Source organism: Mycobacterium sp., from assembly GCF_032159565.1.
Taxonomy (GTDB): Bacteria; Actinomycetota; Actinomycetes; order Mycobacteriales; family Mycobacteriaceae; genus Mycobacterium.
Genome location: NZ_JAVHWR010000079.1, coordinates 1 through 41224, shown reverse-complemented (window position 1 = coordinate 41224; position 41224 = coordinate 1). Strand labels below are relative to the sequence as shown.

Annotated in this window: 38 protein-coding genes and 1 pseudogene; 29 read left to right on the top strand and 10 right to left on the bottom strand. The window is 67.2% G+C overall.

Annotated elements, in window-relative coordinates:
- Positions 1-638: phosphopantothenoylcysteine decarboxylase domain-containing protein (locus QOC76_RS09830; RefSeq protein WP_526356635.1), on the top strand; the 638-nt coding region annotated here is incomplete at its 5' end.
- 97 nt (positions 639-735) lie between these two features.
- Complete coding sequence (metK, locus tag QOC76_RS09825; protein WP_526356641.1) at positions 736-1959, top strand: methionine adenosyltransferase; 1224 nt, start codon at positions 736-738, stop codon at positions 1957-1959.
- Positions 1960-2024: 65 nt separating this feature from the next.
- Here metK and QOC76_RS09820 read toward each other — a convergent pair.
- Both QOC76_RS09820 and QOC76_RS09815 read right to left on the bottom strand, forming a co-directional pair.
- Positions 2025-3509: pseudogene (locus tag QOC76_RS09820) on the bottom strand (flavin-containing monooxygenase).
- A 35-nt stretch (positions 3510-3544) separates the two neighbouring features.
- Positions 3545-3967 (bottom strand): ester cyclase, encoded by a 423-nt coding sequence (locus QOC76_RS09815; RefSeq protein WP_526356634.1) that lies wholly within the window; start codon positions 3965-3967, stop codon positions 3545-3547.
- A 58-nt stretch (positions 3968-4025) separates the two neighbouring features.
- Between QOC76_RS09815 and QOC76_RS09810 the strand changes: the two genes are divergently transcribed.
- From QOC76_RS09810 to ribD, 8 genes are read left to right on the top strand one after another with little or no spacing between them, the layout of a single operon-like run.
- Positions 4026-4772 carry a lysoplasmalogenase family protein gene (locus QOC76_RS09810; RefSeq protein ID WP_526356633.1) on the top strand — a complete coding sequence of 249 codons (747 nt, stop codon included), beginning with the start codon at positions 4026-4028 and terminating at the stop codon, positions 4770-4772.
- A 50-nt stretch (positions 4773-4822) separates the two neighbouring features.
- The gene (locus tag QOC76_RS09805; protein WP_526356640.1) at positions 4823-6769 is read left to right on the top strand and encodes a primosomal protein N'; all 1947 of its coding nucleotides are present in this window, start codon (positions 4823-4825) and stop codon (positions 6767-6769) included.
- Between the two features lie 37 nt (positions 6770-6806).
- On the top strand, positions 6807-8657 hold the full coding sequence (locus tag QOC76_RS09800; RefSeq protein WP_526356632.1) for a DUF2207 family protein: 1851 nt from the start codon (positions 6807-6809) through the stop codon (positions 8655-8657).
- Positions 8651-9187, top strand: coding sequence for a LemA family protein (locus tag QOC76_RS09795; RefSeq protein ID WP_526356631.1), 537 nt, complete (start codon positions 8651-8653; stop codon positions 9185-9187). The genes QOC76_RS09800 and QOC76_RS09795 overlap by 7 nt, the downstream gene beginning before the upstream one ends.
- Positions 9188-9189: 2 nt before the next feature.
- A complete protein-coding gene (gene fmt, locus QOC76_RS09790) occupies positions 9190-10116 on the top strand; it encodes a methionyl-tRNA formyltransferase (protein ID WP_526356630.1) in 927 nt (308 codons plus the stop codon).
- Positions 10113-11507, top strand: coding sequence for a transcription antitermination factor NusB (locus tag QOC76_RS09785; protein ID WP_526356629.1), 1395 nt, complete (start codon positions 10113-10115; stop codon positions 11505-11507). Before fmt ends, QOC76_RS09785 begins: the two co-directional genes overlap by 4 nt.
- A 9-nt stretch (positions 11508-11516) precedes the next feature.
- On the top strand, positions 11517-12221 hold the full coding sequence (gene rpe / locus QOC76_RS09780; RefSeq protein WP_526356628.1) for a ribulose-phosphate 3-epimerase: 705 nt from the start codon (positions 11517-11519) through the stop codon (positions 12219-12221).
- On the top strand, positions 12218-13219 hold the full coding sequence (gene ribD, locus QOC76_RS09775) for a bifunctional diaminohydroxyphosphoribosylaminopyrimidine deaminase/5-amino-6-(5-phosphoribosylamino)uracil reductase RibD (RefSeq protein WP_526356627.1): 1002 nt from the start codon (positions 12218-12220) through the stop codon (positions 13217-13219). Before rpe ends, ribD begins: the two co-directional genes overlap by 4 nt.
- On the opposite strand, the gene QOC76_RS09770 is transcribed toward ribD, so the two are convergent.
- Together QOC76_RS09770 and QOC76_RS09765 are read right to left on the bottom strand one after the other, a co-directional pair.
- Complete coding sequence (locus QOC76_RS09770) at positions 13200-14216, bottom strand: ABC transporter ATP-binding protein (protein ID WP_526356626.1); 1017 nt, start codon at positions 14214-14216, stop codon at positions 13200-13202. The two genes, ribD and QOC76_RS09770, sit on opposite strands and share 20 nt — an antisense overlap.
- A gap of 3 nt (positions 14217-14219) precedes the next feature.
- Entirely contained in the window at positions 14220-15269 is a 1050-nt protein-coding gene (locus QOC76_RS09765) for an ABC transporter permease (RefSeq protein WP_526356639.1), read from the bottom strand.
- Positions 15270-15576: 307 nt separating this feature from the next.
- On the opposite strand from QOC76_RS09765, the gene QOC76_RS09760 reads away from it, so the two are divergent.
- Positions 15577-15732: a hypothetical protein gene (locus tag QOC76_RS09760; protein WP_526356625.1), complete on the top strand. Its 156-nt coding sequence runs from the start codon at positions 15577-15579 to the stop codon at positions 15730-15732.
- Positions 15733-15736: 4 nt separating this feature from the next.
- On the opposite strand, the gene QOC76_RS09755 is transcribed toward QOC76_RS09760, so the two are convergent.
- Positions 15737-17464, bottom strand: coding sequence for an MFS transporter (locus QOC76_RS09755; RefSeq protein ID WP_526356624.1), 1728 nt, complete (start codon positions 17462-17464; stop codon positions 15737-15739).
- Complete coding sequence (locus tag QOC76_RS09750; protein WP_526356638.1) at positions 17464-18180, bottom strand: LppX_LprAFG lipoprotein; 717 nt, start codon at positions 18178-18180, stop codon at positions 17464-17466. The genes QOC76_RS09755 and QOC76_RS09750 overlap by 1 nt, the downstream gene beginning before the upstream one ends.
- 40 nt (positions 18181-18220) lie before the next feature.
- Here QOC76_RS09750 and QOC76_RS09745 point away from each other — a divergent pair, with 40 nt between their 5' ends.
- The 5 genes from QOC76_RS09745 to QOC76_RS09725 all read left to right on the top strand — a co-directional run bounded on the left by QOC76_RS09745 (position 18221) and on the right by QOC76_RS09725 (position 21568).
- Entirely contained in the window at positions 18221-18817 is a 597-nt protein-coding gene (locus QOC76_RS09745) for a riboflavin synthase (protein WP_526356623.1), read from the top strand.
- 80 nt (positions 18818-18897) lie between these two features.
- The gene (locus QOC76_RS09740) at positions 18898-19158 is read left to right on the top strand and encodes a hypothetical protein (protein WP_526356622.1); all 261 of its coding nucleotides are present in this window, start codon (positions 18898-18900) and stop codon (positions 19156-19158) included.
- A gap of 101 nt (positions 19159-19259) precedes the next feature.
- Positions 19260-20531 carry a bifunctional 3,4-dihydroxy-2-butanone-4-phosphate synthase/GTP cyclohydrolase II gene (locus QOC76_RS09735; protein ID WP_526356621.1) on the top strand — a complete coding sequence of 424 codons (1272 nt, stop codon included), beginning with the start codon at positions 19260-19262 and terminating at the stop codon, positions 20529-20531.
- Between the two features lie 75 nt (positions 20532-20606).
- The gene (gene ribH, locus QOC76_RS09730; RefSeq protein ID WP_526356620.1) at positions 20607-21116 is read left to right on the top strand and encodes a 6,7-dimethyl-8-ribityllumazine synthase; all 510 of its coding nucleotides are present in this window, start codon (positions 20607-20609) and stop codon (positions 21114-21116) included.
- Complete coding sequence (locus tag QOC76_RS09725; RefSeq protein WP_526356619.1) at positions 21113-21568, top strand: PH domain-containing protein; 456 nt, start codon at positions 21113-21115, stop codon at positions 21566-21568. Before ribH ends, QOC76_RS09725 begins: the two co-directional genes overlap by 4 nt.
- Here the strand turns inward: QOC76_RS09725 and QOC76_RS09720 are convergent.
- A complete protein-coding gene (locus tag QOC76_RS09720; protein ID WP_526356637.1) occupies positions 21555-21980 on the bottom strand; it encodes a GNAT family N-acetyltransferase in 426 nt (141 codons plus the stop codon). The two genes, QOC76_RS09725 and QOC76_RS09720, sit on opposite strands and share 14 nt — an antisense overlap.
- Before the next feature lie 38 nt (positions 21981-22018).
- Positions 22019-23956, bottom strand: coding sequence for a gamma-glutamyltransferase family protein (locus QOC76_RS09715; RefSeq protein ID WP_526356618.1), 1938 nt, complete (start codon positions 23954-23956; stop codon positions 22019-22021).
- Between the two features lie 35 nt (positions 23957-23991).
- On the opposite strand from QOC76_RS09715, the gene uvrC reads away from it, so the two are divergent.
- The 13 genes from uvrC to ppc all read left to right on the top strand — a co-directional run bounded on the left by uvrC (position 23992) and on the right by ppc (position 39296).
- Positions 23992-25974, top strand: coding sequence for an excinuclease ABC subunit UvrC (gene uvrC, locus QOC76_RS09710; RefSeq protein ID WP_526356617.1), 1983 nt, complete (start codon positions 23992-23994; stop codon positions 25972-25974).
- Complete coding sequence (gene rapZ, locus QOC76_RS09705; RefSeq protein ID WP_526356616.1) at positions 25971-26903, top strand: RNase adapter RapZ; 933 nt, start codon at positions 25971-25973, stop codon at positions 26901-26903. Before uvrC ends, rapZ begins: the two co-directional genes overlap by 4 nt.
- Positions 26900-27931: a gluconeogenesis factor YvcK family protein gene (locus QOC76_RS09700; RefSeq protein ID WP_526356615.1), complete on the top strand. Its 1032-nt coding sequence runs from the start codon at positions 26900-26902 to the stop codon at positions 27929-27931. The genes rapZ and QOC76_RS09700 overlap by 4 nt, the downstream gene beginning before the upstream one ends.
- Entirely contained in the window at positions 27922-28905 is a 984-nt protein-coding gene (whiA, locus tag QOC76_RS09695; protein WP_526356614.1) for a DNA-binding protein WhiA, read from the top strand. The genes QOC76_RS09700 and whiA overlap by 10 nt, the downstream gene beginning before the upstream one ends.
- A gap of 82 nt (positions 28906-28987) precedes the next feature.
- Positions 28988-30805, top strand: coding sequence for an ATP-binding protein (locus QOC76_RS09690; RefSeq protein WP_526356613.1), 1818 nt, complete (start codon positions 28988-28990; stop codon positions 30803-30805).
- Complete coding sequence (locus QOC76_RS09685) at positions 30806-31627, top strand: hypothetical protein (RefSeq protein WP_526356612.1); 822 nt, start codon at positions 30806-30808, stop codon at positions 31625-31627.
- 4 nt (positions 31628-31631) lie between these two features.
- The gene (locus QOC76_RS09680) at positions 31632-32345 is read left to right on the top strand and encodes an ABC transporter substrate-binding protein (RefSeq protein WP_526356611.1); all 714 of its coding nucleotides are present in this window, start codon (positions 31632-31634) and stop codon (positions 32343-32345) included.
- Positions 32346-32417: 72 nt separating this feature from the next.
- On the top strand, positions 32418-33440 hold the full coding sequence (gene gap / locus QOC76_RS09675; RefSeq protein WP_526356610.1) for a type I glyceraldehyde-3-phosphate dehydrogenase: 1023 nt from the start codon (positions 32418-32420) through the stop codon (positions 33438-33440).
- A gap of 4 nt (positions 33441-33444) precedes the next feature.
- Complete coding sequence (locus tag QOC76_RS09670) at positions 33445-34671, top strand: phosphoglycerate kinase (RefSeq protein ID WP_526356609.1); 1227 nt, start codon at positions 33445-33447, stop codon at positions 34669-34671.
- Positions 34672-34690: 19 nt separating this feature from the next.
- Positions 34691-35476: a triose-phosphate isomerase gene (gene tpiA, locus QOC76_RS09665; protein WP_526356608.1), complete on the top strand. Its 786-nt coding sequence runs from the start codon at positions 34691-34693 to the stop codon at positions 35474-35476.
- 30 nt (positions 35477-35506) lie between these two features.
- Positions 35507-35740 carry a preprotein translocase subunit SecG gene (secG, locus tag QOC76_RS09660; RefSeq protein WP_526356607.1) on the top strand — a complete coding sequence of 78 codons (234 nt, stop codon included), beginning with the start codon at positions 35507-35509 and terminating at the stop codon, positions 35738-35740.
- An 89-nt stretch (positions 35741-35829) separates the two neighbouring features.
- A complete protein-coding gene (locus QOC76_RS09655; RefSeq protein WP_526356606.1) occupies positions 35830-36450 on the top strand; it encodes a hypothetical protein in 621 nt (206 codons plus the stop codon).
- A gap of 50 nt (positions 36451-36500) precedes the next feature.
- Entirely contained in the window at positions 36501-39296 is a 2796-nt protein-coding gene (gene ppc / locus QOC76_RS09650; RefSeq protein WP_526356605.1) for a phosphoenolpyruvate carboxylase, read from the top strand.
- 3 nt (positions 39297-39299) lie between these two features.
- On the opposite strand, the gene QOC76_RS09645 is transcribed toward ppc, so the two are convergent.
- The gene (locus tag QOC76_RS09645) at positions 39300-40595 is read right to left on the bottom strand and encodes a cytochrome P450 (RefSeq protein ID WP_526356604.1); all 1296 of its coding nucleotides are present in this window, start codon (positions 40593-40595) and stop codon (positions 39300-39302) included.
- Positions 40595-40969 (bottom strand): ATPase, encoded by a 375-nt coding sequence (locus tag QOC76_RS09640; RefSeq protein ID WP_526356636.1) that lies wholly within the window; start codon positions 40967-40969, stop codon positions 40595-40597. The genes QOC76_RS09645 and QOC76_RS09640 overlap by 1 nt, the downstream gene beginning before the upstream one ends.
- Between the last annotated feature and the right edge of the window lie 255 nt (positions 40970-41224).

Sequence of the window (41224 nt, the reverse complement as noted above, 5' to 3'; positions counted from 1 at the left end):
GGTTCCTGGGCAACCGCTCATCCGGCAAGCAGGGCGTCGCCCTGGCCGTTGCCGCCCGCAACGCGGGAGCCACCGTCCGGCTCCTGGCCGCGCACATGGAAGTGCCCCCGCCGGCCGGTGTCGAGGTCGTGGCGGTGGAGACTGCCCTGCAGTTGCGGGAAGCCGCGCTGGCGGCGGCCGCCGATTCCGACGTCGTCATTATGGCCGCGGCCGTGGCCGACTTCCGTCCCGCTGAGATTTCCGGCACAAAAATCAAGAAGCGCGACGACGCCGCCGACCCCGTCATCTCCCTGGTCCGGAATCCGGACATCCTGCATGAACTGGTGGAACTGCGGGATGCCGCCGAAAACCAGCTCCGCCGCAGCCAGCTCATTGTCGGTTTTGCCGCGGAGACCGGTGACGGCGAAGGCGACGTGCTGGCCTACGCCGAAGCCAAGCTCAGGCGCAAGGGCTGCGACCTGCTGGTGGTCAACCATGTGGGCACGGACAAGGTCTTCGGCCAGGACACCAACGCCGTCGTCATCCTGTCGCGCTCCGGCTCCGAACCCCAAGAGGCATCCGGAACCAAGACCGAAGTCTCGGCCGCCGTCATTAACCGGATCGGCTATGAGCTGAACCACGTTTCGCCCCGCGCCTGACGGCAGGCCACGCGAGGGTTTCCTTAGCACGGGGACACACGCTGCCGGACGTCCGATTCCCAACCAGTAAGGTAGTTGAGTGACTTTACCGCTGCACATTCCCCACACCCACGGGGCCACGCCCTCCGCCCTCCGGCTCTTCACCTCGGAGTCCGTGACTGAAGGCCACCCGGACAAGATCTGCGACCAGATCAGCGACGCCATCCTCGATGCCCTGCTGGCCGCGGACCCCGAGTCCCGCGTCGCCGTCGAGACCATGGCCACCACAGGCCTGGTCCACGTGGCCGGCGAGGTCACCACGGACGCTTACGTTGAGATCCCGCAGATCGTCCGCGAGACCATCCTGGGAATCGGCTACGACTCGTCCGCCAACGGATTCGACGGCGCCCGCTGCGGCGTATCCGTCTCCATCGGGCAGCAGTCCAACGACATCGCCGGCGGCGTGTTCAACTCGCTGGAAGCCCGCGAAGGCCGCCAGGAAGACGACTACGATCTCCAGGGCGCCGGCGACCAGGGCCTGATGTTCGGCTACGCAATCAAGGACACCCCCGAGTACATGCCGCTGCCGATCGCGCTGGCGCACCGGCTCGCGCGCAGGCTCACCGAGGTACGCAAGAGCGGTGTGCTGGATTACCTGCGTCCCGACGGCAAGACCCAGGTCACCGTTGCCTACGACGGACACACCCCGGTCCGGCTGGACACCGTCGTGCTGTCCACCCAGCACGCCGACGGCATCGACCTCGAAGCGACGCTCACCCCGGATATCCGCGAGAAGGTCGTCAACACCGTCCTCAACGACCTCGCACACGACACGCTGGACACCTCGGACTATCGCCTGCTGGTCAACCCGACCGGCAAATTCGTGCTCGGCGGCCCGATGGGCGACGCGGGGCTGACCGGCCGCAAGATCATCGTGGACACCTACGGCGGGTGGGCCCGCCATGGCGGCGGCGCGTTCTCCGGCAAGGATCCGTCCAAGGTGGACCGGTCCGCGGCGTACGCGATGCGCTGGGTGGCAAAGAACGTGGTCGCAGCAGGCCTGGCGGAGCGAATCGAGGTCCAGGTGGCCTATGCCATCGGCAAAGCGGCCCCGGTCGGGCTGTTCGTCGAGACGTTCGGCACCGAGACCGTCGACCCGGCCCGGATCGAGAAGGCCATCACGTCGGTGTTCGATCTGCGGCCCGGCGCGATCGTTCGCGATCTGGACCTGCTGCGGCCGATCTACGCGCAGACCGCCGCCTACGGGCACTTCGGCCGCACCGACGTAGAGCTGCCGTGGGAGCAGCTGAACAAGGTCGATGAGCTGAAGGCTTCCGTCTGACGACGATCAAGCGGGGAGGGACGAGCCGCGTTGAGGAGTCGGACGCGACAAGCTCCGTCTGCCAGCTAAGCGCTGAACCGGTAGTCGTCGAGCGGGTAGCGGCGGCTGCGCCAGTACGCCTGCATGGTTGTCGCAGGCCGTAGCGGCACATCGCCGTTCTTGTCGAAGTAATAGCTGTGGCCAGCGAGCAGCTGTCCTGCCAGAAGATCTGCCGGTGGCGTTTGCGCATCATCTCGTCGAAGTAGCGGTCGTTGGCCTCCTGCTTCACCTCGACGCGGGTGGCGCCGCCGCGCTGCGCGTGCTGGAGGCACCGCACGATGTGATGGCTCTGCGACTCGATGAGCGCGAAGTTACGACGAGCCGACGTAGCCGTAGGGGCCGAACACGGTAAAGAAATTCGGGAAGCCGGGGACGCTGACCCCCTCGTACGCCTGCAATCGGTGGTCCTCCCAGAACCGACTCAGCGTCCGCCCGTCCGGCCCGGTCACCGGATAGGTGAGGATGTCGTCGGGATCCATCATCCTGAAGCCCGTTGCCAGGATCAGCACGTCGACGTCGTGCGATTTGCCGTCGGCGGTGGCGACACCGGAGCCGGTGATCTTGTCGATCGGTTCGGTGACGAGGCTGACGTTGTCGCGGTTGAACGTCGACAGGTAGGTGTTGTGGAAGCCGGGCCGCTTGCAGCCCACCGCGTAGCGCGGCGTCAGCTTGTCGCGCACGACGGGGTCCTTGACCTCCTTGCGCAGATACGCCTTGCCCAACTCCGGCGCACGTTTGGCCATCGGGTTGACCGTGAAGTACTGCGCGGCAAGAGGAAACGTCAGCTCGACGTAGGCCTGGCTGAGCAGCCGCTGCACGGCCCTGCCGCCGGGCAGGCGCATCGCGCGCCGAGCGGTGGGCGACAGCGGGACGTCCGCTTTCGGGAAGCACCATATCGGCGTGCGCTGAAAGACGGTGAGGTGTCTGACGATCGGCGCGATCTCGGGGATCACCTGAACGGCGGAGGCGCCGGTGCCGATGATCCCCACGCGCTTGCCGGCGAGGTCCTGACCGTGGTCCCAGCGGGCGGTGTGCATGGTTTCGCCCGCGAACGAGTCGACGCCTTCGATGTCGGGCGGCTTCGGAGTGGTCAGCACGCCACCCGCGTTGATCAGGTACCGGGCCGTGACGCGCTCACCGGAGTCGGTCTCGATGCGCCACAAGTCGGTGTCGTGGTCGAACCCGGCGCCTGCCACCTTGGTGTTGAACCGGATCCGCGATCGCAGGCCGTACTTATCGACACAGTGCTTCGCATAGGCTTTCAGCTCGCGGCCGGATGCGTAGGTGCGTGTCCAGTCAGGGCTCTGCTCGAAGGAGAACTGGTAGGAAAACGACGGAATATCAACCGCGACACCGGGATAGGTGTTCCAGTGCCACGTCCCACCGGAGCCGTCGGCCGCCTCGATCAGCGAAAAGTCACTCATGCCCGCCGTGTCGAGCAGGATCGCAGTACCGATTCCGGAGAATCCGGCACCGACGATGAGGATGTCGTGATCGGGCGCTGTCTTCATCCCCGGCGAACTCCTCTCGTCCGCCGGCCCTTCCGTTACGCGGATGCCTCGAGCTTAAGCCGCTGGAACTGCTCCCACGCGGCCCGCTCGACCCAGTTCGTCAGCAGCTTGCCGTCCCCACGCACCGCCCACACGGCGGTGCCCGTCATGGCGATGTCCTGTTGGTCGGGTTCGGTGCCGAACAGCCCGTTGTTCTTCCCGGTCAGCAGCCAGCGTGACATCACACGGCTACCGTCGGCGTTCTGAAACGACTCGGTGACTTCGAGGTGCAGGTCGGTCACCTGTGCCAGGAATCGTTCGATCCACTTCGTGAAATTCTTTCGTCCCGAGATGGTCTCGCCGCCGGTGACGATGACGAAGTCCTCGGTGACGAACCGGTCCGCGGCGGCGGGGTCGTGAGCATTCCAGACCTCGTCCCAGAAGGCGTGCACGACGTCGACGGAACTCTGCGTACTCATTGACAGTGGAACGCCCTGGCCAATGTGAATAGTCGGAGGTCTGTGTACCTTCAGCAGAATGGCGTCCACCGATGCCGGAATGGCCGGCTTCTCCTCGGTAACGAACCCGCACCGGCGCACCCGGGGACTGTGGCTGGCGGCGGTGCTGGTCGCGGCCTGCTACGGGATATACCTGGGCGCCACCGCGCTGAGACTGCCGTCGGGCGCCGAGCTCACCGGCCAGTTCTGGTTGCAGCCGGCGGTCAAGGCCACCCCGGCGGTCCTGCTGGCTGCGGCTGCGGTCACTCACCCGGTAATCAGGGAGCGACGCTGGCTCGTCGTCGCACTGGCGGGGTCGGCCGCGGGCGACTTCCTGCTGGCGATGCCGTGGTGGCAGCCGTCGTTCGTGTTGGGGCTCGCCGCGTTCCTCGTCGCCCATCTGTGCTTCCTGGCCGCGCTGCTCCCGCTGTGCTCCGCGTCGGCGCCGAGATCGGCGGCGGCTGTGGTGGTGGTGGCGTGCGTCGCCCTGCTCGTCTGGTTCTGGCCCAAGCTGATCGCCGAAGGCATGGCGATTCCGGTGACGGCCTACATCGCGGTACTCGGCGCGATGGTGTGCGCTGCCCTGCTGGCACGGCTGCCGACGCCGTGGACGGCGCTGGGGGCGGTGTGCTTCGCGGTGTCGGACGCCATGATCGGCATCAACAAGTTCGTGCTGGGGTCCGAGGCGCTCGCGATGCCGATCTGGTGGGCATACGCCACTTCGCTGACGCTGATCACCGCCGGCTTCTTTTTCGGCCGGACGTCCGATCTGTCTGCTAAACGATAGGTGTGAGCAAGACCGCGGCGGAGCACGAGCCGATCGCCCGGGTGCTGCCGATGCTGACGGTGCCGCACCTGGATCGCGACTTCGACTACCTCGTCGCCGCCGAACAATCCGACGATGCGCAGCCCGGTGTCCGCGTTCGGGTGCGCTTCCACGGCCGGCTGGTCGACGCGTTCATCCTCGAAAGGCGTTCGGAGACAGATCATGTCGGTAAGCTGGGCTGGCTGGACCGGGTGGTCTCGGCAGAGCGCGTGCTGACCCCCGATGTGCGCAGGCTGGTCGATGCCGTCGCCGCGCGCTACGCCGGCACCCGCGCCGACGTGCTACGGCTGGCGATTCCGCCGCGGCACGCCAATGTCGAAAAGGAAGTGCCCGGCGAACCCACACCGGCCACCGTCGCATCCGTCGACACCGCTGGATGGGCCGAATACGGCCGGGGCGAGCAGTTTGTCGAGGCACTTCGCGACGGCCGTGCCGCCAGAGCGGTCTGGCAGGCTCTGCCGGGCGAACGCTGGGCCGACCGGTTGGCCGAGATCGCAGCGGTCTCGGTGCAAGCCGGCCGCGGAGTGCTGGCGATCGTTCCCGACCAACGGGATGTCGACGCACTGTACGACGCCTGTGTCCGGCTCGTCGACGAAAGCCGGGTGGTGGCGCTTTCGGCGGGGCTCGGCCCCGCACAGCGGTACCGGCGCTGGCTGTCGGTGCTGCGCGGTTCGGCGCGGCTGGTCATCGGAACCCGCAGCGCCGTATTCGCCCCAGTCGCCGATCTCGGGCTGGTGCTGGTGTGGGACGACGGCGACGACAGTTTGTCCGAGCCACGCGCGCCCTATCCGCACGCCCGCGAGGTGGGCATGCTTCGCGCCCATCAATTGCGTTGTGCCGCAATGATCGGCGGATTCTCGCGCACCGCCGAGGCCCAGGCCATGGTGCGCAGCCGATGGGCGCACGACCTGGTGGCGCCAAGGCCCGTGGTGAGGTCGCGGGCACCGCGGGTGATCGCCCTCGAGGACAGCGGATACGCCCATGAGCGTGACCCCGCCGCACACAGCGCGCGGCTGCCCTCGATGGCGCTGCACGCGACACGCACGGCGCTCGACGCCGGCCATCCCGTTCTCGTCCAGGTGCCACGCAGGGGTTACGTCCCGGCGCTGGCCTGCGGCCGCTGCCGCACCATCGCCCGCTGTAGACACTGCACAGGCCCGCTGTCGCTGCCCGATCGGAACGCCTCAGGCGCGGTGTGCCGGTGGTGCGGCCGCGAGGAACCCTCGTTGCGCTGTGCCCGATGCGGGTCCGACGCCGTCCGCGCCATCGTCGTCGGCGCCCGGCGCACCGCCGAGGAACTGGGCCGGGCGTTCCCCGGCACCACCGTCGTCACCTCCGGCGGCGACACCATCGTCACAACGGTGGCCGGCGATCCAGCGCTCGTCGTCGCCACCCCGGGCGCCGAACCCGTGGCGGCCGGCGGCTACGGCGCCGCGCTGCTCCTCGACGCATGGGCGCTGCTGGGGCGCCAGGATCTGCGTGCGGCCGAGGACACGCTGCGCCGCTGGATGGCCGCATCCACCCTGGTCCGCAGCCGCAGCGACGGCGGCGTGGTCGCGGTGGTCGCCGACTCGGCGGTGCCGACTGTGCAGGCACTGATCCGCTGGGATCCGGTCGGACATGCCGAAGCCGAACTGGACGCCCGCGACGAGGTCGGGCTGCTACCCGGTGTGCACATGGCGGCAACGGACGGCGCGCCGGAGGCGGTGGCGGCGCTGCTCGACACCGCTGAACTGCCGGCGTCCGCGGAGCTTCTCGGGCCCGTGGACCTGCCGCCCGGGGCCCGCAGACCGCCCGGCGTTCCCGCAACCAGCCCGGTCAACCGGATGCTGGTGCGGGTGCCGCGAGCCGACGGTCTTTCGCTGGCGGCGGCGCTGCGGCGGGCCACCGGGGTGCTCAGCGCGCGGCACGATCAGCAGCCGGTTCGGGTGCAAATCGACCCGTTGCACATAGGGTAATGCGAGACTTCGGCACCGGGGCTCTTCGGGAGGTGACATGCGGCGGATAATCGTGTGGTCGATTTCGTTGCTGCTCATCATGTTTGGGTTGCTCTGGCCGCTGGTGCTCAAGGGTGGCCAGGACGAGTTGCCCGCCGACGACCCGGTGGTGTTCAGCAATTTCAACGCCGACTTCCATGTCACCGCAGACGGCAGCCTCGACGCGGTGGAGACCATCACGGCCGAGTTCCCGAGCGGGCGCCACGGCCTGTTCCAGTGGTGGGACACCTCCAACCAGAACCACCCGTACGTCCGGCAGACTCCCGATGTCACGTCGGTGAAGGTCGACGGCGCTCCCGCGCCGTACCGCATGTCCTGGATGGACGGCAAGCGGTTCCGGGTGGCCAAGATCGGCGATCCCGACGAGTTCCTCAGTTTCGGATCACACGTGTTCGAGATCCGCTACACGGTGCCGGGTGTGCTGGATCCCGGTGATACCGGCAGCGACAAACGGTTCGCCGAGTCCGCCGGGGCCGACGCGGCGGCGCAGTCGGTGTTCTTCTGGAACGTCGTCGCTGGTTCGTGGAACAACCGGATGCAGCATGTCGACATCTCGGTGACACTGCCCAGCGCTGTCACCGGCGCGCAGTGTTCGGTCGGCTACGGCGTCGGTTCACCCTGCAGCGCCCTCACCATCACCGGCAACAAGGTTGCGCTTTCGACCGATTACCTCGGCTCCCGGACTCCGGTCACGTTGCGGGCAGGCGTCGACGTGCCGACCCCACCGCGTGAGGAACTCCTGTGGCCGTACACATGGGACCGGATCATCGGTACGTCGTTGGGCGATATGGCCTGGGTGCTGAGCCTGACGGTGGCCTTCGCGCTCGGCGGCTTCCTGTGGTATCGCACCACGGTCGAACCGCCGCCCGGCTTCCCGCTGCAGTACTCGCCGCCGGCTGGACTCGGACCGGTACAGACCGAATACATCCGCACCGAAGCCGTCCCGAAGAACGCCCTCGCCGCGACGCTGTTCTACCTCGCCGAGCGCAAGCTGGTCGACCTGAGACAGATCAACGACGAGCACTGGCGAATCAAAGGCCTGGCCGACAAGAGCGACTGGGAGCGGCTCGATCCCGTCAGCCGCACGGTAGGGAACGCGCTGCGGGTGAACGTGGCAGGGGAAGTGTTCGAGGCGAAGAAGTCCATCAAGTCCGGTCAGAAGCTCAACAAGGCCAAGAACGATATCGCCAAGGCCGTGGTGCAGTGGGCCTTCGACGGCGGCCTGATGGTCAAGCACAGGAAAGAGCTGTGGGTGCGCGCGGCCAATGTGATCGCGATTCCGGTGGCGGTGTGCTGCTTCTTCCTGTGGTTCGGTATTCCGATCACCGCGCTGGGTCTGCCGTTCGCCGCATTCTTCTTGGTCACCGTCCGGTCGTGGATCGGCGGCGTAGGTACCCGTCGCACCGCGGCTGGTCGCGAACTGTGGTCGCAGGCAGGGGGATTTCATCGGATGCTGGTCACCGATTCGGCCGAGGCACGCTTCGACTTCTCGGCCCGCAAGGAGCTCTATACCGCCTATGTGCCGTTCGCCGTCGCGGCGGGTGCGGCGGCACTGTGGGCGAAGAAGTACGAGATGACGACGGGTACGGCCGCGCCGCAGCCGGATTGGTACAACTCGTCGTCCTCATCATCGACGTCAGAGGGCTGGGGTTTCAGCGGGGGCTCCGGTGGTGCGAACTTCGACAGCTTCGACTCGGCGTTGTCATCGTCGATCGGCGCCTATACCGCATCGCAGTCGTCGTCGTCATCCGGCGGTAGCAGTGGCGGTAGCAGCGGTAGCAGCGGTGGCGGTAGCAGCGGCGGCGGTGGCGGCGGCGGCGGAGGAGGAGGGGGAGGCGGATCGTGGTAAGGCTGCTGCTGATCGTCGCGCTGGTGCTGGCGGTTCTTGTGCTTGTCGGTTTCGTAATGGGCTACAACAAGATTCGCAGCGCCGATGTCCGGGTCGCCGAGGCGCTCTCCGGAATCGATGTGGAGTTGACCCGCCGTGCGGCGCTGATCCCGAGCCTGGTGCACATAGTGCAGACGTTTGCCGCCCACGAGAAGGACATCCTCGACCACGTCACCGATGCCAGGGCCGCGTTGACGACGGCGACGACGGGCAAGTCCGTCGCCCAGCGCAGCTCCGCCGAGCAGGATTTCGACTCCGCGGTGGCGCCGGTGCTCGCGCTCGGCCAGAGCTACCCGCAGCTCACCTCGTCGAACAACTTCTCAAGCCTGCAGGACAATCTCGCCGACACCGAGAGCAAGTTGGCGTTCGCCCGCGGTTACTACAACGACTCGGCCGCCACGCTGAACCGGCTACTGCGCACCATGCCGTGGATGTTCGTCGCGCCGCTGAGCGGCGTGTCCGAACGCGAGTACTACAAGATCCCGCGGTAGCCATGCGGATCGTCTTCGCAGGCACACCCGAGCCCGCCCTGCCGTCACTGATCCGGCTCATCGAGTCCGCGCGCCATGACGTGGTCGCGGTGCTCACACGGCCGGATGCCGCCTCCGGTCGGCGCGGCAAACCGGCGCCCTCGCCCGTCGCGCAGCTCGCGCTCGAGCACGGCATCCCGGTGCTGCGGCCCGAACGGCCCAATTCCGACGAATTCGTTTCGCAACTGGCCGAGTTGGCGCCCGAGGCATGCGCGGTCGTGGCGTATGGGGCGTTGCTCCGCGAGGGTCTGCTGGCGGTGCCTGACCACGGCTGGATCAACCTGCACTTCTCTCTCCTGCCTGCGTGGCGTGGCGCCGCACCGGTGCAGGCGGCGATAGCGGCAGGCGACACCGTCAGCGGCGCGACCACGTTCCAGATCGAACCTGCGCTCGACTCGGGGCCCGTGTACGGCGTCGTCACCGAAACCATCCGCCCCACCGACACCGCGGGCGATCTGCTTGGCCGGCTGTCGGGTTCGGGTGCCGCGCTGCTGGCGACGACGCTGGACGGAATCGCCGACGGGTCGTTGACTCCGGTACCGCAGCCGTCCGACGGTGTCACCATGGCACCGAAAGTGACGGTCGACGACGCCCGCGTGCGCTGGGACCTGCCCGCCCATGTCGTCGAGCGGCGGATCCGCGCGTCCACTCCGAACCCCGGTGCATGGACCGTGATCGGCGAACTGCGGCTAAAGCTCGGCCCCGTGACTGTCGACGAAGCGGACCCGTTGGCGCCCGGCGCGATTCGCGTGGAGCGCAATCGCGTCCGGGTGGGAACGGCGTCGCAACCGGTGCTGCTCGGCAGCGTCCAGCCGCCGGGCAAGAAGCCGATGGATGCGGCCGCGTGGGCGCGCGGCGCCCGGCTCGACGACTCCGCGTCGGCGTCATGACCAAACCGCGAAGGCCGCGTCGCAAGCCGCTCGACCCCGCCCGCCGCGCGGCGTTCGACGTCCTGCGGGCGGTGTCGGAGCGCGACGCCTACGCCAACCTCGTGCTGCCCGCGCTGCTGAACGAACGCGGTATCACGGGTCGTGATGCCGCCTTCGCGACCGAACTGGCCTACGGGGCGTGCCGCACGCGTGGCTTGCTCGACGCTGTCATAGCCGAAGCCGCCGGACGCCCGCCGGACCGCATCGATCCGGTGCTGCTGGACCTGCTCCGGCTGGGGGCCTATCAACTGCTCCGCACTCGTGTCGAGCCACACGCCGCAGTGTCCACCACGGTCGAGCAGGCGGGGATCGAATTCGACTCATCGCGAGCAGGTTTCGTCAACGGCGTGCTGCGCACGATCGCCGGGCGGGAGCCGCAGTTCTGGATTGACGAACTCGCCCCACCCGCGGGGTCCGACCCCGTCGGTCACCTCTCGTTCGTGCACGCCCATCCGCGGTGGATCGGGCAGGCGTTCGCCGATGCGCTCGGCGCCAGGGCCGGCGAGCTGAAGGCCCTGCTGGAAGCCGACGACGCCCGTCCGCTGGTTCATCTCGCCGCCCGCCCGGGTGTGCTGACCGCGGACGAACTCGCATCGGTCGCGGACGGAACGGTCGGCCGTTACTCGCCGTATGCCGTCTATCTCGCCGGCGGCGACCCCGGTCGACTCGACGCTGTCCGTGACGCCGCGGCGCTGGTTCAGGATGAGGGCAGCCAGCTGGTGGCAAGGGCGCTGACGCTCGCGCCGGTCGACGACGACGGCGGTCGTTGGCTCGACCTGTGTGCGGGGCCCGGCGGCAAGACCGCGCTGCTGGCGGCGATTGCGCAGGAGAGGAGCACAACCGTCTCGAGCGCGCAGACCGGTGCCCGTGTCACCGCGATCGAGCCGAACTTGCGGCGAGCCCGCTTCGTCGAGGAGAACACCCGCGGGCTAGACGTCGACGTGGTGCGCGTCGACGGTCGCGACTCCGGCCTGGAGCCGGGATTCGACCGGGTGCTGGTGGATGCGCCGTGCACCGGACTGGGCGCACTGCGCCGACGACCCGAGGCGCGGTGGCGCCGCCAGCCCGCAGACGTGCCCGCGCTGGCACGGCTGCAGAGGGAACTGCTGGCGTCGGCGATCAAGCTGACCCGGCCCGGCGGTGTGGTGTTGTATGCAACCTGTTCACCCCATCTGTCCGAGACGGTCGGGGTGGTGGCCGACGCACTGCGCCGCCATCCGGTGACGGCGCTCGACACCCGGCCGCTGTTCGAGGGAGTAGACGATATCGGCGACGGGCCGTACGTGCAGTTGTGGCCGCACCGACACGGCACCGACGCGATGTTTTCCGCAGCGCTCCAAGTCGGAAAGTAGGGTGAGCGCATGTCACGACACCGCGCACGCGAGGAGCGCAAAAGACCTCTGATTGCGCCGTCGATCCTGGCCGCCGACTTCTCCCGACTGGCCGAAGAGCTCGCGGCGGTGAGGGGGGCCGACTGGGTGCACGTCGACGTGATGGACAACCACTTCGTGCCGAACCTCACCATCGGTCTGCCCGTGGTGGAGGCACTGTTGCCGACTACCGACATCCCGATCGACTGCCATCTGATGATAGACAACCCGCAGCGGTGGGCGCCGCCGTACGCCGAGGCGGGCGCCTACAACGTCACCTTCCACGCCGAGGCCACCGACAACCCCGTCGGCGTCGCGCGCGACATCCGCGCCGCGGGCGCCAAGGCGGGTCTGTCGGTCAAGCCTGGCACCCCATTAGAGCCGTATTTGGAAATCCTGCCTGAATTCGACACCCTGCTGATCATGTCCGTCGAGCCGGGCTTCGGCGGTCAGAAGTTCATCCCGGAGGTGCTGCCGAAGGTGGCCATCGCCCGCAGGCTGGTGGATGCGGGCGAGCTGACGATCCTCGTCGAGATCGACGGTGGCATCAACGCGGACACCATCGAGGAGGCCGCCGAGGCGGGCGTGGACTGCTTCGTCGCCGGGTCGGCCGTGTACAGCGCCGACGATCCGGCCGCCGCCGTCGAGGCGCTGCGCAGGCGGGCGGCCACCGCCTCAAAACATCTCCGGCTATGAGTTTCGAGGCCGCGATGCGTCTGGCCGTAGATCAGGCCGAGGTGGTCAAGGGCGGCACCTACCCCAATCCGCCTGTCGGCGCGGTCATTCTGGATTCCGACGGTGAGGTCGCGGGCATCGGAGCGACGGAGCCGACCGGCGGACCGCACGCCGAAGTGGTGGCGCTGCGGCGGGCGGGCGTGCGCGCCGCGGGCGGCACGGCCGTGGTCACACTGGAACCCTGCAACCACCACGGCCGCACGCCGCCGTGCGTAGATGCTCTTGTCGCCGCAGGGATTTCGACGGTTGTGTACGCCGTCAGCGATCCCAATGCGGTTGCGGCGGGAGGTGCGACCCGGCTCTCCGAATCGGGCGTGCACGTCATTGGCGGCGTGCTCGCCGACGTCGTCGCCGGCGGCCCGCTGCGCGAGTGGTTGCACAAGCAGCGCACCGGAGTTCCGCATGTCACGTGGAAATTCGCCACCAGCATCGACGGTCGCAGCGCGGCGGCCGACGGCAGCAGCCAGTGGATCACCAGCGAAGCCGCGCGCGCCGACGTACATCGCCGCCGCGCCGCCTGCGACGCGATCCTCGTCGGCACCGGGACGGTTTTCATCGACGACCCGAAGCTGACCGCGAGGCTGCCCGACGGCAACCTCGCCGACCGACAGCCGTTGCGTGTCGTGGTGGGGGAGCGCGAGATCTCTTCGGAGGCCAACGTGCTCAACGACGACACCCGCACAATGGTGATCCGGACCAGGGATCCGCACGAGGTGATCAAGGCGTTGTCGGATCGTACGGACGTCCTCATCGAAGGTGGGCCGACGCTGGCGGGGGCGTTCCTACGGGCAGGTGTGATCGATCGGATACTGGCCTATGTCGCGCCAATTCTGTTGGGCGGCCCGATAACCGCGATCGATGACGTCGGCGTGTTGTCCATCGCTCACGCGCAGCGCTGGCGGTTCGATGGCATCGAGCCCATCGGCCCCGACGTCCTGCTCAGTCTGGTTCCGCAGTAGCCTGCTCGTCGATGTTGAGCGGCCGGTGTTCGATCAGGTCGCGGATCCCGCCTGCGCCGAGGCGTTCCCGGAAAGCCGCCACGGTGTACCCGACGACCGCCGCGTCGCTGCGTGCCCGTGCCGTCGCCGAACGCGGCATGTGGAACAGGGGCGCGAGCTCGCCGAAGTAGTCACCCCTTCCGGCGACCCACAGCAATTCCTCGCCGCCGCCGGCCAATTCGCGCACGATCTCGACTTCGCCCTCGGACACCACGTAGATGCACTCGCCCATGGTGCCTTCCTCGAACAGCACATCGCCCGCATCGAGGTGCACCGTCGACGGCGGCCGGTCCGATTCGGCGAACTCGGGGACGAGCTCCACGACGCGATCGGCCAGCGGGAGGATCCGGCTGTCGTGGGTCGCCACCACCACCATCCGGTCTCCCGACGCGAGCTCGCGAATCAGCCGTAGCACCTCCTCGACCTGGATGAAGTCGAGGTGCGCGGTCGGCTCGTCGGCGACGATCAACGGCGGGTCCAACGCGATGGCCCGCGCGACCGCGACACGCTGCTGCTGACCGCCGCTGAGATCGCTCGGCCGGTGGGTCATCCGGTCCTCGAGGCCGACGCGGGTCAGCAGCTGTTCGGCCTTCTCGCGCGCGGCGTGCCGCGACATGCCCGCCGACCGCAGCGGCACCATAACGTTCTCCAGCGCGGTGAGGCTGGGCACGAGGTTGAACGCCTGGAACACGATGCCCACTGTCTCGCGCCGGTACTTCGACAGTCCCTTCGCGTCGAGCGAGGTGACGTCGACCTCGCCGAACTTGATGGCGCCGGCCGCCGGTTTAAGAATCCCGCCGAGACATGACAGCAGCGTGGTCTTCCCACATCCGCTGGGGCCCAGCAGAATCACCAGCGACCCCGCGGCCACGTCGAGGTTGAACCCGTCCAGCGGGCGCACAGCGTAACCACCGCTGGAGTACTCGACGACCAGGTCCTGAATGCTCAGATCGCCCATGGCCTATGGACTTCCGAACGCCATGGCCGGATCGACCGATACCGCGCGATGCAGTCCGGCACCGCTGGCGATCAAGCCGAAGATGACCGCGATGACGGGCAGGATGATGTAGGCGTAGGCCGGGACGATCACCTGCATCGGGAAGATCGGCCCGAGCAGCGCCGCAAGCACGACTCCGACGACGACGGCCGACAGCGCCACCACGATCGCCTGCAGGGCGAGTCCGCCGGCGATCGCACCCGTCGGGACACCAATTGCCTTGTATACCGCAAAGTCTCGCAGACGCTCCAGCGCGGAAAGGTAGATCACCGATCCGACGATCAGCGCGGCGACGACCCACAGCAGGATCGCCACGATCGTGATGGAGTTGACGGCCACCTTCAGCGGGCGAAGCAGATCGGCGACCGCACCGTCGCGGTCGATGGCCTGGTAACCCGGGGGCACCTGTTCGAGCGAGCCCCGAAGCCCGATCGATGCGACCAACGGTTGCCCGCCGTACACCAGCTGCTGGGCGCCCTCCGTGGTGAGGAAGATGTTGGGCAGGTTGGCCAGCGCCGTCGAGTTCTCCACGATGCCGACGATGCGCAGCCTGCGCGAAGCGATCTGGATGTCCTCGCCCTCGTTGCGCTCGAGCGTGCTCGACACCGCCACCTCATTGGGGTTGGCGGGCGGTCTGCCTTCCGACACCACTGGCATGCCCGGCCCGCGTTCCGGCGCGCCGAACAGGTCGGCGTTGCGGGTGGAATCGCCGAGTGTGACCGTGCCACCCGCGTAGACGAGAGGCGCCGCCGCCTGGACCCCAGGCGAGGAGGCGATCCGGGGCAGATCGACCGGTGCGAACGGCGTCGCCCCGACGAAGGGCCCCGACGCGCCGTCCTTCACCAAGAAGGTATCGACGCCGAGCGCGTCGACGGTCCGCAGTGCCTCGGCCCGGAAGCCGTTCGCCAACCCGGTCAGTACGAGCGTCATCCCGAAGATGATGGCGGTGGACAGGATCGCGATGACGAAACGCCGTTTTCGCCACTGCATGTCGCGCAGCGCAGCGAGCAACATGTAAGCGACGTTACCGAGGCCCGCGCGTTCGCGGGCCAGGTTGGGGTGCGTCGGGTTCAGCGGTCTCAGCCGACACATGACGGATCACTCCGCCGTCGGTGCGGCAACGCTCGCGGTGCCATGGTTCGTGGCGGCGTTTGCCGGATGTGAACAGTTGTGACGAAAACGACTGTGAAATACCCCTTGTCGTAGCGCCGGATTTGTCGGGTAGGGCCGGTAGACTTACCTCAGAGCCGGGCATCAGGCCTGGTACATCGCGCCTTCACCGACGAGCTGCGCATGGTGAGCACGAACGAAGGAAACGAGCATGACTGCAGTGCAGGACTGGCTCAAAATTCGCCCGCAGGATCCCAGAACCCATGTCAAGGCGTTCATCTGCGCACTACGCGGCGTTAACGCCGAGGATGCCGAGGACGTCACCGCCGAGCCTGCGTTGATCCGGCCCGGCGTCGAGCGCTGCTGACGCCCTAGCGAGGTGGCCGGTGCCGGTCCGACGGCGGTCCAGGCGGTCCAGATGGCCGGCGTTGCATCCGCGCCGTCTGTTCCGAATCACCCCGCGCAATCGTGTGCGTCGGATTCTGAAATCCCGGTACACGTCGCGGCCCACCATTTGCCTGTGTCGGCGCGTCGATCATCTCGGTGGCGGGATCAGCCGCGTCGACACCGGGTGCGGCGGCCGCCGGTTCCTCTGCATGCTCGGAACGGCCGGAGATGAACAACGCCAGCACCGCGCCGACGATGCAGACGATCGCGGTGATGCTGAACATCTCGCCGTACTGCATGGCGAAAGCGGTTCTGTACTTCAACGCTTCCGCGGTCAGTCTGGCGGCCAGGTTGTCGGCCTTCGTAGCGGGCAACGACTGCAGGATTTGGTTGAACCGGTAGAGACCCCATGCGCTGAGCGCCGCGATACCCACCAACATGCCGATCATCCGGGCCACCACCACCGCCGCGGAGGCGATGCCGTGCTGGGCGGACGGCACGACTCGCAGGGTCGCCGAGGTCAGTGGGCCGATCACCAGGCCGAGACCGAGCCCGGCGATCGCCAGGTCGGTGTCGAGCATAGGAAGCTTGACGAAGCCGAGGTCGTGGCGGGCCGACAACAGGTCGACCGGCCACTGGGCGATGAGGTAGTAGCCGCCTGCGGCGATCAGGAGGCCGACGCACGCCACCGCGCGGTCGCCGATCCTGGTGGCGATCCAGCCGCCCAGCAGCGCGCCGATGGGCAGTGCGATCAGGAAGCGCAGAAGCAGGAACGCCGCGTGGTTCTGGTCCTGGCCCAGCACACCCTGACCGAACAGCTCGACGTTGACGAGCGTCACCATCAGCGCGGCGCCCGCGGTCAGAGACGCGCCGAGAGCGGCAAGGAAGGGCCGGAAGTGCACACCCGCCGGCTCGATCAGCCGGGTCTTGGCGAAGCGCTCCCATACGAAGAACGCAACGCCGGCGACCAAGGCCCCGATCAGCAGCGGCGGACCGTAGGACGGCAGCACCTGCTTGCCGTCCGGCGCCGGGTTGTACATGCCGACAACGATCAGCCCGAGCGTGATCGCCAGCAGCACACCGCCGGTGACATCGACTTTCTCCGGGTGCTCGCTCTTGCGCCGCTTGGGCAGGCTGAAGTGGATCATCGCCATCGCGATCAGCGCCAGCGGCACATTGACCCAGAACACCGACTGCCAGTGGTGGAACAGCCAAACCATGGTGATGCCGTACATCGGGCCGAGCACGCTGCCCAGCTCCTGCGCGGCGCCGATCCCGCCGAGCACGCCGGCTCGGTTGCGCGCCGCCCACAGATCGGCGGCCAGCGCCAGCGTCACCGGTAGCAACGCACCGCTGGCGGCGCCTTGTATGACGCGCCCGATGACGAGCATCGTCAGGTCGGTCGACAACGCCGTGACGATCGAACCGACCGCGAAACCCGCGAGGCTGACCTGCAACAGCATTTTGCGGCCGAACCGATCCGACGCCCGGCCCAGCAGGGGCATCGCCGCGATGTAGCCGAGCAGGTAGCCGGTGACGATCGGTGTGACGCGCTGGATCTGGTTCACCGCGATCCCGACGTCTCTCATGATGTCGGCGATGATCGTGACCACGACGTACGTGTCAAGCGCGCCGAGCAACACAGCGAGTGCACCCGCGCTGATCGCGATTCTGCGGCTCCGGCTGGAATGCACCGGTGCTGCGGCCGTCATCAAACGGCGGGTTTGGTGACGGTGACGGGCTTGTCCCAATCCGACAGCGTCATCTGGACGCTGGTGCCGTCCGACGGCTCCAGCTTGGCCTGGACGAGCTTGTGGTCGCCGTCCTTCTCGATCCAGGCGGTGCCCGGCACCGGCCCGCTCGCTTTGATCGGCGGGGCGATCGCGTTCACCGCGTCGGCGCTGACCTGACCGGTCACCTTCACTGTCTCGACGCCGTTGACGGTCTCGGTACTCTCCGACTTCGGATCGCTGAAGTTGGCGAGCACGTTGGCCAGCCCCTTGTCCGGGTTCAAGATGGCCGAGATGTCGTAGACGTCAGCGGCCGGGCCCATGTCGATGTAGCTGTCGCCTGAGAGTGCGACATAGAGATTCGAGTCGATGACGACGAACTTCGCGTCCACATCGCTGCCCTGAAAGGTCAGCTTGGTATTTCCCTGACCGGCAACGGCGGGCGACTGAGTCAAATCGCCGCTGAGGGTTTTGATCGGGAAATTATTGATCTGACCTTCGACCGTCAAGTCGAGGTGAATGCTCTTCAGTGCACGCGTCGAGGCGGTGGATTCTTTGAGCAACGTGGCGGCATCGGGCAGTGATTCATTCGATTTCTCCGAGGACGACGAACATCCCGCAATGAGGACTATTGCTGCGAAAAGTGCGGTGAATATTGGCCAAAGGGATCGGACTGCGTTTTTTGGGCGCGTCTGCATAAGTGCATCGTAGAGGGTGGCGCTGCGTACCCTGATTGGCGTGTTCACCGGAATCGTCGAAGAGCTTGGCGAAGTCGTCGGCAAGGAAGACCTCGCGGACGCCGCCCGGTTCGTGATCCGCGGGCCAGTCGTCACCGCGGATGCCCGCCACGGCGACTCCATCTCCGTCAACGGTGTCTGTCTGACGGTGGTGGAGGTGCAGGCAGGCGGCGAATTCAGCGCCGACGTCATGAAGGAGACGCTGGACCGCTCGAGCCTCGGCGGCGTCGGCGTCGGCAGCAACGTGAACCTCGAACGGGCCGCCGCGGTGAACAGCAGGCTGGGCGGGCACATCGTGTCGGGCCACGTCGACGGCACCGGACATGTGATCGTGCGCACACCTTCGGAGCACTGGGAGGTGGTGCGGATAGCCCTGCCGACCGCACTATCGCGCTACGTCGTGGAGAAGGGCTCGATCACCGTCGACGGCGTGTCGTTGACCGTCTCGGGCCTGGGGCACGACTGGTTCGAGGTGTCGCTGATCCCGACGACACTGCAGCTGACGACGCTGGGGCGGGCGGCGGTCGGCACACCCGTCAACCTCGAGGTCGACGTCATCGCGAAGTATGTTGAACGGCTGATGCTGGACAGAGACTGAGAGAAGTGCCAATTCTCAGCGCTCGGAATTGGCGTGCGCGATAATAGCTGCGGGCCGGGTCTAGCAAAAGGATGCATTCAATGAAGAAGCTGGCAGCAGCGCTTTTGACGGCCACCGCGGCGGCGGTCGCACCGATTGCCATCGCGCCGGTGGCACAGGCCGACATCTGCGCGGGCGCGCACGGTCGCCACGTCGGCGTGGGTGGCTGCACGAATGTCGCCGGTGACGTGGCGACCGGAGTCGCCGTCGCCTCGGCGGCAGATCCCTATGTGCCCGGCGAGGTGCCCTGTTACACGGTCGAGGGTGTTCCTTATTACACCCCTCCCGGCGACCCCTGCTGACAGGCGCGTAGCAGGCAGCTGGCAATAATCGCCACTTCGTCGTGGTTCATACTGGGAGGCGGCGACGATGGTTCCGACCGGAACCGGCAAGGGTGGCGAAGATGACGAGTTTGGACTCCGTCGATCGGGCGGTTGCCGACATCGCGGAGGGTAAGGCCGTCGTCGTCATCGACGATGAGGACCGCGAGAACGAGGGCGACCTCATCTTCGCCGCCGAGAAAGCGACCCCCGAACTCGTTGCGTTCATGGTCCGCTACACCTCGGGCTATCTGTGCGTGCCGCTCGACGGTGCGATCTGCGACAAGCTCGGCCTGTTGCCGATGTACGCGGTGAACCAGGACAAGCACGGCACCGCCTACACCGTCACCGTCGACGCGAAAGAGGGTGTCGGCACCGGCATTTCGGCGTCGGACCGCGCGACGACCATGCGGCTGCTGGCCAATCCGAACAGCGTCGCCGAGGAGTTCACCCGGCCGGGCCATGTAGTTCCCCTGCGGGCCAAGGACGGTGGGGTGTTGCGCAGGCCCGGGCACACCGAGGCCGCCGTCGACCTCGCCAGGTTGGCCGGTCTGCAGCCGGCGGGCGCGATTTGCGAAATCGTCAGCCAGAAGGACGAAGGTGCGATGGCGCAGACCGATGAACTTCGGGTCTTCGCCGATGAACACAACCTCGCGCTGATCTCGATCGCCGACCTCATCGAGTGGCGCCGCAAGCACGAGAAGCACATCGAGCGAGTCGCCGAGGCGCGCATTCCGACGCGGCACGGCGAGTTCCGCGCGGTCGGTTACACCAGCATCTATGAAGACGTCGAGCACGTTGCCCTGGTCCGCGGCGACATCTCCGGGCCGGAGAGCGACGGACACGACGTCCTGGTCCGCGTGCACTCCGAGTGCTTGACCGGCGACGTATTCGGATCCCGGCGCTGCGACTGCGGACCGCAGCTGGACGCCGCACTGGCCATGGTGGCCCGCGAGGGTCGCGGCGTGGTCCTGTACATGCGCGGTCACGAGGGCCGTGGCATCGGGCTGATGCACAAGCTGCAGGCATACCAACTCCAGGACGCGGGCGACGACACCGTCGACGCGAACCTCAAGCTCGGGCTGCCCGCCGACGCCCGCGACTACGGCATCGGCGCGCAGATCCTCGTCGATCTCGGTGTGCGGTCGATGCGGCTGCTCACCAACAACCCCGCCAAGCGTGTCGGCCTCGACGGTTACGGCCTGCACATCATCGAGCGCGTACCGCTGCCGGTGCGCGCCAACGCGGAGAACATCCGGTATCTGATGACCAAGCGCGACCGGATGGGCCATGATCTGACCGGGCTCGACGACTACGACGAAGTGATGCCTGGCGAATTCGGCGGGGCACTGTGAGCGGCGGAGCCGCGACAAATGAGGCGCTGTGAGCGGCGGAGCTGCGTGCGGCGGAGCCGCGACAAATGAGGCACCGTGAGTCCTGCGGCCGGTGTTCCTGACCTGCCACAGCTCGACGCATCAGGCGTGACGCTGGCCATCGTGGCCAGCACGTGGCACCAGACGATCTGCGATGCGCTGCTCGACGGAGCTCGCAAGGGGGCCGCCGACGCGGGCATCGACGACCCGACGGTGGTGCGGGTACTCGGCGCGATCGAGATCCCTGTGGTGGCGCAGGCGCTGGCCGCCGACCATGACGCCGTGGTCGCGCTGGGCGTGGTAATCCGGGGTGAGACACCGCATTTCGACTATGTCTGCGATGCCGTCACCCAAGGGCTCACTCGGGTGTCGCTGGATTCCTCGACGCCGGTCGCCAACGGCGTGCTGACCACCAACACCGAGCAGCAGGCGCTCGCAAGGGCGGGACTGCCGGACTCGACTGAGGATAAAGGCGCACAGGCCGTTGCCGCCGCGCTATCCACCGCGCTGACGCTGCGCGACCTCGCGCACGCGAGGAGCAAAGAGGACGACCGTAAGCGGTCATGAGCGACGGCTGGGATCTCGACGTACGCCCCTATCTGACACCCTTTTTCGCCTACGGCGCCGCGGCGTTGATCGTCGGGGCCCACGTGACCGTCGGTGTGCTACTGAAGATCTCGTCGACGGGCGTCATCTTCCAGACCGCAGATCAGGTGGCAATCGCCCTGCTCGGCGTTGTCATCGCCGGCGCCGTGCTGATGTTCGCGCGGCCGCGGTTGCGCGCCGGCGCGTCGGGCGTCGCGGTGCGAAACCTGCTTGGCTACCGGCTGATTCCGTGGGCTGATGTTGTCGGCGTCAGCTTTCCGGTCGGCGCGCGCTGGGCTCGCATCGACCTGCCCGACGATGAGTACATCCCGGTAATGGCGATTCAGGCCGTCGACAAGGACCGTGCCGTGGAGGCGATGGACGACGTGCGTGGCTTGCTGGCCCGCTACCGTCCCGACCTCACCGCACCGTAAGCGACATCGCGACCTCGTGGCGGGCGTCGGCGCGTTCGCCGGCCACTTCGGTGAAGCCGAGGCTCTGGTACACCCCTCGCGCCACGGTGTTGTCGACTGCCACCCGCAGGGTCACGAGGCGCGCTCGCCGATCGCGTGCCCACTCCACGGCGGCGGCCACCAGCGGTCGAGCCAGGCCGTGCCCCCGGGCGGTCGGATCGAGCCAAAGTGAATACAGGTAAACCGTTTCGGCATCCTCCTGCTGTGCACCGATCAGTCCCACCGCGCGATCGTTCAACAGCGCGACGAACTGCGCATGGTCGCGGAGCCGCCTGCGCCACTGCGCGGCGGTGAACGTGGATTCCTGCCGGTACTGCGGGTCGTCGGCACCGAGTGAATCGGTGAGCGCACGCAGACGGACACCGGCGAACATCCGCCAGTCCGACTCCGTCAGCCGGGTGACCAGTGCGGTCAACGAGGGTCGCCCATCACCAGCCCCTCGCGGCGCGGGTCCGCCCCGCCGGTCCAGCCGGGCGAGTCGCGCACGATCGCCGACAACCCGCTGGACTGGTCGGCGAGGTCGACTTGATGGCCGAGTTCGCGCAGGCCCTGCACGAGTGGGTCGTGGTCTCCGTTGTCGGTGCTGTCGATGTCGGGATGCTCGCCGCCGACATTGGTTTTGGGAGAGTTGGCCGCCCCGAAGTCGACCATGCCCACCGCCTGCTGCGGATCCATACCCCAATCGAGCATTCCGACGACAGTTTTGACGACGAACTGAATGATGACCGCACCGCCAGGGGATCCCAGCGTCGCGAACAGCGGGCCGCGGGCGGCACCTGACTTCTCGAAAATCAGAGTTGGCGCCATCGTGCTTCGCGGCCGCTTGCCCGGCTCAACCCGGTTGGCCAGCGGCACCCCGTCCGGGCCGACGGGTTCGGCGGAGAAGTCGGTCAGTTGATTGTTGAGGATGAAACCGTCCACCATGTGGAACGAGCCGAACTGCGACTCGACGGTGGTGGTCAAAGAAGCGGCGTTGCCCTGCGAGTCCACGACGCTGACCTGGCTGGTGCCGTGTTCAGGCACGGGCACTGGCGTCGACGGCGACGCCCCGAACTCGCCGGGTTTCGCAGTGCCCATGCTGCGCTGCACGGAGACGAGTGCGGCCCGCTGAGCCAGGTAGTCACTGTTCAACAGTGTGTTCGGTGTTCCACCTGGCAACGGCACAAAATCCGTGTCGGCGACGTACTTGTCCCGGTCGGCGTACGCCAGGCGCTCGGCTTCCGCGATGAGGTGCACACCCATCGCCGTCGGTCTGCCGCCGTTGCGGTCCATATCGGTGGGTTTGTGGTCGCCCATCGGAAAGTGCTCGAGGATGCCGAGTGTCGCGGCGACCGCGATGCCACCCGACGAGGGTGGCGGCATGCCGCAGATCTCGTTGCCGCGATAGGGCATGCAGATCGGCTCGCGCTGTTTGGCCGTGTAGCCGCCCAGATCCTCGGTCGTCATCAGGCTCGGTGTGCGGCCGCCCGACGTATCGGTGGCCGCCGCGACGACGGCATTGGCGATATCGCCGGTGTAAAAAGATTGCGGGTCGGATGCGATGACGCCCAACGTCTTTGAGTACGCCGGGTTGGTGAGCTTGGTGCCGGCGGCCTTCGGGCTGCCGTCGGGATTGAGGAAGTAGGCGGCAGCCTCCCTGTCGAGCTTCAGCTGTGGTGCGGCGTCGGCGACGGCAGCGGCCAACCGGGGGCTGATGTCGAAGCCGTCGTCGGCCAGCGCCACGGCGGGAGCGAAGAGGTCGCGCCACGCGTTCTTGCCGTGCTGGTGGTGAGCATCCATCAGCATGCGCAGGATGCCGGGCACGCCGATGGAGCGGCCGGATGCCCGGGCATCCGGCTTGGGCTCGGCGCGATCGGTGTCGGAGATCCAGCGCAGGTAGTTCTCGCCTGCCGCGGCGGGAGCGGTCTCCCTGCCGTCGTAGGCCTGCACGGAGTGGGCCGCGGCGTCGTAGTAGAGCAGGAACCCGCCGCCGCCGATCCCGGACGACTGCGGCTCCACCAGGCCCAGCACGGCCTGAGCTGCGACCAGCGCGTCGGCCGCCGTGCCGCCCTCCTTGAGCACCTCGCAGGCCTTCTGAGTGGCCAGCGGATTGGCCGTGGCAACCGCATAGTGCCTGGTGCGCACCGCGGCCATGTCCTTGCGGTAACCGGTGGCCACCTCGGGTTGCGAGCCCGCGGCCTGCGAGGTCTTCGGCGCCGGGCCGCCGTTCTCGACGATGGCGCACGGACGGGCCGCCGAGGGTGGTGCGTGGTCCTCGGCGCCGCATCCGGCCAGCACCAAGACGACCCCCGCCAGCGGGGCCGCCAGCTTCTGCAGTGACGGTGTCCGCACATCTCGACGGTAGAGCATCAGGTCCGTCCGACACCGGCAGTAACCTGGAATCCGTGCCCGATCCAGCGACGTACCGACCCGCGCCAGGGTCGATCCCCGTCGAACCCGGCGTTTACCGGTTCCGCGATCCGCACGGCCGGGTCATCTACGTCGGCAAGGCCAAGAGCCTGCGCAGCCGGCTGAACTCCTACTTCGCCGATATCTCCGGGTTGGCGCCCCGGACACGCCAGATGGTGATGTCCGCGGGCAGCGTCGAGTGGACGGTGGTGTCCACCGAAGTCGAGGCCCTGCAGCTCGAATACAACTGGATCAAGGAGTTCGATCCGCGGTTCAACATCCGTTACCGCGACGACAAGTCCTACCCAGTGCTGGCCGTCACGCTCAACGAGGAGTATCCGCGGCTGATGGTCTACCGCGGGCCGCGCCGCAAAGGCGTCCGGTACTTCGGGCCCTACTCGCATGCCTGGGCCATCCGCGAGACACTCGATCTGCTCACCCGGGTGTTTCCGGCTCGAACGTGTTCGGCTGGAGTGTTCAAGCGCCACAAGCAGATCGACCGGCCGTGCCTGTTGGGATACATCGACAAGTGTTCGGCGCCGTGCATCGGGAGGGTGTCCGCAGAAGAACACAGGAAGATCGTGCTCGACTTCTGCGACTTCCTGGCAGGCAAAACCGACCGGCTGGCGCGCGATATGGAACGCGAGATGAACAAGGCCGCCGAGCAGCTCGACTTCGAGCGGGCGGCACGGCTGCGGGACAACATCGGCGCCCTCAAACGAGCACTGGAGAAGCAGACGGTCGTCTTCGGCGACGGCACCGACGCAGACGTGGTGGCCTTCGCCGACGACGACCTCGAGGCGGCCGTGCAGGTGTTCCACGTTCGCGGCGGGCGAGTGCGCGGCCAGCGCGGCTGGATAGTCGAAAAGTCCGGCGATCCCGAGGATTCCGGCCAAGGGCACCTCGTCGAGCAGTTCCTCACCCAGTTCTACGGGGATCAGGCTGAGTTGGGCGGCGCGGCCGACGAGTCGACCAACCCGGTGCCACGTCAGATCCTGGTTCCCGTGCTGCCGCCCAACGCCGACGAACTCGAGACCTGGCTGTGCGGGCTGCGCGGATCACGGGTGGCGCTTCGGGTGCCGAGGCGCGGCGACAAGCGGGCGCTCGCCGAAACGGTCAAACGCAACGCGCAAGGTGCGCTGGCGCAGCACAAGCTCAAGCGGGCAGGCGACTTCACCGCGAGATCTGCTGCACTGCAAAGTATTCAGGAGGCTCTCGGGCTGGCCGATGCGCCGCTGCGCATCGAATGCGTCGACATCAGCCACGTCCAGGGCACCGATGTGGTGGCGTCGCTCGTGGTGTTCGAGGACGGCCTGCCACGCAAATCCGACTACCGCCACTACGCGATCCGCGAGGCGGCGGGCGGCGGGCGCTCCGACGACGTGGCATCCATCGCGGAGGTGACGCGGCGTCGGTTCGCGCGGCACGTATCCGATCTGCAGCACACCAGTGTGCTTACCGCGGAAGGGAAGTCGCGCAAGTTCGCCTATCCGCCCAACCTGTATGTGGTCGATGGCGGCGCCCCGCAGGTCAACGCGGCGGCGGCGGTCCTCGAGGAGCTCGGCGTCTCCGACGTGGCCGTCATCGGGCTGGCCAAGCGGCTGGAGGAGGTGTGGGTGCCGTCGGAACCCGACCCGGTGATCATGCCCCGCAACAGCGAAGGGCTTTTCCTGTTGCAGCGGGTGCGAGACGAGGCGCACCGCTTCGCGATCACCTACCACCGCAGCAAGCGGTCCAAGCGGATGACGGCGTCGGCACTGGACTCGGTGCCCGGGTTGGGGGAGCATCGGCGAAAGGCGCTGGTCACGCACTTCGGGTCGGTGGCCCGGCTGAAGCAGGCCAGCGTCGAGGAGATCACCACTGTGCCGGGCATCGGTCTGACGACCGCAAGAGCCGTCCTGGAGGCGCTGGGCGTAGCCGCCGAATCGTCAGCGCCCGCCTCGGCGATCGGCAATGATCAGACCAGGGCATCGGGATGACGGACGAAGGCGCGGGTGAGGATTTGCGGGGGCAGGACGATGCGACCCGCGGTACGGGCGCGGAATCGGGCATCGACGTCGTCCTCGTCACGGGTCTTTCCGGTGCGGGTCGCGGCACCGCGGCCAAGGTGCTCGAAGACCTCGGGTGGTATGTCGCAGACAATCTGCCGCCCGAGCTCATCGCCCGCATGGTCGACCTGGGTCTTGCGGCGGGCTCGCGAATCACCCAGCTGGCCGTGGTGATGGACGTGCGATCGCGTGGTTTTACCGGCGACTTGGACTGGGTGCGCAAGGATTTGGCGACGCGTGACATCGCACCGCGAGTCTTGTTCTTGGAGGCCTCCGACGACATTCTGGTGCGGCGCTACGAGCAGAACCGGCGCAGCCACCCGCTGCAGGGCAACCAGACACTCGCCGAGGGCATCGCCGCCGAGCGCGCCATGCTGGCGCCGGTGCGCGCGACCGCCGACCTGATCATCGACACCTCGACGTTGCCCGTACCTGCGCTGCGGGAGAGCATCGAGAGCGCTTTCGGGGGCGAGACCGTCGCCTACACCAGCGTGACCGTGGAGTCCTTCGGCTACAAGTACGGATTACCGATGGATGCCGACACGGTGATGGATGTCCGATTCCTGCCGAACCCGCACTGGGTGGACGAACTCCGCAGGCACACCGGGCAGCATCCCGCCGTGCGCGAGTACGTGTTGGGGCAGCCGGGCGCGGCGGAGTTTCTCGAGACCTACCATCGACTACTGGACCTCGTCATCGAGGGCTACCGCCGGGAGGGGAAGCGCTACATGACCGTTGCCATCGGCTGCACCGGCGGCAAGCATCGCAGCGTCGCGATGGCAGAGGCGCTGGCCGGACGACTGCAGGGCGGTGACCAACTCACGGTGCGAGTGCTGCACCGAGACCTGGGCCGCGAATGAATTCGCGCGTCGTCGCACTGGGCGGCGGCCACGGGCTCTATGCCACGTTGTCGGCCGCCCGCAGGCTCACCCCGCATGTCACCGCCGTGGTCACGGTTGCCGATGACGGCGGTTCATCGGGGCGGCTGCGCAGCGAGCTCGACGTGGTGCCGCCCGGCGATCTGCGAATGGCATTGGCGGCTCTGGCGTCCGACAGCCCGCACGGCCGGCTGTGGGCGACGATTCTTCAGCACAGGTTCGGCGGCAGCGGCGCGCTGGCAGGCCATCCCATCGGCAACCTGTTGATGGCGGGCCTCAACGAAGTGCTCGCCGATCCCGTTGCGGCGCTTGACGAATTGGGCCGCATTCTCGGTGTCAAGGGCCGGGTGCTGCCGATGTGCCCGATCGCACTGCAGATCGAGGCGGATGTCGCAGGGCTTGAATCGGATCCGCGAATGAGCCGGGTGATCCGCGGCCAGGTGGCGATCGCCACCACGCCGGGCAAGGTGCGCAGGGTGCGGCTGCTGCCCAGCGACCCGCCGGCCACTCGCCAGGCGGTGGACGCGATCATGAACGCCGACCTCGTGGTGCTCGGCCCCGGCTCGTGGTTCACCAGTGTGATTCCGCACGTCCTGGTGCCGGAGTTGAGGGCCGCGTTGCAGGCCACCTCCGCTCGACGTGCATTGGTGCTGAACCTGGTGGCGGAGCCGGGGGAGACGGCGGGTTTCTCAGTCGAACGGCATATCCATGTGCTGTCCCAGCATGCGCCGGGTTTCACGGTGAACGAGATCGTCGTCGACGCATCTCGCGTGCCTGGTGAGCGGGAGCGCGAGCAGCTCAGTCGGACCGCCACGATACTGGGTGCTGCAGTTCAGTTTGCTGAGGTGTCTCGACCTGGTACACCTTTACATGACCCGGCGAGGTTGGCCGCGGCGTTGGAGGGGGTCCGTCTGCGTGGGACGGGACCCGGTGGGAATCTCCAGCAGCCGACGACCTCCGCACCCGCCCGAACAGTTTACGGACCGAGAGGTGACGACCAGTGGCGATGACAGCCGAGGTCAAGGACGAGCTGAGCCGTCTTGTTGTCAATTCGGTCAGTGCGCGCCGTGCCGAGGTGGCGTCGTTGCTGCGGTTCGCCGGAGGCCTGCACATCGTTTCGGGCCGTGTCGTGGTCGAGGCCGAGGTGGATCTAGGGATCATCGCGCGTCGGCTTCGGAAGGACATCTTCGACCTGTACGGGTACAACGCCGTCGTTCATGTGTTGTCCGCCAGCGGGATTCGCAAGAACACCCGGTATGTGGTTCGTGTCGCCAAGGACGGCGAAGCGCTGGCGCGCCAGACCGGACTTCTTGATCTCCGTGGCCGTCCGGTGCGCGGTCTGCCCGCACAGGTGGTCGGCGGCAGCGTAGCCGACGCGGAGGCGGCCTGGCGCGGCGCGTTTTTGGCTCACGGTTCGCTGACAGAACCCGGTCGGTCATCCGCACTGGAAGTCAGTTGCCCGGGACCAGAGGCCGCGCTGGCCCTGGTGGGTGCCGCGCGACGGCTCGGTGTGAGCGCCAAGGCGCGCGAGGTCCGCGGCGCCGACCGCGTCGTCGTGCGCGACGGAGAGGCCATCGGCGCGTTGCTGACCCGGATGGGCGCCCAGGACACCAGGCTGACGTGGGAAGAGCGCCGGATGCGCCGCGAGGTGCGAGCGACCGCGAACCGGCTGGCGAACTTCGACGACGCGAACCTGCGGCGATCGGCCAGGGCCGCGGTGGCGGCTGCCGCTCGGGTCGAGCGGGCATTGGCCATCCTCGGCGACTCCGTTCCGGACCACCTCGCCGCCGCCGGCAAATTGCGGGTCGAACACCGGCAGGCGTCGCTCGAGGAGCTCGGCAGGCTGGCCGACCCGGTGATGACGAAAGACGCTGTGGCAGGCCGTATTCGGCGGCTGCTGTCGATGGCCGACCGCAAGGCCAAACAAGAGGGAATTCCCGACACCGAGTCGGCCGTCACCCCGGATCTGCTCGACGACGCCTAGCACAAGCTTGAAATTGCACTGGCGGTCGTGATTTCGTGCTGAGCACGACCATAGGCGCAATCTTTTGTGCGATCCTGTGCGAATGTCGGCTCCATCCGGGGTGGTGACGTTCCTGTTCACCGACATCGAGGGTTCGACCCGTCGGTGGGAGTCCGACGCGGGCGCGATGCGCTCGGCGCTTGCCGCACACGATGCCGTTATGCGCAGAGCGATCGAAGCGCACGGCGGTTTCCTTTTCAAGCACACCGGTGACGGTGTGATCGCGGCGTTCGCATCGCCCACGTCCGCATTGGATGCGGCGATTGCGGCGCAGCGAGAGTTGGATTTGCCGGTGCGGATGGGGATAGCCACCGGTGAGGCGACGCTTGCGGACGGCGATTACTTCGGCGCGGTGCTCAACCGCGCGGCCCGGGTGATGGCGGCAGGGCATGGCGGACAGATCTTGGTGGCGGACTCGACGGCTTCCTTGGTCAGTGGCGTGGACCTTTCCGATCTGGGACCGCGGCGACTTCGCGATGTACCGGCACCGGTCGGCTTGTTTCAAGTCCGCGCACCAGGTCTACGCCAGGAGTTCCCGCCGCTGCGTGCACTCGACACCAGCCCGGGCAACCTACGGCAGGCGACGACGAGCTTCATCGGACGCGATGCGGAAGTCGCCGAGATCAAAGACGCCGTCCGCAGTCATCGGCTGATTACCCTGACCGGTGTCGGCGGCGTCGGCAAGACCCGACTGGCCCTGGAAGCCGCTACACAGTTGGGTGACGAATTTCCAGACGGCATATGGCTTTTCGAGCTTGCGGCAGTGACCGATCCGGCAGCCGTACCCGGCGCGGTGGCATCGGTGCTCGGCATCACGCAGCAGCCTGGTAAGACCCTCGCGGAGTCGGTGGCCGCGGGCCTCGAAGGCAGAACTCGGTTGCTGGTGTTCGACAATTGTGAGCACGTCCTCGATGCCGCGGCCGATCTGGTCGACGCCGTCCTCGGGCAATCGCCGACGCTCAAAGTCCTGGCAACCAGCCGCGAAGGGCTTGGAGCCGCCGACGAGCAGGTGTGGCGGGTCCGATCGCTGGAGATATCAACGGCGGCAGACCTCTTCGTCGAGCGCGCTCGCAGTGTTACGCAAAGCTTTACGGAGGACGAGGCGGCGACGATCGAAGACATCTGCCGTCGCCTCGACGGCATCCCGTTGGCCGTCGAGTTGGCGGCGTCGCGGATGGCGTCGATGACCGCAGGCGAGGTACGTGACCGTCTCGATCAGCGTTTCCGGCTGCTCGTCGGATCCCGCCGCGGCCTGGAACGCCACCAGACACTGCGTCACGCCGTTCAGTGGTCCTACGACCTTCTCGCTGATGAGGAAAGGGTGCTGCTGGAGAGATGTTCAGTGTTCGCCGGGGGATTCGACCACCAAAGCGCCTGTGCCATCGCAGGTTTAGCTGACGACTTCGCCGCGATCGACTTGTTGGACGCCTTGGTGCGGAAGTCACTGCTGGTCGCTGACCGCTCGTCCGGCCGAACACGTTTCTCGATGCTGGAGACGATCCGCCAGTTCGCCGAGGAGCAACTCGCCGCCAGGGGCGAGGCGAACGATGTGCGCGCGGCGCACGCGCTCTATTTCGCTGGCCGGGAAGCCGACATGCTTGCGATATGGGACAGTCCCCGACAGCGGGAGGCGTACGACTGGTTTGCCACCGAGCTGGCCAATCTGCGCACCGCGTTTCGATGGGCCGCCGACCAGAAGGACCTCGACAGCGCAGCTGCCATCGTGACGTTGGCGGGTTGGTTCGGTATCTTGGTCGAGAATTTCGAGCCGGTTACCTGGGCCGAAGAGATCATCGAACCGTTACAAGCCAAGAACCATCCGAGGCTCGTCTCATCGTGCGCAGTTGCGTCGGTGTGCTAGATGTTCGGCCGCGCCGATGATGCTCTCCGCTATAACGGCATCGCCGAATCGGTGATGCACCACGATTCGGTCGCAGCGCCTTTCGGCCTCGAGGCGCTGTGGCTCGGTGCGGTCTACTCCGCCATCGACGAGCCGGACCGCTATATCGCTCACTACCGACGGCAAATGGAGCTGGGTCGTGACCCGTTCGAGCTCAGCAGGGCATGCGTGGTCATCGCCCTGCTCTCGGCGGGTCGGGATGGGGAAGCGCAATCGCTCGCGGACGGCCTCGTCGAAGCCGCCGAGCGGACGGACAATCCGTATGCGATCTCCTTTGCTCTGCTCGCCTTCGCCATGGCGAGCAGCATGAAGAATCCTCTTGGGGTAATTGACAGCCTGCGCCGAGGGCTGGTGATCGCCCAGGAGAGCGGCAATAAGGCCAACGTCTCGTATCTGGCGATGACCCTGGCGATGACATTGGGCCGTGTCGAGGGCGACCAATCCGGGCCGTTGGACAACCTCAGGCTCGCTATCGGTAACTACTTCGACGCGGGCAGCATCGCCCAGATCCGCGCCGCGCTTGGCCTTTTCATGACGTTGCTCGACCGTCGCGGCGACTACGAGCCTGCGGCCATCATCGGTGGATTCGCATCCGTCAGTCCAACGGCCGCGCCCTCGGTTGCCGAATTCAATGACGGGCTCCCGCATCTGCGGGAGGTACTGGGCGAAGAAACGTACGGGCGGCTTGCCCACGAAGGTGAGGCGATGACGATGGCCGCGATGGTGTCCTACGCCTACGAGCAGATCGACCGAGTGCGAGGCGAGCTCGAACAACTACCGTGAGCGCATGCAGACACTGAGAGTCGGCGCGGCCTACCCCGATCCTCCATTCAACGGCATGCCGGACGGCGGTGGACTTGATGTCGACCTGATGACCGCGGTCGCCGACAAGCTCGGCATGCGCATCGAATTCATCCCCTACGAAGGCGCCGACTTCAACGGCATCTTCGACGCGCTGAACGCCAAGGACTTCGACTGTGTCGCCGCGGGAACGACCGTGACGCCCGATCGGGAGAAGAAGGCGGAATTCGTCCCTCCCTACTTGATCAGCGGTCAGTCGCTCGCCGTGAACACCCGCAGGCTGCCGACCGTGCGCTCGGTCGACGATCTCGAAGGTCTGACCATCGGCGTGCAGCACGGCAACACCAGCCTCTCGATCGCCGAGCAGCTCGTGGCCGACGGCAGGGCAGCCGGGATCAAGGTCTACGACTACGGGAGCATCCGCGCAGCCCTCGCCGACCTCACCGCAGGCGGGTGCGATGCATTCATGAAGCTGGCCCCTGTGCTCACCGAACTCGTCAAGCCGATCGCCGATGTCGAGGTCGTGCAGCAGGGCATTTCCACCGAGGACATCGCAGTCGCGGTCGGCCTCGGCGACCAGGAACTTCTGGCCAGAATCAGTGTCGCCCAGGCCGAGCTGGAAGAGGTCGGCACGCTGCAGCGAATCCGTCGCAAATGGCTGGGTAATCCCTACACCGACCAGAGCCTCGGCATGCTCTGACCAGTCTGCGCGTGACGCCACTCACACCACTACGCTTGCCTGTGAGCAGCACGGCGAAAAAGGGAGAGACAAGTGACGATCCGGGTTGGCGTGAACGGCTTCGGTCGAATCGGCCGCAACTTCTACCGGGCGCTGGCGGCGCAGAAGGCCGAGGGCAAGAGCACCGACATCGAGGTCATCGCGGTCAATGACCTCACCGACAACGCCACCCTGGCGCACCTGCTCAAGTTCGACTCGATCCTAGGCCGCTACCCGGACGAAATCAGCCTCGAAGGCGACGACACCATCGTCATCGGCAACGCCAAGGTCAAGGCACTCGAGGTCAAGGAAGGCCCGTCGGCGCTGCCGTGGGGCGACCTCGGCGTCGACGTCGTCGTCGAGTCCACGGGCATCTTCACCGATGCCGCCAAGGCCAAGGGGCATCTCGACGCCGGGGCCAAGAAGGTGATCATCTCCGCACCCGCCAAGGGCGAGGACCTCACCATCGTGCTGGGCGTCAACGACGACAAGTACGACGGCAGCCAGAACATCATCTCCAACGCGTCGTGCACCACGAACTGCCTCGGCCCGCTGGCCAAGGTGCTCAACGACGAGTTCGGCATCGTACGGGGCCTGATGACCACCGTGCACGCCTACACTCAGGACCAGAACCTCCAGGACGGGCCGCACAAGGATCTGCGTCGCGCCCGCGCCGCCGCGCTGAACATCGTGCCGACCTCGACCGGCGCCGCCAAGGCGATCGGCCTGGTGCTGCCCGAGCTGAAGGGCAAGCTCGACGGCTACGCCCTGCGCGTCCCCATCCCCACCGGTTCATGCACCGACCTGACCGCCGAACTGTCGAAGGCGCCCACCGCCGACGAGATCAACGCGGCATTCAAGGCCGCCGCCGACGGCCCGCTCAAGGGCATCCTCAAGTACTACGACGCGCCGATCGTGTCCAGCGACATCGTCACCGACCCGCACAGCTGCATCTTCGACTCGGGTCTGACCAAGGTGATCGACAACCAGGCCAAGACCGTGGCCTGGTACGACAACGAGTGGGGCTACTCCAACCGTCTCGTGGACCTGGTCGCGCTGGTCGGCAAGTCGCTCTAGTCAGATGCCGATCAAGACGCTCGATGACCTTCTTGCAGAAGGGGTTTCGGGCCGGGGCATACTGGTCCGCTCCGACCTGAACGTCCCACTCGACGACGATCGCAACATCACCGATCCAGGCCGGATCACCGCTTCGGTACCCACGTTGAAGGAGCTATCCGACGCGGGCGCGAAGGTCGTTGTCACCGCGCACCTCGGCAGGCCCAAGGACGGTCCCGACCCGAAGTTCTCACTCGCCCCGGTCGCGAAGGCGTTGGCGGAGCGGCTGGGCCGCCACGTCCAGCTGGCTGCGGATGTGGTGGGAACCGACGCCCTGGCCCGCGCCGAGGGTCTCACCGACGGCGACATCCTGTTGCTGGAGAACATCCGCTTCGACCCGCGCGAAACCAGCAAGGACGACAACGAGCGGCTGGCGCTGGCCAGACAGTTGGCCGAACTCGTCGCCGCCCCCGACGGCTCACCGGGGGCTTTCGTATCCGACGGCTTCGGGGTGTTGCACCGCAAGCAAGCGTCGGTTTACGACGTGGCGACCCTGATGCCGCACTATGCGGGCAAGCTGGTGGCCGCCGAGATCGCGGTGCTCGAGCAGCTGACCAGCTCGACCGAACGGCCCTACGCGGTGGTGCTCGGCGGTTCGAAGGTGTCCGACAAGCTGGCGGTCATCGAGAACCTCGCCACCAAGGCCGACAGTCTGGTGATCGGCGGCGGTATGTGCTTCACCTTCCTCGCCTCGCAGGGTGTTTCGGTCGGCAACTCCCTGCTCGAGGAAAGCATGATCGACACCTGTCGCAAGCTGATGGAGGATTACGGTGACGTCATCCACCTGCCCGTCGACATCGTGGTGGCAGAGCAGTTCGCGGCGGACTCCCCGCCGGAGCGTGTGCCCGCCGACCAGATTCCCGACGGCAAGATAGGCCTGGACATCGGCCCCGGCTCGGTGAAGCGGTTTACCAACCTGCTGTCCAATGCCAAGACCATCTTCTGGAACGGCCCCATGGGCGTGTTCGAGTTCCCCGCATTCGCCCACGGCACCAAGGGCGTCGCCGAGGCCATCATCGGCGCGACGAGGAAGGGCGCGTTCAGCGTCGTCGGCGGCGGTGACTCGGCTGCCGCCGTGCGTCAACTCGGTCTGCCGGAGGACGGCTTCTCACACATTTCCACCGGTGGCGGGGCTTCTCTGGAATACCTTGAGGGCAAGACGCTGCCCGGCATCGAAGTGCTGGAATCTTGAACCTGCTGGAAGGGTGGATATGAGCCGCAAGCCGCTGATCGCCGGCAACTGGAAGATGAACCTCAACCATTTCGAAGCGATCGCGCTGGTGCAGAAAATCGCCTTCTCGCTGCCCGACAAGTACTTCGACAAGGTCGACGTCGCCGTCCTCCCGCCGTTCACCGACCTGCGCAGTGTGCAGACCCTCGTCGACGGCGACAAGCTGCGGCTGACCTACGGCGCGCAGGACCTCTCGCAGCACGATTCGGGCGCCTACACCGGCGACATCAGCGGTGCGTTCCTGGCCAAGCTGGGCTGCACTTACGTCATCGTCGGCCACTCCGAACGCCGCACCTACCACGCCGAAGATGACTCGCTGGTCGCCGCGAAGGCCGCCGCTGCATTCAGGCACCAGCTGACGCCGATCGTCTGCATCGGTGAACAGCTCGAGGTCCGCGAGGCCGGCAACCACGTCGAACACAACCTCGAGATGCTGCGCGGCTCCTTGGCCGGGCTGTCGGCCGAACAAATCGGTGCGGCCGTCATCGCCTACGAACCCGTATGGGCGATCGGCACCGGCCGCGTCGCCAGCGCGGCGGACGCACAAGAGGTCTGCAAGGCGATCCGCGAGGAACTCGGCAAGCTGGCCGGCCCCCAGTTGGCCGCCGGAATCCGGCTGCTGTACGGCGGCTCGGTGAACGCCAAGAACGTGGGCGAGATCGTGGCCCAGGAGGACGTCGACGGCGCGCTGGTCGGGGGCGCGTCGCTCGACGCCGAACAGTTCGCCACCTTGTCGGCAATCGCCGCTGGCGGGCCGCTTCCTTAGCAGGGCCGCTCAACCTGTAATCTGGCGGCCATGGAATTGGGCCTGCAGATTGCGCTGGTGGTCACCAGTGTGTTGGTGATCCTGCTCGTGCTGCTGCACCGCGCCAAGGGTGGCGGCTTGTCCACCCTGTTCGGCGGCGGCGTTCAGTCCAGCCTGTCCGGGTCGACCGTGGTGGAGAAGAACCTCGACCGGTTGACACTGTTCATCACCGGCATCTGGCTTGTCTGCATCGTCGGCGTCGCCTTGCAGATCAAGTACGCCTAGCGCCTACGCCGCAGTTCCAGCGGGGCGGCAACTTGTGTGATTCAGTTTTACGTAGTGCCCGTGTCGGGCCCGTCACACGAGAAGGCCATATGAACACTCCGCAGGGGCCGCCGTATCGGCACAACCAACCACCGCAGTACCGGCAACCTCCGCCTCCGCATTACCGTCCGGCGCCGCCACCGCCGAATCCGCAGCATTACCGCCCGCAGCCGCCTCCACCGCCGAATCCGCAGCAGCAATACCGCCAGCCGCTGCAGTACGGACAGCCGCCCGCGCCCCAACACCATGGCCCGCAGCCGGGCCCGTACGGGCAGGCAGGCGAGGGCATTGCGGTGAACACCCAATTCTTTCCGTTGGCCTGGGTGTTGTTCTTCGTCAAGCCGAAGGTTGCCGTCGACGGGCAGGAGATACCGGTGTCGGGATGGGGGCGCACGCACGTGCCCGCCCGCGCCGGCCAGCACCATGTGCACGTGTACGTGCCGTACTTCCTGCCGCCGAAGATGGGTCCTGCGGACGCGACGGCCGATGTGCGGCCGGGCCAGGTCGCCGAACTCGAGTACAAGGCGCCGATGTGGGCATTCAGCGCCGGCTCGCTCGGCGTCGGCCCGCAGAAATACAACGGCGTCGGCATCACCATTGCCATCGTGGCGATCCCTTTCGTACTCCTGTTCCTGGTGATCCTCCTCACGATCGTGGTGGCTGCCATCTGACACGGGCGTCCCGCCCTGCAGGCTGATTCCCGGTCGCCGATAATCGGGTAATGGCTGACGGACCCGACACCTCACTGGCCCCGATCGGCTCTGTGCATCGCACCAAGGTCGGCCGGGAAGCCACCGAGCCGATGCGGGAAGACATTCGGCTCCTCGGCACCATCTTGGGCGATACGGTCCGCGAGCAGAACGGCGATGAGGTCTTCGACCTCGTCGAGCGGGCACGGGTTGAGTCCTTCCGGGTGCGCCGCTCCGAGATCGACCGGGCAGAGCTCGCCGGGATGTTCGACGGCATCGACATCCACCGGGCCATCCCCGTCATCCGCGCGTTCACCCATTTCGCATTGCTGGCGAACGTCGCCGAGGACATCCACAGGGAGCGCCGCCGCGCCGTCCACGTGGCGTCAGGCCAGCCGCCACAGGACAGCAGCCTGGCCGCCACCTACGACAAGCTCGATTCCGCGGAGCTGGACTCCGCGACCGTAGCCGAGACGCTGAGGGGTGCACTGGTGTCACCGGTGATCACCGCGCACCCCACCGAGACCAGACGCCGCACGGTCTTCGACACCCAGCACCGCATCACGGAACTGATGCGGTTGCGCCTGCACTCCCACACTCACACCGCCGATGGTCGCGACATCGAAACCGAACTGCGGCGCAACATCCTGACGCTGTGGCAGACCGCGTTGATCCGACTGTCCCGGTTGAAGATCGGGGACGAGATCGAAACCGGTCTGCGCTACTACCCGGCTGCGTTTCTGGAGGTCATCCCGAAGGTGAACGCCGAAGTGCGCGCAGCGCTTCAGGCTCGCTGGCCGGATGCCCACCTTCTCGACGAGCCGATCCTGCGGCCGGGGTCGTGGATCGGCGGAGACCGCGACGGTAACCCGAACGTCACCTCCGACGTCGTCCGCCTGGCCACCTCCCGCGCCGCCTACACCGCGCTCGCGCACTACTTCGTGGAGATCACCGCGCTGGAGGAAGAGCTGTCGATGTCGGCGCGGCTGGTCACGGTCAGCGACGAGCTGGTGGCGCTGGCCGACGCGTGCGAGGAGCCGGCACGCGCCGACGAGCCCTACCGGCGTGCGCTGCGGGTCATCCACGGCAGGCTCACCGCCACCGCCCAGCAGGCGCTCGACGACCAGCCCGAGCACGAGTTGCACCTCGGCCTCGAGCGCTACGAATCGCCGGGGGAGCTGCTGACCGATCTGGACGTCGTCGACGGCTCACTGCGGGCCAACGGCAGCGCGGTACTGGCCGACGACCGGCTCGCGCGGCTACGGGAAGCCGTGCGCACCTTCGGCTTTCACCTGTCGGGGCTTGATATGCGGCAGAACTCCGATGTGCACGAGGAAGTCGTCGCGGAGCTGCTGGCATGGGCGGGCGTACATCCCGACTACCGTTCGCTGCCCGAACCCGACCGTGTCGACCTGCTGGTGGCCGAGCTCGGCACCCGGCGGCCGCTGATCGGTGACGGCGCCGAACTGTCCGAGCTCGCACGTAAGGAACTCGACATCTGCGGCGCCGCCGCCCGAGCCGTCAACGTTTTGGGCCCGCTCGCCGTCCCCAACTACATCATCTCGATGTGCCAGTCCGTATCGGACATGCTCGAGGCGGCCGTGCTGCTGAAAGAGGTAGGCCTTATCGACGCGTCCGGACCGGACGCATACTGCCCGGTGAGTATCGTGCCGCTGTTCGAAACCATCGACGATCTGCAGCGCGGCTCGTCGATTCTCGAAGCGGCGCTTGACCTTCCGCTGTACCGGTCGTTGGTGGCCTCCCGCGGGGACAGCCAGGAGGTCATGCTCGGCTACTCCGACTCCAACAAGGACGGCGGCTATCTGGCGGCCAACTGGGCGTTGTACCGCGCCGAGCTCGACCTCGTCGAGTCCGCCCGCAAGACGGGAATCCGGTTGCGGCTGTTCCACGGTCGCGGCGGCACCGTCGGGCGCGGCGGCGGCCCCAGCTACGACGCGATACGGGCGCAGCCGCCCGGCGCGGTGAACGGGTCGTTGCGGCTCACCGAGCAGGGCGAGGTCATCGCCGCAAAGTACGCGGAGCCGCGGGTCGCGCATCGCAACCTGGAAACCCTGCTCGCCGCAACCCTTGAGGCGTCGCTGCTCGATGTCGAAGGGCTCGGCGATCAGGCCGAACCCGCCTACGAGGTGCTCGACGATCTGGCCGCTCGCGCGCACCGCGCCTACGCCGAATTAGTCCATGAGACACCGGGTTTCGTCGACTACTTCAAGGCGTCCACGCCGGTCGGCGAGATCGGCGCGCTGAACATCGGCAGCAGGCCGACGTCGCGCAAGCCGACCACGTCGATCTCCGACCTACGAGCGATCCCGTGGGTTCTGGCGTGGAGCCAGTCGCGTGTCATGCTGCCGGGCTGGTATGGCACCGGCACCGCGTTCGAGGAGTGGATCTCAGAGGAAGACGGCAGGCTGGAACTGCTGCAGGATCTCTACCGGCGGTGGCCGTTCTTCCGCACGGTGCTGTCGAACATGGCTCAGGTGCTCGCGAAGTCGGATATGGGCCTGGCGGCGCGTTACGCGGAGTTGGTCGATGACGAGGCGCTGCGTCGGCGGGTGTTCGACAAGATCGTCGACGAGCACGACCGCACCATCCGAATGCACGAGGCGATCACCGGGCACGACGACCTGCTTGCCGACAATCCCGCGTTGGCACGGTCGGTGTTCAACCGTTTCCCGTACCTGGAACCGTTGAACCACCTTCAGGTGGAACTGTTGCGGCGGTACCGCTCCGGCGACGACGACGAACTCGTTCAGCGCGGCATTCTGCTGACGATGAGCGGGCTGGCGACCGCGCTCAGAAACAGCGGGTAGTCCTCAACGCGGCGCGTAGTCGACCGGGCACCGATCGGCCGAACGCGCCACCCCGCCGATCTGTTCCGGCACCGGCCGAGGGTGGTCGGTCCAGCGCGGGGTCATCCGGTAGTGGCCGAGAAGCCGAGTCATGGCCGACGTCATCGCCGCGAGCGAGAACGGCTGTGCCGGGCAGGTGTGCCGACCGTGCCCGAACGCCGTGACCAGCATCGGCGACGGCAGCGCGCTCTGGTCGGCGAGCCGATACCTGTTCCAGCGGGCGGGGTCCCAGTGCTTCAGGTCCGGCGCGACGGAAGTGTTGAGCAGCGGCAGCAGGGTGGCGATGGTCCATCCGGCAGGCACGCGATAGGTCACATCGCCGGTGTCGATGTCGACGGGAGCCAGCACCGCCCGCGACATGATCGAGCGTTGCGCGAGCCTCGTGCTTTCCAACGCGCAGCGTTGCGCCAACTCACCGTCGCCTCCGATGACAGCGTCGAGTTCGGCGGGATGCTCGAGAAGATCGACCAGGGCCCAGCCGAGCGCGGCCATCAGGTTGGACATCGACGCGATGTGTATCAGCGCCACATCCAATCCGATCCCACGGATCCGGGCCGAAGCCTCCGTCTGCGACGACCACGCTCCGACGATCCTGCCGAACAGCGAGGTGTCGGCCCGTTGCCGGATGTCCAGCCGGCGTACTGCGTCCGCCACCACTGCGACGACCTCATTCAGCGCCGCCCGCTCGGACCGCTTGTCCGACGCGGCGACCGCGGCCATCGCATCCGGGTGGACGAACGCGTCGGAGCCGTCCAGCGCGTCGAATGCCGACACCAGCCGTTCAAAGGCATCTCCTTCGGTCGATCCCGGACCCGCCCACGACGCCAGGCCCATCCGGTGTCCGAGCCTGCGGGTGAGGTCGAACAGGTTCACCGAACCGTCGGACCCGAGCTCGGTGACGGTCTGGTCCAGCGCGCGGCGCAGATAGCTCAGGTATGACGCGACGTCGTCACGCCGGAACAGCGAATCAGGCAGGGTGCGCCTGCCGACGAAGATCTCGTCGGGAAGCTTGCGGCGCAGCATCAGGTAGTCGGCGACACCCTTGCTCGCCTTGTTCTCGGGCAGGGCGTAGAACGACTCGACGCCCATGGGGGAAAACGTGAACAGATAGCGGTCACCGCCGCTCTCGACGGCAAAGGTGTCACCGTGACGGGCCCGTGCCTCGCCGATGGTGGCGACGGCATCGTCGACGGGCACATCCCACGGCAGCCCGATGCCCTCGGCGATCGGAGGCGACGGCGTTGGGACGCTGTTCGGCACTACAGCCGAGTCGTCCGGCGCACCGCACTGATCGCACCGCGGACAGCCGATTCGGTTGCGGCAAGGGGCGCGATTGCGGCTTCGCCGATGCCGACGATCCGTTCGACGCGATCCACGATGCCCTCGAGGCGGTCGACCACCGCGTTCAGGCGTGGTGCCAGTTCGTTGATGCGGCTGATCGTGTCGTTGAACCGTTCCAGGGTGGCGTCGAGGTTGCCGGTGGACTTGTTGAGATCCTCGAGCGTGTCGGCCAGCCCGACCAGGACGGCGTCGACCTGGTCGACCGTGACGTCCGCATTCAGCGCCGCCTGCGCGAGTTTTTGGATTCGCTCCCGCCCGGTGCGGGCACCGGACCTGCCACCCTTGTCTGCCATGACGGTCATTTGACCACACCACTGGAACCGTGGTGGCCGACCGCTCGTCTGACCTGCATGCAGCGCAAACAGTGCCAGAGCCGCCCCCGGTGGACGACCGACCGTGACACGGAGCGACAGCTCAGCGACTACACCGCCGGTTTCGCCGACGGAGAGTCGGACAGCGCCGACGCGTCGTTGAGCACCGAATAGGCGAGCCGCCGTCGCGCCGGTCGCGCCGCGCCCGGGAAGCGCTGGCGCGCGGCCGACCGAAGT

Bases quoted from the DNA above. Each gene is read 5' to 3' on its own strand.
- rapZ (WP_526356616.1), top strand. From the start codon at position 25,971: ATGACGGACGAAGGCGCGGGTGAGGATTTGCGGGGGCAGGACGATGCG.
- ppc (WP_526356605.1), top strand. From the start codon at position 36,501: ATGGCTGACGGACCCGACACCTCACTGGCCCCGATCGGCTCTGTGCAT.
- fmt (WP_526356630.1), top strand. From the start codon at position 9,190: ATGCGGATCGTCTTCGCAGGCACACCCGAGCCCGCCCTGCCGTCACTG.
- QOC76_RS09685 (WP_526356612.1), top strand. From the start codon at position 30,806: ATGTTCGGCCGCGCCGATGATGCTCTCCGCTATAACGGCATCGCCGAA.
- QOC76_RS09735 (WP_526356621.1), top strand. From the start codon at position 19,260: ATGACGAGTTTGGACTCCGTCGATCGGGCGGTTGCCGACATCGCGGAG.
- QOC76_RS09755 (WP_526356624.1), bottom strand. From the start codon at position 17,464: ATGACGGCCGCAGCACCGGTGCATTCCAGCCGGAGCCGCAGAATCGCG.
- ribD (WP_526356627.1), top strand. From the start codon at position 12,218: ATGAGTTTCGAGGCCGCGATGCGTCTGGCCGTAGATCAGGCCGAGGTG.
- secG (WP_526356607.1), top strand. From the start codon at position 35,507: ATGGAATTGGGCCTGCAGATTGCGCTGGTGGTCACCAGTGTGTTGGTG.
- QOC76_RS09655 (WP_526356606.1), top strand. From the start codon at position 35,830: ATGAACACTCCGCAGGGGCCGCCGTATCGGCACAACCAACCACCGCAG.
- tpiA (WP_526356608.1), top strand. From the start codon at position 34,691: ATGAGCCGCAAGCCGCTGATCGCCGGCAACTGGAAGATGAACCTCAAC.
- QOC76_RS09640 (WP_526356636.1), bottom strand. From the start codon at position 40,969: ATGGCAGACAAGGGTGGCAGGTCCGGTGCCCGCACCGGGCGGGAGCGA.
- QOC76_RS09690 (WP_526356613.1), top strand. From the start codon at position 28,988: ATGTCGGCTCCATCCGGGGTGGTGACGTTCCTGTTCACCGACATCGAG.
- QOC76_RS09680 (WP_526356611.1), top strand. From the start codon at position 31,632: ATGCAGACACTGAGAGTCGGCGCGGCCTACCCCGATCCTCCATTCAAC.
- QOC76_RS09760 (WP_526356625.1), top strand. From the start codon at position 15,577: ATGACTGCAGTGCAGGACTGGCTCAAAATTCGCCCGCAGGATCCCAGA.
- QOC76_RS09740 (WP_526356622.1), top strand. From the start codon at position 18,898: ATGAAGAAGCTGGCAGCAGCGCTTTTGACGGCCACCGCGGCGGCGGTC.
- QOC76_RS09805 (WP_526356640.1), top strand. From the start codon at position 4,823: ATGCTGACGGTGCCGCACCTGGATCGCGACTTCGACTACCTCGTCGCC.
- QOC76_RS09720 (WP_526356637.1), bottom strand. From the start codon at position 21,980: ATGTTCGCCGGTGTCCGTCTGCGTGCGCTCACCGATTCACTCGGTGCC.
- QOC76_RS09750 (WP_526356638.1), bottom strand. From the start codon at position 18,180: ATGCAGACGCGCCCAAAAAACGCAGTCCGATCCCTTTGGCCAATATTC.
- QOC76_RS09700 (WP_526356615.1), top strand. From the start codon at position 26,900: ATGAATTCGCGCGTCGTCGCACTGGGCGGCGGCCACGGGCTCTATGCC.
- QOC76_RS09715 (WP_526356618.1), bottom strand. From the start codon at position 23,956: ATGCTCTACCGTCGAGATGTGCGGACACCGTCACTGCAGAAGCTGGCG.
- QOC76_RS09670 (WP_526356609.1), top strand. From the start codon at position 33,445: ATGCCGATCAAGACGCTCGATGACCTTCTTGCAGAAGGGGTTTCGGGC.
- QOC76_RS09765 (WP_526356639.1), bottom strand. From the start codon at position 15,269: ATGTTGCTCGCTGCGCTGCGCGACATGCAGTGGCGAAAACGGCGTTTC.
- rpe (WP_526356628.1), top strand. From the start codon at position 11,517: ATGTCACGACACCGCGCACGCGAGGAGCGCAAAAGACCTCTGATTGCG.
- QOC76_RS09770 (WP_526356626.1), bottom strand. From the start codon at position 14,216: ATGGGCGATCTGAGCATTCAGGACCTGGTCGTCGAGTACTCCAGCGGT.
- QOC76_RS09810 (WP_526356633.1), top strand. From the start codon at position 4,026: ATGGCGTCCACCGATGCCGGAATGGCCGGCTTCTCCTCGGTAACGAAC.
- QOC76_RS09815 (WP_526356634.1), bottom strand. From the start codon at position 3,967: ATGAGTACGCAGAGTTCCGTCGACGTCGTGCACGCCTTCTGGGACGAG.
- QOC76_RS09725 (WP_526356619.1), top strand. From the start codon at position 21,113: ATGAGCGACGGCTGGGATCTCGACGTACGCCCCTATCTGACACCCTTT.
- QOC76_RS09785 (WP_526356629.1), top strand. From the start codon at position 10,113: ATGACCAAACCGCGAAGGCCGCGTCGCAAGCCGCTCGACCCCGCCCGC.
- QOC76_RS09800 (WP_526356632.1), top strand. From the start codon at position 6,807: ATGCGGCGGATAATCGTGTGGTCGATTTCGTTGCTGCTCATCATGTTT.